Genomic DNA, 57,671 nt, shown 5'->3' with positions numbered 1-57,671 from the left:
TCATTCCGATGCTTGAGGTAGAAATATTCATCACACCAGCGCTTAAACACTGGATAATACTCCGGGTTATGCTTGTCGCAAGCCTGCTTCAGCGTTTGATGTAAATGTGTTGCATCTTCGGCAAAAGGGTAATAGGGTGTCAAGTCAACACCACCACCAAACCACCAAACTGGCCCAGCTTCAAAATAGCGATAATTCAGATGGACTGTCGGCACATAAGGATTGCGTGGGTGTAAAACCATTGAAGTGCCAGTCACATAAAAGCTGTGTCCTTCGGCATCAGGTCGTTGGGCTAAAATTGAAGGCGGTAGACGATCGCCCCAAACTTCCGAAAAACCTACACCTGCTTGTTCAAAGATGGCTCCATCACGTAAGATGCGCGATCGCCCACCACCACCTTCAGGGCGTTCCCAACCATCTTCCTTAAACTTACCGACACCATCTAGCTCCGTCAAGTTTTGCGAAATTTCGTCTTGCAACCGTTGCATAAACTGACGAACCCTAGTCTTAGCCTCAGTCGGTGGTAAAAACTGAGATGATGCTGCTTCTACAGTTGGCGTTTGCGAGTTAGTCAACATAGATTCCCGAACCTAAATTACAATTTCCAAAAAACCACAAATTAGTTCATTTAAACATTTGTGGGCAATACGAGCCAATAATCAGGACGAATTTGCCTAATCTACTTTTTTTTTACTTGTGAGCATTTACGCCATTAATGGGCGTGACTAGAGTTATTTTCCCTCAAATGCGTATAGGCTTGTATATTGACTGAGTTTTATTTGTACTTCTTGATGTAAACATTCTGGTATCAATACCAGACTCTGGTTAATTAGTCTACAACTGGTCTCCACTTTGAGACCTTGATCAGGTACTGTCATCCAGGGTTACTCACCATACCAGAGTTATCAGCAAGTGCATAGCGAGGAGGATTTAGGCAAATGCGAAGTTGGTTATCCAAATTCATCCACCGCAAACATCGCTGGTTTTGCGCTTCTCTGGTAAAGACCTATCGAGAAATTAGTTCTGTTTCTGTAGATGAAATATGGCTAAAGATAGTTGACTTAACCGACGTGTCCTGGCATCCATTGCTCAAAAGTACCAACGTTCCCTACGGATTAGTACCCAAACCCGGATTAATTTACCAAGCCGTCACCCGCTTTTCGCCCATTCCCATCCGGATTTTCGTAGAGCGTGTTAAACCTAACGAAATGTTAAGTATCCGAGTCATGGCCATTCCAGGAATCGAAGAACGGGTGACTTACCGAGTCGAGTCAACAGTTTGTGGAACTTGTTTGTCTTATTCGGTAACCTTCCGGGGTTGGTTATCGCCCCTGATTTGGTCATTATCCCGCCCTTATGCAGATCGTGTGGCACGTTCCCTAGTGGAGTCCGTAGAAAACAAGGCATTGCAAACCGTGTCAGGAAATAAAAATTCACTTTTTTAGGAAATGGGGAGTAGGGGAGGGAAGAGGCAGGGGAGCAGGGAGCAGGGAGCAGGGGGGAGAAGACGGTAACTTCCCAATGACCAATGACCAATGACTAATGACGTTCCAAAGAAAGTTAAGATTTGAGGAGATGATAATAAAATTTTCTTAAATTTTGTTACGGCAGTAACAGTGAAAACAGTATGTACGATGTTCTCGATTCCCGCTCTGTCTTAGAAGTTTTGCGACCAGTAGAAGACCCAGAACTCCGCAAGAGTTTGGTGGAACTGAATATGATTCGCAATGTCAAAATTGACGCTGGTAAGGTTAGCTTCACTTTGGTGTTGACGACACCCGCCTGTCCCTTACGCGAATTTATTGTTGAAGATTGTAAAAAAGCGGTTAAAAAATTACCTGGCGTTACAGAAATCAACGTAGATGTAACCGCAGAAACACCCCAACAAAAAAGTTTGCCAGATCGGACTGGAATTATTGGGGTGAAAAATATTCTGGCTGTTTCCAGTGGTAAAGGCGGTGTTGGTAAAAGCACAGTAGCGGTGAATGTCGCTGTGGCCTTAGCGCAAACAGGGGCGAAGGTGGGATTACTCGATGCCGATATTTACGGCCCCAACGACCCGACTATGCTGGGGTTGGCTGATGCGGAAATTGTGGTGCGTTCCACAGACAAAGGTGACATTCTCGAACCTGCTTTTAATCACGGTGTCAAATTAGTTTCAATGGGCTTTTTGATTGACCGAGATCAGCCAGTGGTTTGGCGGGGTCCCATGCTGAATGGTGTCATTCGTCAGTTTCTCTATCAAGTGGAATGGGGAGAACTGGATTATTTAATCGTAGATATGCCGCCGGGAACTGGTGATGCTCAGTTAACTTTAACTCAATCAGTACCAATGTCAGGGGCAGTAATTGTTACGACACCGCAAAATGTCGCCTTGTTAGATTCACGTAAAGGTTTGCGGATGTTCCAGCAAATGAACGTCCCTGTTTTGGGAATAGTCGAAAATATGAGTTACTTTATTCCGCCAGATATGCCAGATAAGCAGTATGACATCTTCGGTTCTGGTGGTGGTTCCAAGACAGCAGCTGAGTTGGGAGTGCCTTTACTGGGATGTATCCCCCTGGAGATTTCTACCAGAATTGGCGGTGATAATGGTGTGCCAATAGTCGTTGCTGATCCTGATTCTGCTTCGGCAAAAGCATTAAAAGCGATCGCACTGAATATTGCAGGTAAAATATCAGTTGCGGCTCTGACATAATCAATTTCTAGTTTTGCCTGATTCCTGGGCTACAGCCTGGGAATACAAATAAATATTCATCAATAACTTTACAGTCTAAAATCACACAATGTTGTTAAAACGTTCGCGCCCCAAAAGTCGCTGGAAGTCTTGGGTTAAGCCCTGGCAACAAATAGATTGGCTACTATTTTGCCTAACTATTGGTGTCAGTATGTTTGGTGGACTGATGATCATGAGTACGGAACTAACACAAGCAGTAGCTGACTGGTGGGCGCACTGGCTGGTGGCTGGAATCGGTGTTTTAATAGCTTTGTTTTTAGCTCGTACCCGGTATGAAAATCTGATTAAGTGGCATTGGGTAACATACGCCCTAACGAACATCAGCCTGATTGGCGTGATGATTATTGGCACTACTGCTAAAGGGGCGCAACGATGGATTACCATTGGTGACTTCAACGTGCAGCCTTCGGAATTTGCCAAAATCGGGATGATTATCACCTTAGCGGCTGTTTTACACAAGCGCACAGCAGCTAGTATAAACAATGTCTTCCGCGCTTTAGGAATCACGGCTATTCCTTGGGCATTAATCTTTTTGCAGCCAGATTTAGCAACATCCTTGGTATTTGGTGCGATCGTCTTAGGAATGCTGTATTGGGCAAATGCTAATCCAGGCTGGCTGATACTAATGATTTCGCCGATCATTTCTGCGATTCTTTTTAGTATAAGTTGGCCTTTGTCAGAGCCGATAGTTTTATTTAAAATACTATCTTTCGGACTTTTATGGTTAGTTTGGGTAGTCGCTATGGGCATTTTGGGTTGGCTAACTCTCCCCTGGCGTAAATCTCTCCTCAACGGTATTGGTGCATCAGCTATTAATATCTTAGGTGGTAAATTAGGAGTCTTTGCCTGGAACAATCTATTGAGAGATTATCAAAAAGACCGCCTGACTGTATTTCTCAAACCTGGATACGACATTCTCGGAGTTGGGTATCACCAACATCAATCTCGCATTGCTATTGGTGCTGGTGAAGTTTGGGGATGGGGTTTGTTCAAAGGGCCAATGACACAATTAAATTTCGTACCCGAACAACATACAGACTTTATTTTCTCCGCAGTGGGTGAAGAATTTGGTTTTGTTGGTTGTTTAGTAGTATTGTTTATCTTCTGCTTGATTTGCTTTCGCCTATTGCGGATAGCTCAAACTGCCAAAGATAACTTTGGTTCATTGTTAGCTATTGGTGTTTTATCAATGATTGTGTTTCAGCTAATTGTTAACGTCGGGATGACCGTTGGTTTAGCGCCTGTAGCCGGAATTCCCCTACCTTGGATGAGTTACGGACGTTCAGCCATGTTGACCAATTTCATTGCTTTAGGATTAGTTGAATCAGTAGCAAATTTTCGACAACAGAAGCAGTCTTATTGGTCAAGCTTTTAGATAAGTCCGTCGTTGTGATTAATACAGCATATTGCAGGTAAATGGCGTACAAACCAAAATTATAAAACTCTTGTGGTGCGGGCATCTTGCCCGCAATTGGTGTACGCCAAATCAGAACCGCCCTTGTGTAAATCGCGTAGCGGATTGAGATTAATTTAAATCAAGACTGGAACTTTCGGCTCCATTGTTCTGCACATAAACATCTCTGATCGGAAAGGGAATTTGGATGCCTTCTTGTTGATAGCGTTTATGCAATTTCTTAATAAATAAATGTTTAGCAATGCGCTGGTCAAAATATTCATTTACCCGCATATATAATTTAAAATCTATACTACAATCATTAAAAGTATGAAATCTAATATTAGGTTCAATTTCCATTAATTCTGGTGCAACTTCTTGCATGACATCTTTGGCTACTTCTACAGTCACCCTTTCGACTTTTTCTAAATCACTATCGTAACCGACACCCACATCCATTGTTAAAGTAATTGCCTTGACTGGTAGATGATAGTTAGTAAAAATTGCCGATGCCAGCCGAGAATTAGGTACAATAATTATATTATTTTTAAGTTCTTTAATAGTTGTATTTCGCCAAGTGATATCTGTAACGTAACCTTCATATCCATCATCTAATTTGACATAATCTCCAGTTCTGACTTGCTGAGAGATAATCAGATAAAAACCAGAAAATAAATTTGCCAGTGTATCTTGAAGCGCCAAGCCCACGGCTAAACCACCAACACCTAAAGTTGTGACTATGGGTGTAACTTCCACACCTACAGTTTGCAAGAGGATGAGTGTTCCTAAAATTAAAACAGCAATCTTCGCTAGGTTAGAAATTAATGATGCTGGTACTCCTTCGGTTCTCTGGATGAATAAATTCACAAAGCCAGCAGTCAATCTAGCCAAGACTAACGTCACTGTGTAGAGAAATAAAACGGTAATTATTTTTTGCAGGAGACTTTTAAGATCATCATTGATATTCAGAGAAGAATAAACAATTGCACCGAAAAACCCTGCTAGCAAAAACCACAGAAAGGTCATGCGGTGTAAGGCTTGAAATATGATTTCACCACCTGGTATTTGTTTTTCGACAACAAATTTCCTCAGTTTTTTGAAGATAACTTTTTCACCAATTACCCCAGCCAGCAAGCCGACCAGAATAAATGCTATTGGTACAATCCATTGCTGCATCATTAATCTTGAATTATAGATTTTGGTTAAAAATTTTAATGTCTCTGCCGTCAAGATAGCATAAATGGCGCTGACAACAGCGATTACTTGCAAGCGCCAAAAAAATAGTTATATATATTTATGGTTAAGGAACTAGTTGGAAAGTTAACTGAACCTCTTGCCTTGAAATTAAGACTGTTGATACTTTGGACGACGATTGAACCAATAAAGTCCCAACAGGGAGAAACCAATAAGCGCTCCAGGTTCAGGAGTACTGACTGGTGTTCCAGGTCCAGGATTGACTGGTGTTGTGATCCGACCAAACAAGAATGCAGTACTAGCTCTGTTCTCTTCTGTAACCAAACTAGAAATCGGATTCAAACTGTTAGCAGTGCTACTAAAGCCGGCTAGTTGCAGAGTAAATTCTTCTCCATCGATCAAGAATGTCTGATCAGTAAAGCCAGAACCAAAAGTTATCCTGTCATCACAGGGTGTATTACTAATCTGAAAACTCGGACAGGTTACAAAGGGTCCGTTGAGTGTTTCGGCAATATTAAATGTGTATTTGAAGTTTTGTATGCTTCCTATGTCGAGGCTAACGTCTAAATCTACAGCACTAGGACCAGTACCACTACTCACAGGAAAGTTAAAGTGAGTGAATGTACCCAGCAAAAAGTTGGTTTCCGTATCAATAATTACAGATGGTGGTGCAGCACTATCAAACTTGAATCCACTTTGTTCACTACCAAAAAGAGCTGGCGTACCCCAGCGAATCTCATCAGTACCAAGACCATTTATTGATGTCCCACCAATCGGATTCGCCCAACTACCCGTAACTGAGTTTAAAGTAAGACTGGCAGCAACAGCAGGTATGGCATTTGCCAACAATAGGGATAAGGTTGCAGCTGATACAATTGCTGAAGTAGAAATAGTAGATTTACCCAAAGTCTTCATTTCCGGTTAATTCCGATTATTGGACTATAACTGTCGTTTTCAGTATATCACTGCCAAAATTTATTTTTTCATCTTTACCGTAATTTCACAATGCACTCCTAAGTGAAAACCGAAAGAAGGATTTATTTTTTTATATACTGAAGAGTTTTTACTGTGAAAAATATTGTGCTGAATCATGCACCAAGGGAATGGAAGTCACAAGCCAGTTGCTGATTATTTTTGTATTATTACTATTCCCAATACTTTCTCAGTATATTTAGCACGAGAATATGGTTGACAATAAATATTATGGAATTACCAATTATTTACCATCCAGATTATATTGCGCCACTGCCGGCAGGGCATCGCTTCCCGATGTCCAAGTTCCGACAACTTTATGAATTGCTGTTAACTGATGGTGTAGCGCAAACCGAACAATTTCACACACCCAAACGCCCACCCCCGGAGTTAATCGAGTTGGTTCATACTCCAGAATATGTTCAAGCTTATTGCGAGGGAACACTAGAACCCAAAGCACAGCGTCGTATTGGGTTGCCTTGGAGTCCAGCCTTGGTAAATCGTACCTGTGTAGCGGTTGGTGGTACAATAATGACGGCTCAGATGGCACTAACTCAAGGGTTAGCTTGTAATACGGCTGGTGGTACTCATCATGCTTTTCCTAGTTATGGTTCTGGTTTTTGTATTTTCAACGATTTAGCGATCGCTTGTCGCGTTTTACAAAAACTCGGACTTGTAGAGAAAATTCTGATTGTGGATTTAGATGTGCATCAAGGGGATGGTACAGCTTTCATTTTCCAAGGAGATGAGAGTGTATTTACTTTTTCCATGCACTGTGAAGTTAATTTTCCCGGTACTAAACAAACCAGTGATTTGGATGTTCCCCTGACGGAGGGAATGGAAGATGATGCTTATTTGCAAACTTTGGCGAATTATTTACCAGATTTATTAGCGAATATCCAGCCAGATTTAGTATTATACGATGCCGGGGTCGATCCTCATATAGGCGATCGCTTGGGAAAATTAGCCCTGAGTGATACGGGAATTTTTCTCCGGGAAATGCAGGTTTTAAGTACCTGTGTAGGTGCTGGCTATCCTGTGGCTTGTGTTATTGGTGGCGGGTACGCTGATGATATGAAGTCTCTGGTTTGGCGACATTCTTTGCTGCATCGGGCGGCTAGTCAGGTTTATCATCAGTATAGATTATAAGTTGGGTGAAATATGGATTTAGTTTCACGCAGAGGCGCAGAGGCGCAAAGGAAGAGGGAGGAGGAGAATTCGGCGCGGCTTTATGAGGAAATACTATACATTTTTATCTGTGTTCATCTGTGGTTCCTGACTTATTCCCCAAACACTAAAGTTTATTATCTCACTCCACATTAGGAAGTTTAAGATTATCTATGCCCACTTTTGCTAACAATCGCAGTTCAGAAAGCTGGAGCTATAAATGCGTCGGAGCAGTGGCGAAGGATGAGATAATAGATTTACTGGGTGATCAAGTTTGTCTATTTTATGTGCGTCGTCAAGGTGCGGGTAAACATCAAAATGAGGAAATTTGGCAGTTAACAATTGCAACTGATAGAGATGATTTTCCCTTACCTGTAAAGCTGGAAAAGCAAGGGAAAACTTTAGGTTTAATCGCAGCCATTCAAGAAGATGGGCGAGGCGGTTTAAAAGTTTTATCTACTCGGTTATTACAAATTTCACGGGGACAAGCTGATGGTTATGCTGTTCCTTTTCGCTTACGTCTGCTACCTCATGAGCAACATCGTTTAGGCATTCCCAAAGCAGCATTGGCACGGATAGAAAAGATGCCAATTTGTGGTGATCATATACCCACAGAAGACCAATTGCAAGCTTGGAAAGCATTTTTACAAGTTGAGGAAAATATCGCGAAAGCACGTCAGTTTTGTGTGGCTTTTGTCGGTAATGATTATGGGAATAATACCAGACAAATTACTTTTGAAGTAGATGTAAATTCAGCTACTCTCGACGGTTCTGAACAAAATTATTTAAATGTAGCTAGTTTTTGGGAACGGGTAAAACGTTCAAAAAACCAAGAAGTCAAACTTTCGGATACTGTTCCTACAGGAAAACTCACTCATAAAATTCCTAAATTCGGTTCAATTGAAAAAGTTGATCCGAAAAATTGTTTAATTAAAGTTAAATTAGAACGGGAATTGGCTGAATATATCGCCACACAACGTTATCAGCCGCCAGTGAAGGGATTTTTGTTTTTTGATGCTGCTGGTGATATTCAACAAGTGCGGCGGAAGAAAGAAGCCTTAGAACAATTAAAGCACGGACAAACTCAAAATCCTTATTTGGGTAATTTCTTATTCGACGCTTCTCAGGCGAGGCGCATGAAAAAGATTGTCGAACTTCACGCAGATGATTTGTTGTTATCTTCTGCTAATGCTGGACAAAAAGCCGCAGTGGAAAAGGTATTAGCATCTGAGGATTTAATTCTAATTCAAGGACCACCGGGGACTGGTAAAACTACCGTAATTGCGGAGATTTGCTATCAAATAGCCTTGCGGGGTGGACGAACTCTCATTGCTTCTCAAGCTAATCTAGCTGTGGATAATGCCCTTAGTAGATTAGTTCATAACCCAGTGATTCGGGCTGTACGCAAAGGACGCGCTGAGAGAGTCGGGGAAGAAGGACAGCCATTTTTAGAAGACAAAGTGATTGGGACATGGTTGGAAAATACGGCTACTGACTGTGAAAATAGTCTTGGTAAACGTTTGGAAAATGTCCAATTTTTGGGAAATTTGTTGGTTGAATTACCACGATTTACCGATTATTTACAGTTAGAATCACACCTGAATCAGCAACAAAATGAATTTAATCAGCAAAAGGAAGCTTTAGCAGCAACCTGTAAAATTCAAGAAGCAACTTATCAGCAAAGTTTAGATAAAATAAATCAGGTTGAATCTATTCAGTTAGGCTTAGATTATCTCCTCAAAAATGCCCCAAATATCAATTGGGAAGCGCCGGAAGTTAAAAATTCTTTACCACATCTTCAGCCATACACAGAGGGTAATGTTTTAATTCAAGATTTTTTGACAAATGTTAGTCAAGCTATCAATTGCACTGATGAACTTGGTTTAGTGCGTCCTGCTTATGGTGCATTTGGATTAGCCGTTTGGTTAGGTGAAAGTGTAGCTGATAAAATTGCTGATTTTAGAATAGCATTCAGTTACGCCCAAGATGCGATTTTAGTCATGTCGGAAGTTGCAGAAGCGGTATCGATGATTCCACAAAATTCTCCTCATCTGAATCAACCAGAAATAGATGAGCAGGAATTTATCGCCAAACGGCAAATTTTACAGCAGACAATTCAAGGTTGGCAAAATCGCCAACGCGAAATTGATTATGTGATTGCAGCTATTAAGGAATGGAAGTTTACAGCACCTGTGGTATTATCTCAAACAGTCAAAGAATGTCAGCAATCAGGACAAACATTAACAGAAGATTTGGTGCAATTACCACTGGGTTTGTTGATGTTTGCTAATCAATTAAAGTTAACTATAGTACCGAAAAAATATCAGATACATTTGCCAGATTGTCAAGCTTTAGAAAAAGCTTTGATGTATGAAACGGAAGGCGGCTTTGTTGATAGAATCGGTAAACAGTATAATTTTAGTTACTTTTTAGAGCAAAATTTTAGTCAGATTCCCATCGTGCTATCAGCGAGCGATCGCACTCAATGGCGTAAAATCCATGAAGAGTTTAAGAATTATCAACTCCTCAACCCAAATCAGCGCAAGTTGCTGGTGGAAAATACTCAGTTGTTTTTAACCAGAATGCAAACAGTATATGGTAAAGCCTGGGAATTAAATAACCTCGACTCTACTGTGAAATACATTAGCGAAGACTTACTCACAAATATCCTCGCAAATGCGCGCCAATGTATCGCACGAGTTAAGGCTGAAACGGAACAACAGCTTCAGTCTCTCCAACAGCGATTACTTGAACTTGAGAAATACAGAACTACTCAACAACAAATATCTGCTACTTCGTCTCAAATCGAAACTGCTAATTTCAAACTGGAACAAGTTATCCAGATTTTGCAATTACTGAACCAGCAGCAAAATGTCCCTGATAAATTACGGGCTTTAGTTACAGAATATCTGACAACACAATCAAAAATTTGGGAACATTTCCAAGAATTTGCAACTCAGGTAAATGCTGGGGTAAGTTATCTCAGCAATTTAGAAACTTTAATTCCATCAATTGCACCGTTCCAAGTTTTAGAGACTATCAAAAAGTCTTTAGATGAGCAGATATTAATTATAGAACAAGAAAATACACTTGCTCAAAAGCAACTGAAACAAATCCAAACCCAACTAAATAAATTAGATAAGGAACCACAGATACAGCCCAGCGAAGATTTAATTTTATCAAAAAATTGGTGGGAAAATTTCTGGCAAACCATACCTGATAAATTTCAGCCAGCAGATATCCATGCAGATTTATTTAATCTGGAATTTTTACACAGGATAAAAGCACAGTTTGATGCTTGGCAAAATCAACTGACTGAAGAGGAAAATTATCTCAGCCGCTACCAAGATTTTACCAAAGATTGGATCGCCAAAGTCAAAAATCCATCAGAACGCGATCGCAACGATTTAAGACGGATTTATTTAGATAATGCTAACGTCGTTGGAATTACTTGTGTACAAGCTGCAAATTATAATTTTTCCCAAGAATTTAAAGCCTTTGATGTCGTCATCATCGATGAAGTAAGTAAGTGTACTCCACCAGAGTTACTTATCCCCGCTTTAAAAGGCAAAAAGTTAGTCTTGGTAGGTGACCATCGACAATTACCACCCATGCTGGATACTAGCACAGTGGAAGAAGTTGCCCAATCACTTGGAAGTACCAAATCAGAATTGCAATTTTTAGAAGAATCATTATTTAAAATTCAGTTTGAAGCTGCTGATAAAAGCGTCAAACAAATGCTGAATACACAATATAGAATGCACCCCTTTATTATGGGAGCAATCAATCAGTTTTATCATGGTAAATTAGAATGTGGACTTTTAGAACCTGACACCCAACGCGCCCATAATTTGACAGGGGAAATTATTCAAAAAAATCATCATCTTGTTTGGGTGAAAATGCCCAGAGAAGATAAATTTCAAGAAGAACGGGAAAATACTTCCTTTTCTAATCTGCGTGAAATTGATGTCATTGAAAACCTATGTCAGCAATTCGAGGATACTTGGGCTGCTAAAGTTGCTAATGGGGAACCTAAAAAGGAAATTGCGGTAATTACATTCTATGGCGCGCAACTGAGAAAAATTGATGACCGGTTACAATCTGAACTTTTTCCTTCATTGGAAATTCGCACGGGTACAGTTGATAGATTTCAAGGAATGGAACGCGCAGTGGTAATTGTGAGTATGGTGAGGAATAATCATCAAGGCGATGTCGGTTTTGCAAAGAAACCAGAACGGGTGAATGTGGCTTTTTCTCGCGCCCAGGAATTACTGGTAATTGTGGGTTGTCACGACTTATTTACCCGCCAAGGCGGAAAAGTTGGAGATATGTATTTAGAGATTTCTCGTACTGTCGATAGTCAAGGAGGTTTCGTTGATGTTTCTCGCTGCTGCGGCTAAACCTATTGACAACAAACTCATAAATTTAGTAGAGGAAATTACCGCCAAAAATCCTGAATTATCAGTTTTAGCCGCACGGGAATTTCGCTATAGTTTACATCAAACTCCTGTAGAATTGTCTATTCGGGAACCGCGCGAATTTAACGTCCTCGAAGAATTTATTATCCGCGCTGGAATTGAATTTACACCTCCACCCACTGAAGATCAATTAGCATCTATATTGGGACTTGACCCGATATTTGTCCGCAGTACCACTGCAAATCTGCAAGCATTACAAACTTTATCCGCAACATCGCCAATTACAGTTACAGATGAAGGGCGTGATTTTTACGCTAAGGGTTCTGTACCACAACTGCCATATCCTATCCAAATATATGCTGTTTCCGATGCTTTAGACGGCAAGCTGATATTTCATGCTGAACCATTAAATGATGCTTCTTTAACTTTACCTGATTTAGCTGAATTTATCAAAATTGCGCGAAAAATTAATGATATATCTGCTTTATCAATTGAGAAATTACAGAAATGTATTCAGTTGTCAGGTTTAGATTTTCATGTCCCAGAATTGGGGAAAATTGTTACTAGCTGTAAAGTTTTAGCCCCGGCGCAAATCATTTGGAAAAATATATCTTTGTTTGTGGTTTTCGATGCTGGGGAAAATAAATTGAGTATCGAAATCAGAAGCGGTAAGCAAATTTTAGAGTCAGCATCAAAACGAATGGACGTGCTGCAAAGTAAAGGTAAAATACCTTGGCAAACTTTATGCAAATTATCCAATGAAGCTATCAATTTGGAGCGTGAAGCTACTCTTAATCATAAAAATATAGAAATAGAATCTAGACTGGAAAAACTTAGCCAAGGAGCTTTAAAGTTACGCGATGCGGAAATTACTCCCACTTTTCGAGAAAGTTTAAATTCGGCAAAACGTCAAATTCTCATCTACTCTCCTTCGTTGAATAAAGCTGTTATTAATGAAGAATTTTTAACGCTGTTGCAAAAATTGGCTAATCGTGGAGTGTGGATTTTAATTGGATATGGAGTTTCACTAAAAGAAGCAGATGTGGAAATCTCTATATCACCAGAAGTAGCAAAAAAACTCCACGCTATCAAAACGCCTCATGGTTTACCATCTGTACAGGTTTTCTGGCTGGGAAATTCCCATGTTAAAGAAATTATAGTTGATCAAGAAATTCATTTTTATGGATTTTATGACTGGATTTCTTGTGGTGGTGAAAATTTACCACAGGGTGAGTCTGTCTATCAAGTTACTATTCCTCAGCAAGTTGCAGAATCATATCAGTTTCTGGCTCATCGTTGCCAAAATTATGCCCAAACACAATGGAATTTTGCTTTAGAAAACCATGATTTTCAAATGGCTGTAGAATCTTTGTGTGTTTGGGGGGCGCTAAATATGCAAAATATCGCACTCAAGGAGATACAACAAAGCAAATGGTGGGAACTTCTCCCAGTGTGGTTAAATATTCTACTTCACGATTTAACGTCACAAAAAATACTAGATGATTCCATAAATTTACCAACTGCATTTTCTTTGCTGAGTCAATTTTCCGGGGAGGAAGCTTTTATGGAGTCGTTACAGCAGGGATGGCGGAAAGTTATCAATGCGATCGCATCTCACAAACCTGAAACTGCTTTAAACTTACTTAGTCAGCAAGTATGGGCGGAATTTATCCGTCTCAATATTGCTCAGGAGAACGATTCACCGGATAAGTTTATCATGGGACAAAGTTCATCTCCCAAAAAAAAGAAACCGAAAACTTGAGAAATATTTCATCCTATCAATACTTGTAATTTTACAATATATATGTTATTCGATGCTCGGAAAAACTTAATTGTTAAATAATTCTAAATTTTAAGTTAATTTAAATGTAGATGCAGAAATTCGTCTAATTCGATACAATTCTTAGATTAGGAGAGGCGAGGAGAACAAAGTGGTTCTATTAAAAGGCTTCGAGATTGAGATGTATACTGGTACGCCTCAAGGTGAAATAGTCGGTCTCTCCGACAAAATTGTGGACTCTTTGGATGGGTTTGTGCGGGAACCAGATAGCCGCAATGTGGAATACATCACAGCACCACTGAATAATTATGAACAGTTATTGTGTGCTTTGCTACGTCCCCGCCGACAGTTACGCAACTATCTCCAGAGTTTAGGCAATTACACTTTGATTCCTGGTAGTACTTTGTCTTTGGGTGGCAGCGATCGCTTTTTTCGTTCTGACCCCAGTAGCCCCTATCATGACTACATTGAAAATACCTACGGGACAAAAGTAGTTACGGCCAGCGTTCATATTAATATCGGCATCAGTGATCCAGAAATATTAATGCGGGCTTGTCGGCTAATTCGGTTAGAAGCGCCTTTATTCCTCGCCTTGAGTGCCTCATCTCCCTTCCTGGATGGCAATGCTACGGGTTATCATTCCAGTCGTTGGGCTGTGTTTCCGCAAACGCCCGCCCATGTTCCCTTATTTACCAGCCACGCCCATCATATCCAATGGGTGGAATCACAGATAGCTGCTGGAACCATGCAAAATGTGCGGCATTTGTGGACATCGGTAAGACCAAATGGCGATCGCCGTCCTCATGACCTGAATCGCCTGGAATTACGCATTTGTGACTTAGTTACCGATCCCATTGCTTTATTAGCCATTGCAGCCTTCCTAGAAGCGCGTTTGTTGCAGTTAATCGCCAACCCTGATCTCGATCCGTTAACTCAAAGCACTTTTTCCCCGGAAGAACTGCTTGCTATCACCGCCAGGAACGAAGCCGCCGCAGCTACTGCTAGTCTCGATGCTGAATTACAACATTGGCAAGATGGCAGAACTATTATCGCTAGAGATTGGATTGCTGAACTATATGAACAAGTTTGGGCGATCGCTAAACAACATGGTTTTAGCTGTTTTCTTTCTCCTTTGCAGAAAATTCTCCGCGGAGGTAACGAAGCCCAACAGTGGTTACAACTCCACGCAGTCGGTTTTGACTCCCAGCGCGTGATCACTCAGGCTATTGTGGCGACTGAAGAACGGGAAGTTGAACTTGAAAATAAATTGTGTTCGCCTCTGGTAGTTTAAATTTTCTGTTTTCATCCCCAGAATAGATTTGGCGAGAGAAACCCCAAAAATCTTTTCTCTCCCAAAAATTCTTTATGCTTGATGAAAGCCAAAATATGTGCTAGCGCAGGTTTAAAAAAAATTATCTTTTGTTTAAAAAATTTAATCTTTAGGTATGATTTGATATTTATTAATAAAACCTATGAATGGACTCGATCATTAGATAGAAAAGTATCTTTTTAGTATATAATTACACAATTAAGTATTTTTACAGACAATGCCCCAGGTCGTTTTAGTTTATCCGCAAATACCCCCAAACACAGGCAATATTGCGCGTACTTGTGCCGCTACGGGTACAGAATTACATTTAGTAGCACCTTTGGGGTTTGAAATTAGCGATCGCTACCTCAAAAGAGCCGGGTTAGATTACTGGCCTTATGTCAAGCTGCATTATCACGAATCCCTAGAAGCCTTTCAAGCCACACATCAAGAACGTGGAGGTAGGTGCTTAGGCTTCACTGTCAGGGGTAATTTTAATTACACCAGCTTTGAATTTCAAGCCGACGATTGGTTGCTTTTTGGTAGTGAAACCACAGGTTTACCATCAACAATTCTCTCAGATTGTGATGCTACCGTTTATATTCCGATGGCACAGCCTCATGTTCGCAGCTTGAATCTTTCGGTAAGTGTCGCCGTAAGTTTGTTTGAAGCCCGTCGTCAGTTGGGTTATTTACTGTAATTATGGACAGATACTCGGCAAGTAATAATACTGACTAAATCGCCAAGAATCATCCCAGATTGTGATTTTCTCCCCAACAATCACTCTCAGTAGGCAAAAAATATCATGATAATTTATACATAAATATCTGATAACCCTAGTTTTAGTGTGCAACACACACCACAACAAGCGGATTAATATAAGAAATTTGTATATCAAATTCGAGCGTATACCGAATTTGGATGATAAATTTTGATGAACTTAAGTCGGCGTGACTAGGAAAATAAAAATAGTCAAACCTTTTCTCGTCATGTATTTGAGCTATTTTTGGGGAATAGGTAATTTCCAGGAGGACAAAAGTAGTGATAAGTTTGTACGGTTGATTTTTAGGGCTGAATCAACGTAAGGTCTCGTGTTGGTAAGGCGGATCGAGTAGAAAAACCTTGAATATATCTACAGCAGAGGGCAGAGCTTTTCCTGAAGTCAAACTTACCTATTGTTGACAGCCGCAATGGGCTTGGTGAATATATAATTATTCTTCAGTCCTAGCAACCGTTGCACAAGAAGTGAAGACAAAGATCAAAAGCAAACGTTCTATGGTGTGTAGGAGTGAACGGGACAAGTAAGCACAGCAATTTTGAAGTTTTGCATTCCATGTGTGAACTTGTCTAAATCAGAGAAGCAAGTTAATCTTGCGTAAGTATCTCTGGTGAAAGTGATCTTGATCTATCATTCGATGTGATCTAAATCATGGACTAGTATCCGACTGAAAAATCGAGATCAGTTAAGCGCTAGTGATCATAGGAGGTCGTCTTTGAAACGAGCATTGAAAAAAAGAGAAAAGGCTGTGCTGAAAAATACCCCCAGCAGTGATGATGCCCTAGTGGAACACCTAGAACCCCTAAATATTGTAGTTAATCCCAAGGTTAACCGCCGGGCGCGGACACAAGCCGCCATGATTGGTTTGGCTATCTCAATGGGAGCAACGAGCCTTTTGGTGACTCGACAAAGCGATCAAGCCCAAGCAGCCGCTCCTGTTGGTAACCAAAAGGCAGCCACAACAATTCCTGCGGCTTCTGACAATACAGTGAAATTTGCTTCCACAAAGCTAGAGACTCAAACAGTCTTATTAGCCAGCTTGCCAGAAAATTCTGTCATCGTGGAACCAACAGCAATTTCACAGTTACAAGGGCTTGAAGCTAAATGGCAAGTTGCGGCAAGTGGAATGTCTGTGCAAATTCCGGCTCCGACATCAGAATCTCACAAAACTTCCTTGTATTTACAATCCCCAGTATCACAGGGATTGTCAACAGGAATCGAGTCAAATGAGACAGTACAAAAACTGTCCAGTGCTGATAGCGTTACTAATGAAACTGACGAACCAACTGCGTATCTAACCAGCGAACCACAACCACAGGCACGGGAAACCACAGATCCCAGTGGTGAAATGAACGCTCAACTGAAGGCGCAGCAGGAATTTGCACTAAATCGCTTACAAGAAAAATCGAACCGTTTAAGAAACAGTCTGGCGGAGTTGCGGTCTGAGGAGACCCAAGTTTTATCAAAAAATGACATAGCTCTAACACAGCCGAAAACGACACAAACAGCGCCAGAAATCAGCGCCAGTCCAACGGTAGTAGAAGAGTCATCAACTTTCCACAATGACAACACAGAAGGTTTAGTATCGAGGTTAAAACAAAGATCACAAACCAGTGAGTCAAACCCGGAAGCCTTAACAATACCCGTAGCAGCTACACCGCAAATGGTGGCCTTCTCTGGTAATACAGGTTACGAGGTTAAACCTGGAGACACACTAGCGGCGATCGCGAGTAGATACAATATTTCTATATCAGAACTAGTCAAGGCAAATCATCTTAGCAATCCGAATCAACTTAAAATTAGCCAAAGACTGATTATTCCTGTGACTCAGGTTAATCGCTCAACAGGTATTCCCATCCCAGTGGTAGTGAACTCCAATAGCGGCTATTCCAGTAGTCCGCCACAGCTAGTCAACTACTCGGTGAACACTGCTAATAACTACCCCAATCTCCCTGCTGCTTCATCACAGTTGCCATCATCTGGGAATAACAACAGTTTAACTATCCCCACACCAGTAACTGCGAATAACCAGATACAGGTAAATACTGTTATAGCCACAGAGAGCGAATCTACTAGTCCTAATACACTGGGACTAGGTGGTGATACACCAATACCACCAATTTTTGCCGAAATCCAGCAGGCTCAAAAATCCACAGAGCCAGCGGTAAGCACAAAAGATAACGAAGGTCTGCGCGTCTTACGTGGAGATATCCAGAGATTACAGGAGAAACCCCGCAACCAGCAGTCTGGGATTGCAACCAGGCCCGCCGCTACTGAACCAGAGCCAGCTGCTGTACCGACTGCCGTTGCTCAAACAAACAGCCTACACGCGGAAATCCGGAAATTACAGGAGAAATATCGCAGCCAAGAATCTGGGAATGGAATCAGGACATTGGCGAATGAACGTGAAACAGCTCCCATAGCCACTGCCGTTGTTCAAAGAAATAGTCCAGAAGCGGAAATCCAGAGATTACGCGAGGAATATCGTCAGCAACAGTCGGGGAATACAATCAGGCCTGCCGCGAATGAACGTGAAAAAGCTCCCATAGCAATTCCTGTTGTTAAGCCAAATAATGCCACGGCTTCTCAACCTGCTTCCGGACAAAACAATGCGTCGATTCCCATTCGTGTTCCCAGCCTGAATTTACCTGGCTATGGTCAATCGGCTAATTCTCAAATCCGTAATCCTCGTGCCAACGAGCCAATCAATCCAGAGTTTTCCTCCAGTCTCCGTGCATCTGGTCCGAGAACAGTCACATCTGCCAGAGGTGCTGACATCTCTGACACTCTCGGAAACTTGCGGGGAAGCCGTGTTACTCCACAATTACAGCCACAGTTACCGCCTTTGGCAGCAGTGGAACAATACTTACCCAGACCAATTGACGCGAATACACCCCCCCCTTCAACAGGTACAACAAGCTATATGTGGCCTGCAAAAGGTGTACTTACCTCCGGCTATGGTAGACGCTGGGGAAGAATGCACAGGGGTATTGACATTGCTAACGCCACTGGCACACCAGTTTTCGCAGCCGCCGACGGTGTAGTGGCAAAATCTGGCTGGAACAGAGGTGGTTACGGCATTCTTGTGGAGATTCGCCATGCCGATGGCACGATGACTCGCTATGCTCACAATAGCCGGACTTTAGTGCGCGCAGGTCAAGAGGTGACCCAAGGGCAACAAATTGCTGACATGGGTAGCACTGGTTTTAGTACTGGGCCACACACTCACTTTGAAATCCACCCAGCAGGTAAGGGAGCCAAAGATCCGATTGCCTTCTTACCCAAGGAACGGCTGTAATTTCTTACTGAGGTTGAAATAAATAATGATCTGATTTTTAGAGGGAGCCAAACTCCCTCTTTTGCTTTCTATTTATCAACTGTTTCTGCCTTTGGCCAAAACTGCTTTAAAATTTCCCCAGGCTGACGATCCCAGGTATCGATATGCTCATAGATTAATGTGTCTTGGTTAAGTTTATATGTCGAATAGCCATTGAAAAATAGACTGGCTTTCCAGGGAACACGCAAAACTCCGCGAACTGTCCACTTGGCTAAAATAGTATCCTTTGCTGGCTGCGATACTTCATGCAAGTCAAAGTAAATTTGCGTAAAAAATAGCCGCGCGTGAAATCGCAACGTCCAAAATATAATCCGATAGTTGAATTTCCATTTAAATTTATTTACAGGGTCTTGAAAGTAGATATCCTGCGTATAAATGTCATAACTGATATCTTTTTCAAAAAGTGTTGGTAAATCTTCTTGAAGCGTCTTGATTACTTGTTCAATCTGCAATTGAGATTCCACGGGTCTTGTCCTTGATAAAATATTTTTTAATTATCCATATTTGATATCTTGTACCTACCTCATTTCCCGGTGCGATGGGAACTTAGCACGAGATTTCCTAGATGTGGGTAATCACAAGTTGGGACAGTCAGAGTTACTGGTGTAGACCATAGACATACACTGAGAATGACAACACAAAACAGTCCTTTAACAGATATCTTGACGAGAAAATTATACATAATTACTCATATACACAAGTCCTATCGGCAAAAATACAACATTATGTCTGTAATAGAGAATTTTGGGAAACATGAATATATCATGACCAATGGCGTGAAACTGCACTACGTCACCCAAGGGTCAGGGCCATTAATGCTGATGTTACATGGGTTTCCTGAGTTTTGGTATTCTTGGCGGCATCAAATCCCCGAATTTGCCCAATATTTTCAAGTCGTCGCCCTTGATTTACGTGGCTACAACGATAGTGATAAACCTAAAGACCAATCAGCTTATGTCATGGATGAATTGGTCAAAGACGTGGAGGGGGTAATTCAAGGATTAGGATACGACAAGTGTATCTTAGTTGGACATGATTGGGGTGGTGCGATCGCCTGGTCTTTTGCCTATGCTCACCCCGAAATGGTAGAGCGGTTAATTATCCTCAACCTACCTCACCCTGCCAAATTTGCCCAAGGCTTACGCACTTATCAGCAGTTGCTCCGCAGCTGGTACGTCTTCTTATTTCAGCTCCCTTGGCTACCTGAATTACTCCTACAATTTTCCGACTATGACGCAATTCAAAAGGCTATTCAAGGCACAGCAGTAAATCAAAGCGCTTTCACTCCAGCAGATATTGACGCTTATAAAAACGCTGCTGCTAAACGTGGTGCTACCACAGCTATGTTGAACTATTATCGTAATATTTTTCGCGACTTATTCCGCCAGAAAAATTGGGGAATTTTGGCTGTACCCACACTGATGATTTGGGGCGAAAACGATACTGCACTTGGCAAGGAACTGACCTACGACACCGCCGCCTATGTGAATGACTTCAAAATTAAGTATATTCCCCATTGTGGACATTGGGTACAGCAAGAAGAGCCTGATTTAGTTAATCAGTATATGCGAGATTTTTTAGTTATTTAAACTATAAACAACATTTCTGGTATAGTGCCATTTTGGTAATAGGAAGATCATGATAAATATTTGATGTGCAACTATGCAAAGTGGCACAAGTTCTTCAAAATATTTAACATTAGTTTAATGGGGCAAATTTAGCAGCTTTTATTGGTCGCCAATAGCCCCAAACCATAGTCAATAATACTTCTAGCATCAGAAAACCATTGCTAGCCGATCACAATTTTCTTCTCTCTTCAAACAATAATTTTCAGCCATTTAGTGAGATAATAAAACCGTGAGGAAAAGAACGGATGTAGTTTAATGACGAAGGGGAAAACAATATGAAACTCCAGCTATTCGCGGCTCTAGCCTTAGCAATTCCCCTAATTGTGAATAGCACAGTTAACGCTGGTAATTCCCAGGACTTACAAAAGCTAAATTTGACCAGAGAATGTGTCCAGTGCGATTTATCAGGAGTTAACCTCAGAGGCGCTCATTTAATTGGTGCTGACTTACGAGGAGCAAATCTCTCTGGAGCTAACCTTGAAGGAGTCAATCTTGAAGGCGCAGATTTAACTAATGCTAATTTGAAAGGTGCAAACTTAACGTCAGCTATGCTGACTAACGTTAATTTTAAACAAGCAAATCTTAACGGAGCCAATCTGACTCGCGCTCAAATTTACGACTCTAATGTATATGGAGCATCAATGGATCATATGATCATCACTGATGCGGAAATCTATCACACTGGAATCGGTATTGGTGGAGAGGAAGCAGATATGTTCCCTGATTGGGACTAGTACCGCCGCTGCGCGGAAGTCAGAAAAAGCAGGGGAGCAGGGAGCAGGGAGCAAGGGAGAAGACACAGAGGTCGCTTGTACTCCGCCCCCTTCCCCTCTGCCTCTTCGGTGAGCTAGCGGATAAAAATCAGAATTAGGCTGGGTGTAGGGATAAAAAATTGCAATTGGCAAGATTATCCCTAAATCTGCCTTGGTTGCCTTGGTAAAATATTTAACTGGAAAAAAAATCACTTTCCTGATTGGGCAAAAATTTTGTCTGCTTGTCCTCAGCTAGAGACTCACAGCATAAAACAGGCAGATTAATAAGTATCTTATAATACATAAAAACTTTAATTACAGCTTAATATTAATTATCCATGAGTTAATTGACGAACACGGCTTAAGATAGCTTTAATATCAGATAAAATCGGCGTTTAAACTTGTATAAATGTGAGGTAGTCTGATTTTGGCATGATTTGTGCTTGAATGAGTACGTTTGTCAGAATCCCGTTCTCAAGCTCCGGAGCTATGGGCGGAGCGCAGGCTACGCCAACGTGCCTCACCTTTAGATAGCTGACCTGATAAGGCATGGGATAATCACAACTTGAGGATTCCAGTTGATTCACAAAATCCATAACTCAGAGAGCTGATTTTCAGATATCTTGCCGCCTTCTGACTTCTCTGCTCATGCTGACTGTCTACCTTGTAGTTGATGCAGTAGAGTTGATGAGGCAATTATGGTTATAGGACACTAAAACCTTTTGTGGATCAAACCGAGTTGTACATGATGCCTTCGTGCATTGCCTAATCAACAGCCTTGTGGTTGTAATTGTCACAGATTAGATAAACTCAACTGTTAAATTTATAGGAGTGAAAATGCAAGAACCGGAATTCACAGAAACCAAATCTGAGGCAGCAGTGCCAAATATCAATAACCAAACAGGAACCATTACCAAACTCCAGCCTCCTGTGCAGTCTCAAGAACAATGGCAAAAATACGGTGAACAAATTTCTGGTTTTTTAGCAACACTGCCCGAATACCTGGGAAGCTTCTTTAATGAATATAAGCAGCCTCTGGTTAGCATTGGTCTAATTGTCGCAGCAATTGTTTCGGTTAAGGTACTTTTGGCAGTATTAGACTCTTTGAATGATATTCCTTTAGTAGCACCGACCTTTGAATTGATTGGTATTGGCTACTCTGCTTGGTTTGTGTACCGCTATTTGCTCAAAGCTTCGACTCGCAAAGAGCTAACGAGTGAAATCACAACTCTCAAATCGCAAGTTGTCGGCAAAAATATTCCAGAAGCTTAATATCTTCAATGTAGCCGTTGACAAAATCTATAATTTATGTATTTTAAGGCGCTCTTTGAGCGTCTTTTTTTATCAGTGATAAATTGAGGCGATCGCTCTCTCGCTTTTTTGTGATTCAGTCATGTAGCAAATTTCTGAGTATAAACCTAGTTTGTGCAAGGTTTTTAGATATTAAGACTGTCCTAACCGATATGGATACGGCTAGATATTGCGATCCCTCTCTCGCTGCTGTGATGGGCTACGCCCCGCCGGAGGCGATGGCGCGGAGCGCCCGCTAAGAGCGATCGCACTGGCTCAGGAATACAAACCGCTACGCGTCTACGCATTTACTCAGGGACTTGAACAATATCAGCGATCGCATTTCCTAAACGAGTAAAGTGACTTGGATTTAGCGTCATGAGGACATCTACCTTGGCTTTTAAAGCAGCTTGAGCAATTAAAGCATCAAAAATACCACCACCAGGAAGGTTTAAGGTTGCCATTTGAGCGATGGGCTACGCCCCGCCGTAGGCGATCGCAGCAGTAGTTAAAGGTTCCATGTTCTTGAGGTAAAGGCTATTCTTTATAATACATAGCATTTATGTATAATTTCGCAATTAAAGGGATGTGGGGAAGTTGGGAAAAAGAGGGAGAAGATTGTCGCACTTACCCAAAGTCTTCCCCCTGAACCCTGCACTTTATGCTGTTCTACCTTGTCTCCTGGGAATTGTTGAGCCTATTTACAAGACGCGCAGTAAACTGGGAATACTATCGATCGCTTCTAAGTTCTGAATTTCTGCCAAGGCTTGCCGAAAATCGCCTTCTCGCACATCGTGGGTGACAACCACAATTTCTGCTAGTTCTCCCTGAAAGCCTGTTTGGACTACTGACTCTAAACTCACGCCATAGTTGCCAAAGCAAGTACCTAGTTTACCAACAACTCCTGGTTGGTCTTTGGTCAGGAACCGGGCATAAAATCGCGTTACAAGTTCTGCGATGGGGGCAATTTCACAGTAATCTTGGTGTCCACAGGTTAATAAGGGATTGGGGTTAGTTGTACTGGTTTTGAGGACAGCAACTAAATTCAAGATATCTGAGGTGACTGCACTAGCTGTTGCACCCGCACCTGCACCGGGGCCAAAAAACATTACCTGTCCTATGGGTTCTCCTTCTACAAGAATGGCATTATAAACACCGTTAATACTAGCTAACGGATGGGCTTTAGGTACTAAGGTGGGATGAACTCTGACAGAGAGGGGAGATGAAGGTGTGTATTGTTTAGCGATCGCTAATAATTTAATCACAAATCCCAATTTTTCGGCGTAGGTAATATCTGTCTTACTAACTTGCCGAATGCCTTCACTATAGACATCTTCTAAATTGATGCGTCCATTAAAGCCTAATGATGCCAGGATGGCAATTTTATCGGCTGCGTCTAAACCGTCTACATCAGCCGTGGGGTCAGCTTCGGCGTAACCTAATCTTTGAGCATCAGCTAAGACATCGCTGAAGTTACTACCTTCGGTTTGCATCCTGGTGAGGATGTAGTTGGTTGTACCGTTAACGATGCCTGTAATAGTATGAATACGATTAACGCTTAAGGACTGCTTCAGGGGTTGAATCACTGGGATACCACCGCCTACAGCCGCTTCTAACATCACATATACCCCGGCTTGGTTGGCAGTTGTAAAGATTTCTGCACCAAAACGCGCGATCGCAGCTTTATTGGCGGTAACGACGTGTTTACCATTGTTTAAAGCTTGGAGAATTAGCGATCGCGCCGGTTCCAATCCACCGATTAACTCCACGACAATATCCACAGATGGATCATTGACAATAGACTCTAAATCTGTAGTTAAGACATCCGCAGGTAATTCTAGATCCCGAATTTTAGCAAGCGATCGCACTCCCACGCGATATATTTCTACTTCCTGCAATAACGGGTTACGTCCCACCACATCTTGCAGTAACTGCACCGTACCTGTGCCGACAGTGCCTAAACCTAATATTCCTAGTTTCACTCCCACAAATTTTGCACCCTATTTTTTGAGTGCTGAGAGCAACATCCTGAGTGCTTCCTGATTTATACTAATTAGCCTGTTAATCACGGCTTTATTGGTATAAGCCCCAGAAATTGCTTCCTGTGGGTAAATCCAGCACTTAGAATTCTGTTCTCAGCTGTCCATATAAAACAATTTTAGGGTGAGTCAAGAATAACCCACCCTACTTATTACTGATTATCCTTTGTTAATCGCCGTCATCTAATGACTAAAGCTATAGACTAACTTAGTAAGTTTCTACGTGCCAGCGATGAGCTTTTTTGAGTTCCTTCTGGTAATCACTCCAAACTACTCCTTCCTTAGCAGCAGCAGCAGTCAGAGCTTCATCGATACCACCTTCCATACCACGCAAACCGCAGATGTAAGTGTGAGTTTTTTCTTCCTTAATCAACTGCCACAATTCATCAGCGTGTTCTGCCACACGGTCTTGGATGTACATTCTGCCACCTTGGGGATTTTTTTGTTCCCGGCTGATAGCACAAGTCAGGCGGAAGTTATCAGGATATTTCTCCTGCATTTCTTCCAATTCTTCTTTATATAAGATGTTTGGAGTTGTGGGAACACCAAAGATCAGCCAAGAGAATCCTTTAAACTGGTACTCTGGGTTAGCGGCTCTTTCTGAATCCTTAAACATCCGCCACAGATAAGCCCGCATCGGAGCAATACCTGTTCCAGTTGCCATCATGATTACTTTGGCTTCTGGATCTTCGGGTAACAACATTTCCTTACCCACAGGCCCAGTGATTTTAACTTCTTCACCGGGTTTAAGTTGAGTCAAGTGAGTTGAACACACACCGTAGACTGTTTCGCCACTTTCTGGGTGTTTATACTCTAACTGACGAACGCACAGCGATACTGTTTTATCATCTACATCATCGCCATGACGAGTTGAAGCAATGGAATAAAGTCTGAGTTTTTCAGGCTTGCCGTTCTTATCTACACCTGGGGGAATAATGCCAATACTTTGACCTTCTACATATTTCAGATCACCTTCGGACAGGTCGAACTTGAGGTGCTGAACAATACCAATACCGTCTTCTTTAACTAACGGTTCATTAGATATACACTTACCAACAAATGGAGCATTAGGACGGTAAATATTGACAGGAACGTCAGCGCCTTTTTTGGCTTTCGCTTGAGTCATGGTGTTGCCTTTTTTGTCCTTCTTTTTAAGCTGTTCTTCAGCTTGTGGTTTAGCAAAGCCTTTGACTTCACTATTAGCATTCACAGGTGTGGCTTTACCATTTCCCTCACTGTTAGCAGCTGTTTCAGATGTAACTAAAGACTCCTCTTTGCTTTCAGCACTCTCATGAGAGACTTGACCATTAAGTTGTTCTAGAGTACTTACAGATTGGATACTAACAATTTTGCCGCCAAGGCGAGTGATCCGTCGCATTTCTTGATTCATGCGGTTGTAAGGTACTCTGATGAACACACTGCCACTTTTACGAATTGGGTAGTTTGTTTGATCAGTTTCTTCGTTTTGGCGCAGACCCACCACTTCGTAAACGAAGACGCGGCTACCTAATTCTATGTTGGCAGCACCCTCAACAGCACCTTGATTGTACATTCGTTATAACACTCCGATTTTTACTTAACCGTTTCTCAAAAAAATTCTTTCCTTTTACCAGTTTTAGTTTATCGGATTTTCGGTTACCAAAACTGGCGCTCTGGGAAAGCGGCATCATGAGCTAATGCCGTGCTAGGTTCACTCACCAAAGACATACAAGGATAGCAAAAAACACACCTGTTCACCTTCTAAGGTAAAGGATAAGTCTTTGGCAGAATGTTAATAATGAGTCAATTTAATCTTTTTTTCGTGAACTACTACTCCTATCAGGGAGATAGCTTTCAACCACCCAAAGGGCAAGATCCCATGACTTATAGCTTGGCACTTTCTTTACTAGATGTAAGGAGATTGATAACCTATACCTTACGGAATGTTGTTATCTGGTTTTTACAATGTCCCAGAAACCCACTTTTCTCCATTGGGAGCCGGTGATCTTTCCTTTCAAATCGTCGATTCAAGTCTTGGGCGTATACTTTCCGAGAATTCCCCGGTAGATGTTAAAGTCTTGTACTGACACATCAACTTTACCATTTATACGACGATTAAAATAAACTTACCTTGCGGTAACATCTCCTGAAAGTCCTAAATCTCTAGTTGAAAAAGACAGGGTTTTGGGCTTCTAGTCCTAAGTGATCAGCATCTACAATCAGTTTCACTTGATGTGAAACATCTGTCAACCTCTATCAGTCCCTGGTTAAATTTGAGCATTTCGATCAAATTACCGCCTACAACTCTGATTATGCGGCTTGTCTCACCTACTCATTCTTTAGATAGATTCTGACTTTGAATGTGTCGAGCATTGCCATAGCGCCAATGCAAATTTTTCTCAGGGGAAAATTTTCTCCCCCAAAATTATACCTAATAAACTTGATGAATCCAGGTGAAAACTCATTATACGTCCTTGACACAACACTTTGAGGTAGTGATCACGAGCCATTTAAAATTCATAAATAAATGATTAGTGATGATTGGTAAAGCACGAGATTGTTTCTGATAGCAAATCTTGTTATAGAATACCCACTTCTGTTAAAATCAAATACACCACTAGGATTAAATACTTACCAGCAAGGAATTAAGTATTAGTCGGATGAAAACAAGTATGACTTGGTTGTATGCCCGTCTAAATATTCCATCGCCCTGCTGAGTAGCAAAAACACAGGATCAACCAATGGGGTAAACTCCTGGTCTAAAAATCTGCTGTGTGAAAAAATATTGATTGACACATTTAGTATTTAGAGGAAATTTATGACAACTAAGCCGGAACGGGTGGTATTGATTGGAGTAGCCGGAGACTCTGGATGCGGTAAATCTACCTTTTTGCGTCGTTTAATAGATTTATTTGGTGAAGAGTTCATGACGGTTATCTGCTTAGATGACTATCATTCCCTCGATCGCAAACAGCGCAAAGAGACTGGGATAACTGCACTTGACCCCAGAGCCAACAATTTTGACCTGATGTATGAGCAAATCAAAGCTCTCAAAGAAGGTGAAGTGATTGAGAAGCCGATTTATAACCACGAAACCGGCATGATTGATCCACCAGAACGCGTGGAGCCAAATCACATTATAGTTGTGGAAGGTCTACATCCTTTATATGATGAGCGGGTGCGATCGCTACTTGATTTCAGCGTCTACTTCGATATTAGTGATGAAGTCAAAATTGCCTGGAAAATCCAGCGAGATATGGCAGAAAGAGGACATCGTTATGAAGATGTCTTAGCTCAAATCAATTCTCGTAAACCCGATTTTGAAAAATTCATCGAGCCACAAAGAGAATATGCTGACGTGGTGCTTCAGGTACTACCCACGAACCTGATTAAAAACGATACAGAACGTAAGGTGCTACGGGTACGTATGCTCCAACGTGAAGGTAAGGAAGGCTTTGATCCTACCTATTTGTTTGATGAAGGATCGACAATTAACTGGACTCCTTGCGGACGCAAATTAACTTGTTCATACCCTGGTATGCAACTATACTATGGTTCTGATGTCTACTACGGTCGCTATGTCTCAGTATTAGAAATAGACGGTCAATTCGATAACCTTGATGAAGTTATTTATATCGAAACTCATCTCAGTAAGACATCCACCAAATATGAAGGTGAGATGACTCACTTGCTACTCCAACACCGCGAGTATCCAGGTTCCAATAATGGCACTGGGTTGTTCCAAGTGCTGACAGGTTTGAAAATGCGCGCCGCCTATGAGCGCTTGACAGCAAAAGAAGCAAAACTAGCAGTTCAAGTTTAAGCAACTACTTGTATCGCAGCTTTCGGGGGTACTTCTAGGTTTCCCCCTTTCTTGGATCAGAAAAATATTTCAGTTCATCACCTATCTTGCACCATTTGCTGGACTGTAAGTTTTTTCAAATGGGCGTTGAAACGGCTACGGCTATATCAACCATCAAATCTGCTCGCGATTTCCAGCTGAGATACAGCCAGAAAGAATTAACCGCCGATACCAGAGGATGAACGCAGATGTAGACAGGTTGTGGCTTGTTCAAGGGTACACAGATAAATCTTGACTTCGGCAGACTGGGAAACGCTATATTTTATAGATAGAATACTTAATTTCAATGTGTAAATTTTAAAAATAAATCAAATACTCACTGCTGAATGCGTAAATCTTGTTATGATTTCATAAATTAGCTACTGAACTAAATAATTAACATTTAGCCAGCAGCAATCTTTGAAAAGGAGGAATCCTCTTTGTCTAAACGCTATTTATTTACCTCGGAATCAGTTACCGAAGGTCATCCAGATAAGATTTGCGATCAGATTTCTGATACAATTCTCGATGCCTTACTCACAGAAGATCCCAGCAGTCGTGTAGCGGCTGAAGTAGTAGTTAATACTGGTTTAGTGCTAATTACTGGTGAAATTACTACTAAAGCTAATGCGAATTATGTCAACATCGCCCGCCAGAAAATAGCTGAAATTGGCTACACTGATGCTGTTAATGGCTTTTCTGCCAGCAGTGCCAGTGTTCTGGTAGCTTTAGATGAACAATCACCCGACATAGCTCAAGGCGTTAATACCGCCCAAGAGACACGCGAGCAAGATAGTGATGAACTATTTGACAAAATTGGCGCGGGTGATCAAGGTATAATGTTTGGCTTCGCCTGCAACGAAACACCAGAACTGATGCCCTTACCCATTAGTCTGGCTCATCGCATTGCTCGCCGACTGGCAACAGTTCGCAAAACAGGTAAATTGCCATACCTGCGTCCCGACGGCAAAACACAAGTAACTGTGGCCTACGAAGACGGGTATCCAGTAGGTATTGATACGATTCTGATTTCTACTCAGCACACAGAGAGTATCGGAGAAATCACTGATGAAGTAGCAATCCAAGCCAAGATTAAACAAGACCTCTGGTCAACAGTAGTGGAACCTGTTTTTGGTGACATTGACATTAAGCCAAATCAGGAAACACGTTTCTTAGTCAACCCCACTGGCAAATTTGTCATTGGTGGACCTCAAGGCGACTCTGGTCTGACAGGACGGAAAATTATTGTTGATACCTACGGTGGCTATTCCCGACATGGCGGCGGCGCTTTTTCCGGTAAAGATCCCACGAAGGTAGACCGTTCTGCTGCTTATGCGGCTCGCTATATGGCTAAAAATATTGTCGCGGCTGGGTTGGCTCAAAAATGTGAGGTTCAGCTCAGTTATGCCATTGGTGTAGCTCGCCCTGTGAGCATTTTTCTGGAAACCTTTGGGACTGGGAAACTGGATGATGAAACTTTACTGGAATTAGTCAAAGACCAATTTGAACTACGTCCAGCTGGGATTATCCATGTTTTCAATTTACGTAACTTACCAAGTGAACGAGGCGGACGTTTTTATCAGGACATCGCGGCTTACGGTCACTTTGGGCGCAATGATTTAGATTTGCCTTGGGAGCGCACCGATAAGGCGGAATTGTTGCAGCAACTAGTAACACAGTCGCTTTCGGCGGCGATCGCTTAAAGTGTCAGCAGTCGGAAAAAGTTAAGTAAAAGGGGCAAAGGCAGGGAGGGCGCTAATCCTCATCTTCTTTGCCCCTAATATTTGCCTCCTACAACCCAGTCAGGATGCTCAAAAAAGTAGATAATTGAAAATCAGACTAATTTAACGCTACAATAGCTATTGACCTAGCCCAAACTATGCGATTGTGTAGCTTTGATCTTCCTTGCCGTCAGAAATCAAAAGAAATTGTTGTATAAAGCCGATGTGTGGATTTCTCAGGCTTACATTAAGATCAGATAGCATACAGCCAATGGTCAGAATATTGTCACGATTAACTAAGTATTAAAAATATAGCGTTTCCGCATCTGCTAGGTACAGAATTATCTTTGTACCCTGCGCTCAGTCGGGGGTTTAGAGATATTATCAATTGTTAACGATGATTTCAATCAACCCGCATCGACTCTGTGTCTACATCTGTGGTTAATTATTTCTTAATTTATATAGAGACGTGATTGATCGTGTCTTTGCTATAGTAGTGACGAAGTTTGACTATTCAGGGATTTTTTGCTTCTACTAAGTATCTTTGTAAACATTCATATCAAAAGCAATTAAATACTCATCTACTCGTGAGAATTATCTAGTCAGCAATTCTTTGAGCTTTTTATCAGCAGCAAAGATCATGTTAAATGCTAATCATCAATGAATGTGATCGTAGAAACAAGACTGATGCGGTCATATTTATGGGAGGGTAAGGAGGTTTGAGAAATGCAAACTCAAAAACCCATCCCGGTTGACAGCAGTTCAGAAAGCAAAAAAGTGCCAGCAGAAGAGCCTTCGATAAATGAACTCCCGACTATAGAATTTCCTTCGCGCGGGAAACTCAAAGCCAGTTCCTGGCGCATACATCAAAAAATTGGTTATGGTTATTTTGTAGCTATTGGAATTGGCTTTTTCGGCTCAATTACTGGGTTAGTAATCGCCAATTACTACAGAGGAAGAGAAATCAGGCAATTCAATCAAGCTCAAGAGCAAAGAGAACTACTCACAAATTATAAAGATACCGTATTAGAGGCGCAATTGCATAGCTCGAATTTAGTTGCAGTCTTGGAAAATTCACAACTATTGCTAACTAAAAAAAATAAATTTCTTTACAGTGTGAAGACAGCTAAAACTTTAGAGCAAGAGATTGACCAATACATAGACAAAAAGCCTGAAAGATTAGCCGTAGAAGGTACTAGGTTACAAAATTTATTCCAGGATTATGGCATTAATCTAAAATTATACCTTGACGAAATAGATACTGTATTAGAGGAAATTGACCCTCAGCAAGTACAGCCAGAAAAAACTGCATTTGCACGAGAGGAGTTACTCAAAATTATGCGTGGTGAAACGGCTATGCAGCTAGAGCAACTTTCGCAAAGATTGAGCAATATCCTGAAAATTGCCGAAAATCAAGAAAAAGATCGGCAACAAGATGTAGAGCAAGCTAAACAAGTTGAGAGATTTATTGTGATCCTGAGTATGCTGGTATCAGTGGCGATCGCTGCCATTGTGGCTTGGCGTACTAGCCGGGCCATCGCTGAACCAGTGATTATTGTAACTCAAGTGGCTGAACAAGTAGCGAGAAAATCTAATTTTGATTTACGCGCTCCCGTCACCACTGAAGATGAAATTGGCTTGTTAGCCAAATCGCTGAATCGATTGATTGAACGTGTATCTGAACGCACCAAAGAACTAGAACAAGCTAAAGAATTAGCCGAAGCTGCTAGTAAAGCCAAAAGCATATTTTTAGCCAATGTCAGCCATGAATTACGCACGCCATTAAATGCTGTGATTGGCTTGAGTCAACTGTTGCAAGATGACGCTACAGATTTAGATTTATCGGGAGATTTTATTTCTGATTTAGAAACAATCAACTCTGCTGGTAGACACCTGCTGGAACTGATTAATGACATTCTCGATTTGTCAAAAATTGAAGCGGGTAAAATGACTCTCTACCCAGAGACATTTGAAATTGCGACGCTGATCAATAATGTGGTTTTGACAGTTAAATCGGCGATCGACAAAAATAATAATATCCTCGAAGTGTATTGTGACCAGCAACTTGGCACAATCTACGCAGATCAAACGCGAATGCGGCAAGTGTTATTAAATTTACTCAGCAATGCTGCCAAGTTTACGACTAATGGCAAGGTAATTTTAACAGTCAAGAGCGAAAACACAGGCTTACTACCAGAGACTCCTTTTGGTGTGATTACTTTCAGCGTGACTGACACTGGGATTGGGATGTCTCTTAGTCAACAACAACAATTATTTCAACCTTTTACACAAGGGGATACATCAACCACAAAAAGATATGGTGGGACTGGGTTGGGTTTAGCAATTAGCCGCCACTTTTGTCAGCTGATGGGTGGTGAAGTTCTGGTCAAAAGTCAGCCTGGGGTTGGGTCTACTTTCACTGTTCACTTACCACTGACTATGCAAGATTAATGGTGGGTGGGTTCAAACTCGATGTATCGCGTTTCTAAACTACGGTGTATGTTTTACAATACACAAATCGAAAAACCTGACCTACATTTGCTCTGATTTGGTAGCGTGTGTTATGGAAGTTAGTCCTAATGCACCGAGAATCGAAGATGGTGCGTGACAATCAAGACAGTCGCTACAAAAGGTCAACGATAGGTGTACTCTGCTAATATGCAAGTGGTCGATGATCTACCTACGCCGCTATGACAACAACTATTGATTTTCTCAGCCATCTTAACCCCAGCCAACGTCAAGCTGTGGAACATTACTGCGGCCCGTTGTTAGTTGTGGCTGGTGCAGGTTCGGGTAAAACACGAGCGCTGACTTATCGTATTGCTAATCTGATTCTTAAACACCGTGTAGATCCTGAGCATATCTTGGCGGTTACCTTCACGAACAAAGCCGCACGGGAGATGAAGGAACGGATTCAAAAGCTATTTGCTGAAGATTTGGCGATGAAACAACATGGTCAAAAATTTGATTTGTTGACGGAATACCAACAAATGCAATTGCGATCGCAAGTCTATAAAAATACGATCAAAGACTTGTGGTGTGGCACTTTTCACAGTTTGTTTTCCCGAATTCTGCGGTTTGATATCGACAAATACCAAGACGAAAAAGGCAGAAGTTGGACTCGGACTTTCTCGATTTTTGATGAATCCGATGTTCTCAGCCTGATGAAAGAAATTGTTAATAAGCAGCTAAACTTAGATGATAAAAAGTTTGATGCTCGTTCTGTGCGCTACGCCATCAGTAATGCCAAAAACCAAGGACTTTCACCCCAGGAATTTGAGCGCGAACAGCCGAATTATCGGGGAAGGGTCATCGCCCAAGTTTACAATTCTTATCAAGATAAGTTAGCAGAAAATAACGCCCTCGATTTTGATGATCTGATTCTCGTGCCTACCAGATTATTTCAGCAAAACGAGCAGGTTTTAGGTTATTGGCATCGCAAGTTTAAGCATATCCTTGTAGATGAATATCAAGATACTAACCGTACTCAGTATGATTTGATTCGGCTGTTAGTGACTAATGGCGAAGATAGCAAGAGTGCATGGGAATGGCAAAATCGCTCAGTTTTTGTGGTGGGTGATGCAGATCAGTCAATTTACAGCTTCAGAATGGCTGATTTCACCATCTTGTTGGAATTTCAGCAAGAGTTTGGCGATGGTTTAGCTGATGATGATACCCGCTCGATGGTGAAGCTAGAGGAAAATTATCGCTCTTGTGAGAATATTCTGCAAGCAGCTAATGAGTTAATTGAAAATAACACTCAACGCATTGATAAAGTCCTCAAGCCTACGCGGGGAACGGGTGAGCTGATTTATTGTCACAAAGCAGATAATGAAATGGAAGAAGCCGAGTTTGTCATTGGGCAAATTCGCACTTTAGAACAGCAAAATCCTGAGTTAGATTGGGGTAGTTTTGCCATACTGTATCGTACTAACGCCCAATCACGACCTTTTGAAGAATTGTTAATGAGGAATCAAATTCCTTATACAATCGTGGGAGGAATGAAGTTTTACGATCGCAAAGAAATTAAAGATGTCATAGCTTATTTAAGAGCGATCGCTAACCCTGCGGATACAGTCAGTTTACTCCGAGTCATTAATACTCCCCGGCGCGGTATTGGTAAAGCCACCATTGAAAGCTTAGTTAACGCCTCCTATCAATTGGGGACACCCCTGTGGGAAATACTCAGTGATGAAACATCAGTTAATACCTTAGCTGGACGTTCCGCTAAAGCTGTGAATAACTTTGCTAAAATGCTCAACAACTGCAAAGAGCAAGCAGCCACGGTTCCAGTTTCTGAACTTTTACAAGAAGTCCTAGACGAGTCTGGTTATATTAAAGATTTGCATAATCAAGGCACAGATGAAGCCGAAGATAGAATTCAAAACGTCCAGGAACTTTACAACGCCGTACTCCAATTTCAAGAAGAAAGTGAGGATGTTTCCCTGACAGCTTTCCTACAAAGTAGCGCCCTCAGTTCTGATTTGGATAATTTAAAGGAAGGGCAAAAAGCTGTATCTTTAATGACTCTGCACGCTTCCAAAGGTCTGGAGTTTCCCGTAGTCTTTTTGGTGGGGTTAGAACAGGGACTATTTCCCGGTAACCGTTCCCTGAGTAACCCAGAGTCCTTAGAGGAAGAACGCCGCCTGTGTTATGTGGGGATTACTCGCGCTCAAGAACGGTTATATTTATCACACGCTCGTGAACGCCGCTTGTATGGTTCTCGTGAACCGGCGATGCGATCGCAATTTCTCGACGAATTACCCGAAGAATTATTAAATACTCGAAATAAAGGCCGTCATACACAGACTAAAACTGCGGCTAAAGCTGGCGGTAAGCCTTATACACCCCACAATTGGCAAGTAGGCGATCGCGTTTTACATAAATCCTTTGGTATTGGTGAAATTACGCACGTTTTCGGTGAAAGTAATAAGGTGTCTGTGGCGATTAAATTTGCCAGTTTGGGGCAAAAAATTGTTGACCCCAGGATAGCGCAGTTGCAAAGAGTGGATTAATATTTTTGGCGTTGCTGAATTAAGATATGAATTGATTTCACGCAGAGGCGCAGAGTCGCAGAGAGTCCAGGTTTGATATTCAGCATGACTGCTTCTAAAATTATAAAGTTTTTTTGAGTCCAGTTGATGTGATTTAGTATAGTGCGATCGCTGACATCTTAACTTAATTAAAAATAATTCTTGAGGAAATAGATAATTGCCGCACAAAATGGAGTATATTGCCCGTGAGAATCAATTTGATCATAACCTTTAACAAGTTGCTGTATTTCTGCATCAGTTAAATCTTCAATACCTAATAATGCCGCATCAATTGCTAATTTTCGCATATTTTGCAGTTTGTTAATATTAAGTGCAAGCTTCTCAATAGTTGTTTTAGCAGCAGCAGTTTTTTCTGGATCATTTGTTGGTAAAATTTCACCAGAAGCAGGGTAGTGAAAAAAATCAGCACAGTTGATTTTCAACGGCGATACCATCAGATGCTCATCATACCAATATTTTTTCTGATGACCACAATGTACTGGTACAGGAGGAGGTTCTGTACTTTCTCCTTGACATGAAGCAATAAGATTTGTGTACTCCAGTGATAAATCTGGATAAGTACTACGAGGCTGGAGATGTTCTATATGGCTAGTTGCTCTAGTGACAGCCATTCCACAATAACAACAGATGTAACCTTGTTCTTTTAGCAAAGCATCATGTACGACAGGTTTTTCTGGTGCTTGAAAATTATCATCCCAGCTAGGTTTCCAATCATCATTTTCTAAAGCTTTCCAACTGGAAAACTGTTCTGGCTCCTGATTTTTTTTGATGTACTTCATCGATTAAGAATTTCCTTGCGTCGGATGAGTACATCTGCTCTGACAAATTCTGGTTCATCTGAACCAATATCATTCGCTAATTGTTGACGCACTTTTCTAGCATCTTCCAAGTTACCAGCATCAATCATTCTAAAGAGTTTTAAAAGACTTTCTTTAATTTCCTGCGGACGTTCAGGAACATCCATGATATCTTCTAAAATCCGATTGCTATCTCTACCAAAGGAACTTTGTGGTTTTTTGGCGATAACACCTTTATCTGTTTTTTCTAAAATATAAATTCCTTCAGGTTTCACATCACTAATTACTTGGGGGGAATGAGTAGTAACAATAAATTGACAATTAGGAAATGTTCTTGTCAAATCTGGAATAATTCCTCTTTGCCATTTCGGGTGTAAGTGCAGTTCAATTTCATCAATTAAAATAATACCACTACCTTGCAGAGGGTCTGATAAACCTGGATTAGCAATTGCCAAACGTCTGGCTAAATCTCCCACCATTGCTAACAAGCATTTTTCACCATCAGATAGCTGATTAACTATAAGTTCTTCATCTTGTTTTTGTAAAGTCATTCTTAACGGAGAACGCCGTACCCGTAAGTTAGAAAAATCTGGAATCAGTGAAGATATGGCTTGTCTCACTGCTTCTAATTGCTTATCCCTATAAGCAGCATTATTTTCTAGACGCAATTCATTCTCTAAATCTTCTTGTCTTCTAAACCATTCAAAGAAAATTCTAAACTCACTTCCTAATCCAGTAATTGCGTTTCCTGTCAGGGCATTTTCATAGGCATCTATTTGTTCAAATGAATGCTTTGTCCGAATCTTTAATGGAATATCTAAAACTGCACGATTCGTCGAGTAATAAACTACAATAGGAATATTAAATATATGATATGTATGTAAGTTTTCTTTTATATTTTCAGCAACCTTTGTCATAGCTGATAGGTTACTGCTAGTATCTTTATTACGTCCTTTTTTAACTTTTGTCAAAGACCATGTTATTTCTTCAGAATCAAATGAAATGTTAACCTCGTTATGTGTTTCCTTCTGTCCATTAGTAATATCTTCTTCTGTAAAAAGTCTTCCTGAAGGCGTAGAGTGTTGAATAGAGCTAGTAAAACGTGACAAAAGAATAGCGAGACAGTCAATAATACTCGATTTGCCTACGCCGTTAATACCAATAAGTATCGTTGGTTCATTTCCATTAAAATCCAACGTCAAATCGCCGATTCCACGGAAGGATTGCATTTTTAGGCGCTTGACTTTCATAGTTTTAACTTAACAGAATACAGTTTATTTGCTGGGTATTGCCCACCTTACAAGTTGAAAATCCAGCACATTTCATCTGAGCAAGGTACACAAGGGCGGGCAAGACTTGGCTTGAGCATAGTCGAAAGCTGCCCACCCCACAATATTTATGATATTAAAATGTGTACTTTATTTCCTGGCAAAGTGCTGTAATCTTCGCTCAGTAAAGTATTAAGCTGATTGAAATTTAATTACACCTTGATCAAAAACCCGTTTATCAGTACCCATAGCATTCACTTCAATTCTATCTGGATACACATCATAGGCAGCAAAAGCTAACCTTTCAGCAGAATGTTGTGTCCACTGAGAACGCCCTACAGGACGAACACCTGCACCACTACCAGTAGTTACATAAGTTGTGCCATTAATAGCATGAGTCCGCTCATAATGGTGATCGTGACCATTGATGTAAAGTTGCACATTGTACTGTTTAAACAGAGGCGTGAAACGTTTAATTAGTGTTTTACTAACTCCATAGTGACCTGATGAATAAAACGGATCATGTCCAAATACCACTTTCCAAGGTGCGTCACTGCGGCTTAATTCTTGCTCTAACCAAACTACTTGATTTTCCCAATCAGCATTACGGTTAGTATCTAAAGCAAAAAACTGCACAGCGTCACGGCGAAATGTGTAATAACGCCCCTGCATATTAAAGCCAGGATATTTAATTTGTGGGTTACCGTTTTCGGTGCGAATATCGTGATTACCTAAACAAGCATGAAATTTTACGCCCTGAGATAATAATTCTTGATAAGGACGCTCAAAAACTGCACCGATTTTTTCAATTTCGCCATCATTATAAATATTGTCTCCAGCTAAAACCACTAAATCATACGGATTTTTCTGGTGATAATAATTCATCGCCCCAGCTACAGCATATTGACCTCTAGCGCCTGTTCCTGTGTCTGCAACTGAGGTAAAACGCAATAGTAAGTTCTTTTTGGGTGGGGTGGCGGCTATGACTGCTGAACTTGAAAGATCAGCAATTCGGCTATTTTGACGAGCTAGCTTCCAGCCTAGAAGTCCTGTGCCAAAAGTGCCAAGACTACCTAAAAATAAGAATTGACGGCGTTTCAGGTTCATAAACTTACCAAACTCAATACCTAGTCAGTTTAGCCGAAGAAGCAATGAGCAATGAAGTGATACATTAAGGCAAAACAGGCAGCAACATTAATAATGCCAGTTATTTGTCTTTGAGTCGCTGCTTTTGGTAAAAGTTCCATGTCACAAGACAATCAAAATTCACAACCTGATTCTTCCCGAAAACCCGCAGCGAATCAGCCTGAATTGACTGATGAGCAAGTAAATCAGTCCCGCCAACTACCGATTTGGAAGGTGAAAATCATCCAAATTCTCAGAGGGACGATGGGAATTTTAGAAACGACGGTAGTCAGACTGGAGACTTCACCTCCACCAGGTACTGAAGAAACACCCAGTTTTTGGCAAGGTCTGGAAACACAATGGAATAGATTTTTACGACAAGTCCGCTTGTTTCTACCATCAAATGTGTCTAACAATTTGTCAGATACAGTTTTGACGGGAATTTTAGCGGTAATTACTGTGGCGGGAATTTGGTCAACAACAACTGTTTTTACGAAGAAGCCGACTGAAGTAGCTACAGTTCCCCCAGTTGAGGAAGTTCCCGCACCTAATCCCACAATAACTATTCCACCAGAGTTAACAGTACCGGAACCAATACCAACGCCGGAACCTATCCCGGAACCAACGCCTACGTTGGAACCTACACCGGAACCAACGCCTACGCCGGAACCTCCGCCGGAACCAACGCCCATCATACAATTGACACCAGAAGAATCTTTGATTGCAGCTATTGAAAATCAAGTTGCCGAAATTAGCGATGGGCGCAGCCCCGCCTTTGGCGATCGCGTTGCCTCTGGTCTGATAAAGTCAATACAAGCTAACTTCCGCACCAGTAATTTGACTATCAAAATTAATGATGATTGGTACACTCTCCCAGAATCTGAACAAAAGCAACTAGCGGCGGATATATTACAACGCTCTCAAGAACTTGATTTTATTCATCTAGAAATTATCGACTCCCAAGACAGGCTGGTAGCCCGTAACCCAGTTGTTGGTAATGAGATGATTATTTTTCAACAGCAGAGAACTTTACCCTAACTTTCTGCAAATTATGATTCCATGAGTTGAGTTGTATGAGGACTTTGAGATGTTTAGACGCTGGTTTGCCAAAAACTTGGGAGTTGGTCAAGCTCGCAAAGAGCAAGTCTATCTGGAAATATGCAGTTCACTCAGCCTTGACGATGCTAGCTATTGGATTCAAGTTCTGTTCGCGGCTGGTATTGCTACCTTGGGGCTAGTGCTAAATAGCCCAGCTGTGATTATTGGCGCAATGCTGATTTCTCCATTGATGGGAGGAATTTTAGCCAATGGACTAGCACTGGCTGCGGGTGATGTCATCTTAGCGATGCGCGCACTTCTCAATTTGCTCTTGAGTTGTCTGGTGGCTATTTCCTTTGCTGTGTTACTGGTGTCATTGCTGCCATTTAAGGAAATTACCAGTGAGATTTTAGCTAGGACTCGACCTAATATTCTGGATTTAGTCATCGCCCTGTTTTCTGGTGCAGTGGGGTCAGTGGCAATTTGTAAAGAACCCAGAGGCGTGGCTACTTCCATTCCTGGTGTGGCGATCGCAGTTGCTTTGATGCCGCCATTGTGCGTTGTAGGATATGGTATCGGGGTCGCTCTCAGCCTCAATAGAGTCCAAGGATTACAGGTAGCTAGTGGTGGTGGCTTACTATTTTTTACCAACTTGGTAGCCATTACCTTTACCGCCATGCTGGTATTTCTCGGACTGCATATTGATAATGATCAGGTGAGAGAAAAAGTTAGGGAATGGCGGCACACACATCCTGAAAGTGTCTGGGTTCAGAGTTGGTTGGAAAAACTACCTGCTTATGGCAAATTGGGCAAAATAGGCTCGCTGCCTGGTAGATTATTATTAATTTTTATTACCATTGGCGCGATTATTTTCCCTCTCAATCGCTCTCTGAGTCAACTGGGACGAGAAATTGCTCTCCAGCAACAGGATAATCGTAACCGAAGTTCGATCAGGGATGTGTGGCAGAAAAATTTTGCTACTTTTCCCAATGGTGAAGCCCGTTCTTTCATCAGCAATATCTCCACATCAGAACAAAATGACAAACTGACAATTCAACTTCAGGTGTTTACGAGTCAGCAATATTCATCAGATGAACAGGATATCTATGTTCAACAGCTAGCCGCCCGTTTGGGAAGACCTCCAGAACTATTAGCACTGAAGCTGGTGGAAATTCCTACTGCGTCAAACGAACTTTTGCGCCCAGAACCTAAAGAACAACCTCCTGAACCAGTTTTAACGATCGCGCAATTACAATCCACTTTTGTCCAAGAAGTCCAATCAGCCCTGCGTAATCTGAGACTTCCTCCGCCAGCACAGATGCTTAATTACGAATTAGTCACTAGTCCAGTTGCACCCTTAAGCATCCGGGTAGTCTATCTGAGTGAACGCGATATTGATAGAGATGCTCAAATTTTAGTCGCCGATAGTATCAGAAGTCGGCTAAATTACGAGTCTGCCCAGGTGAGTATGCAAAGAATAGCCAGGGATATCGGAGCTATATCCTTTGAAAATGAGCAATCAGAGATTAGCTCAGATGATACTCAGTTATTAGACCGTGTTGGCCAAATTTTACAGCAACAGCCCAGTTTAAATCTAGAAATGATCGTCAACCAGGAAGCAGAGGAGTTAGCAGAAATTGTCCCAGCGCGAGAGCAAGCCATTACAGAATATCTGGAATCACGGTGGCAAATTAGTAGCGATGATCGCATCAATTGGCAAACAGGAACAGAATCTCAACGTAGTGCAGTTCTCAAATTTACGGTAGAATCACGGATAAATCCACCATTAACAACTCTGCCCAAATCGCCCTAATTCCATCCAGAAAGAACAGCCAAAACCTCGGTTAAAACTGATTTTTTCCGTTTAAATTGATGAATAAGCCGTAATTTTAGTTATGCCTAAGACTCGTTTTATCAGTTTCTTTCGCCACCTCAATGGGCGCACCCTTAAAAAGACTTTTGCTAGGACAAGCGAAAGGCGACTGTTAGGATTTGGCTCGGAAATTGCCTTCAATGCCATGTTATCGTTGTTTCCGGCGATTCTCGCCCTGCTAACAGCTATCGGCTTATTTGAAGAATCCTTGCAAGAGACCTTTAAAGGTCTTGCAGCTCAACTGAGTCAAGTCGCACCCAAAGAAGTCCTAGATTTAGTCCGTGATTTTACCACTAGAGAAATTACTCAATCCAGAAACGGTGGGTTGTTTTCTCTCAGCTTTTTGCTCGCAATTTGGACTGCTTCCGGGGCCATAAGTACTGCAATGGCTGCCTTCGATCAAATTCATCAAATTCCCTCGGAAGAACAGCGCCCTTTTTGGAAAGCCAAACTTGTCTCACTAGGATTAACAATCGCGACGATCTTATTGTTTGTCTTCGCGTCTTTCCTCGTGTTTATCAGCGACTTACTCTTAGAAAGGGTAGTAAATGAAAGTAGTTCTTTAATTTTCGTACTGCATCTTTGGCAACTGTTACGCTGGCCTTTGGCACTGGGTATAATTGCCACTGCCTTTAGCTTTGTCTATCGCTATGGTCCCAGCGTCTGGAAATCAGGTACACCAATGATGCCAGGTGCTATATCAGCAGCTGTTTTTTGGGCAATTTTGTCGGCCTTATTTCGGACTTATGTCGCGAATTACGGCAACTATAACAAAGTTTATGGTGCTGTTGGTGCTGTGATAGTTTTAATGCTGTGGCTGTGGATGAGTTCGGCGGTGATGCTCATCGGCGACCAATTGAATGTGACTGTCGGTGAACAGATGCAGTCCAAATCAAATTCAAATTTATTGGACAACCAATCAGAAAATTAATACATTGGTAAGGTATTTCATATTACCTCAAATCAGCGATCGCCTTCATGCCTGATTCTTATCAACGGGTTTCCTATATTCATTCTGACGCTCAAGTACAGACATTTAAACGCCTGCGTCAGCTTAGTCGCATCCTCGATAAAGTTGTGACTGTTCCCGGAACACCGATTCGCATTGGTATAGATCCGCTAATCGGATTTATACCTATTGGTGGCGATGTTTTGGGAATTATCCTAGCTAGCTACATTGTGATAGAAGCCGCTAGACTAGGTGTACCTCAAGCCACTTTACGCAAAATGGTCTTGAATGTGGTCATTGATGGCTTGGTAGGCAGTGTCCCAGTCATCGGAGACTTATTTGATTTCGTTTGGACAGCCAATGAGTATAATATCAAACTATTAGAAGAACATTTACAGTTCCCCCTGAGAAACAAACTATAGATCCTGAATTTATCTGGACAGTTTTGGCAAAATTATTTTAACTTGCCATTGTCTTAATAGCATTCTCGTGATACTAATTAGAATGCCTTAAACAAGTTACGAACAAAGGAATGAAAGATTGGTGGCAGGCTACGTTTCCTCAAGGAAGGCAAAGTCTAATTATTACTGATGCCCAGGGTTATCCTGTAGAAATTGCTTATGGTGAAATCGGCACAGGTAAACCCTTAGTTTTATTACATGGGATAGGTAGCTGGAGCTACAATTGGCGGCACAACATCGCTCCATTATCTCAATATTTTCGGGTAATTTGCTTTGATGCCAAAGGCTATGGGTTTTCGGAAAAAGCTGAGTTACGTAGAGAACAAAATGGGCATCAAGTTATTGAATTAGAACGCATTCTTCAACTATTATGTGATCAACCTGCTATCATTGTCGCCGAATCTTTAGGGGGGTTAGTAGCCCTGGGTTTAGCTGAACAAAATCCCCAATTAATAGCGCGTTTAATAGTGATAAATGTCCCGGTTTTCACCGAAAGCTTACCCCATTGGGCAATGTGGATACTGGCTAAAACTCCCCTGGAAATCTTACACACAATTGATTCTTGGCGTTTAGCATATCTATTTGCACCTCTAGTCAGAGAAATTATGGGCATAGAAAGGCGTAGAGTCCTGTTTGACCCATCAATTCTGACACCCGAAGATGTCTATTGGATAACTTATCCATTTATTGAGCTACCTGGGACTATTGTCAAAGTCGCTGAAGAGTTACAAATAGCCGCCCAGGAAATAGAGAATTGGCAAGTCAATAAACCTAATATGCTCAGTAAAATTCAAAATAATCTCGGTGCTATTAAGTGTCCCACACTAATTATGTGGGGAGATCAAGATAGTTGGTTCCCCGCCAGTCATGGGGAAAAGTTACATCAACGCATCCCCCTATCTCAATTAAAAATTATAGATAACTGTTTTCATGATGCTTCAGCTGGTTCATCTGAGGTCGTAAATGCAGCTATTTTGGAGTTTTTGCAGAAGACCAATTTTTTATAGCCGTAGCCAAGGAGGTTAAGACATAAACGGATAATCAAACTTAGACACCAAGAGGGTTTTAACCCACTCCCCACTCCCTACTCCCTACTCCCCAGCTATAAAAAAAAAGAGTGAGAGGAGGCATACCAAGCGCCTTTAATCTCTCACTCTGGCATTTGCCACTGTAGTGTCCAGGAATATGTACAGGCGCTGCCCTTTATTTAGGGGGCTAATGTGTATATCTCTGACAATGCCCATACACATTTAATATTCCTGGTGCGACAAATACCAAGCCTAATTATTAAAACTGTGATTAAGTGATTACGGTAAATTGCTTATTCATGCTCTCCGTTAACAAAATCCGTTCTGTTTTTTGTCTTCTACAATTTAACTCAGTTAATCTCATGATGGTTGCCATTTTGGCAGGTTTTGAGATTTTTCTCATGACTCGTTGATTCAGCGTTTGATATTCTCTCAACCTCCCTCCAAATACCCTGGCTTTACCCTCTGAGTAAATCTTTACTTCTCCTGACTAGTGAGGTTCAAGATCAATATTTCTGTAAAATTGTAGACAAAGAATTTTGTTTCCGAATATCCATGAACTCTGCCAAAGTTTCTTTCCTTTTATCTAATGGATGTCTATGTTGTGATGGTAGAATCGTCACCAGAGACTGTGATTTCCCTCGTCTTGGCATCATCGGCTTCCGTGGTAGCACTGGGACAAAAACTGGCGGACTCTTTAAAGTCGTTGGTTCGGATCTTGGGCGATAATCTGGGGTTAAGGGTCTTGGTCTTGAGGTGCGGACTTTGATGAGTTTCCGGACTTGTTGACCCTGGTGAGGACCATTGACTAGCCGAAAAACTATGAAGCAACCACTGGCACAACTGAGGGCGATCGCCAATACCAACCATAAAGGTGTAGGATTGCTCTTCTCAGAGGTTGTTGTGATTGGTTGTGCAACTACGGCAGGGATTTCTTCTAGTTCTACGTTATCTGCACTACCAGCGTAACCCAAGCTATACAAAGCTAAGGCCGCAGTTCCGAGCAGCATTGTGAATAACCCAGCGAATAATAACCCTGGATGACGTGTCAGCACATAGAGAAAAATGTTAGAACTACCGACTAATCCCGATTTATTCTTGATTTGCCTTCTGACTGGCTTTGGCTTAACTTGTACGCTCTGAATATGTTCCATGATGACTTTCAGATTGATCCCCTCTAGTAAATGATTGTACTGGAGGAGTCAGCATCAGGTATCCGTAGCCGGATCGAGGAATTTAGTAGCTTTTTTTTGGAAATATAGGCTACCAAATCCCGGATTTTTGCTAAAATTAGGGGTTTTCGTGAATTGTTAATTTCGTTATGACTTCGATTCGTGACCAGAATATCTTTCTAGAGCTAATTGAATTAACCGATCTACTAATTCCGGAAAGGGTATGCCACTATACGCCCAGAGTTGGGGATACATACTAGTAGCAGTAAAGCCTGGGAAGGTGTTGATTTCGTTAATCAATACTTCTCCGGTAGCTTCTACATAGAAAAAGTCTACCCTTGCTAACCCCGCAGCGTCAACAGCTGCAAAGGCTTGTAATGCCATCTCTTGGATGTGGCGGCTGACTGCATCTGGGAGGGCTGCTGGAATCAGTAAATCTGCTTGACCTGCTGTATATTTAGTTTCATAATCATAGAAATCACTATCGAAGGTAATCTCTCCTACGGTAGAGGCTTTGGTTTGATCATTACCTAATACGGCACATTCTACTTCTCTCGCAACTACGCCTGCTTCGACGATGATCCGTCTGTCGTAAGTAGCAGCATTATCTAGGGCGGCTTCTAACTCTTGACGCGATCGCACTTTGGCAATACCCACTGATGAACCTAAGTTAGCAGGTTTGACAAAACAGGGATAGTCCAAAGCGGCTTCAATTTCATCGCAGAGTTTGGGAAATATACAAGGATTTGACCAAACTTGCGCTCTGGTTAAGGCTTTGTATTTTACCTGGGGTAATCCGGCTTGCTCAAAGGCCATTTTCATGGCAATCTTATCCATACCCAACGCTGAACCTAATACCCCAGAACCGACAAAGGGGATTTGCATTAATGTCAGTAATCCCTGAATCGTACCGTCTTCACCGTTGGGGCCGTGCAGAATGGGAAACCACACATCCACTTGTGTGACTTGATCAGGTAATTTCCAGGGACTCAGGTTTTGGGCTTCTATGTGGGGAATACCAGAGTCTAGAATCTGTTGGGGTATTTCTCCGGCTAACCAGCATCCGTCTTTCTGGATGTAAAAAGGCAGGATTTCGTACTTATTAGCATTTTCCTCTGCACTTAAGGCTTTAGCGATCGCTCTTGCTGAACTAATTGAAACTTCATGTTCCCCGGAACGACCCCCAAACAGCAGTCCCACCCGCAGTTTAGTCATTTTTAGTACCTTTTTCTGTTCTCTGGCAGATAGCGTATCATAACCTGCTCTGGTTGCTATATTTTTTTGTCATGACTAGAAATCTGGTTGGGGTAGGTTGGAAAGTTTTGTAAATATCAGTCCTAAATCATTTGTGAATTTCTGTCTTTCTTCTCTTGGCGCTCTTCTCCCAAGGGGAGACGCTACGCGAAGGCGACTTCTCCCAAAGGGAGAGGCTAGCGCCAAGGCGGTTCGATAATCAATCACAACATAATACGCCGAATTATTTCAATTTAAATTCATCAAATTTCACTACATCTGAATCGGGTTGACTGGTATCAAAATAATAGCTGGTTACTATTCCTTTGCCTGTGTCAAAGATGCTAAAAACAGTAATGTCGTTACTAGCTATATAAGGAAGCGGTTGATTATCTTCGCCTAACAAAGGTGCAATTGTCGGAATGACTGGTTTCAACCCGTAAGGATCACCCAGTGCAACATAATCTTCTTTATATCCAATTGGTATTTCTCGTTTTTTGTCCCCCCAAGCCGCACCATAAGAGTTACCCACATTTGATGTTTCGAGAAAGTGCATTCCACTAGGACTAACAAAGCGGTTCCATAAATGGGAATGTCCATACAATACGAATTGCACCTCAGCCGCTTCTAGTAAGGGGACAACATCACGATTAATGTAATCTGCGTTTTTGGGATATTCGTAACGAACTGCGGTGATTTTACCGTTTTGATCACGTTCAATTATTTGGACTGGATTAGTATAGGCTGGAACGATATTATCACCCAGAGTATGGGGGGGATGATGGAACATCACAACTTTGTATTTGGCTTGTTTAAATTCTGGACTTTTCAGTTCTGCTTCTAACCAATTATATTGCTGACTACCTTTAGTAATTGATTCAAAAATTAACTGTCCATAACCCCAATTTTCTGGATGTTCTAAATCCTGTGCTGCTTCTTTATATCTACCTTTATATGCTGTATTTAAGTTAGGAGTCCGCCACGTATTGGTAATGTAAAGTACCACCAAACGCACATCGCCAAAGCTAACTGCATAATACTTTTTTCCACCTGTTTTACTTTGGGGTAAGCTGAAAATTTCTTCGTATGTATGTGTATTAAAAGAATTATCTATTAAAGATTTCCCACTATATAATCTTTGAGCAACTTCACGGGGAATGGGATCATTAAATTCATCGTTTAAACTGTTTGTTCTTCCCAACCGCCCCATCACCTCATGATTACCAATGGCTGTAAACATGGGGGCGTGTTGAATGATTTCACCGCCTGTATAGGTTGTTTTTACGCCATTGTCTGACATTTCATAGTTAGCACGACCTTGCAACGCCGGAAATAATGCACCACCCCGACTATCATCAAACCATTCCGAGGCGCGATCGCTCACATTAATTAAATCACCAGCGAACCACACCCCATCAACTTGTCCCACAGTTTCCACGACCTTTTGCAGATTTGCGGCTGTCATCGGTTTTAACTGATGGTCTGAAGTCAGTAGAATCTTCAGTGCTTGTCCTGGTTTTGGGGTCGGTGCGAGGGTAAAAACATTGCTGCTGACACTTGCGCCATCTTCGCGCCTACTCATCACACGATAGGGAACACGCACACCAGGCGTTAACCCAGTCACCTCGGCTTCGTGTCGCCAAATCTCACGTTGAACAGGTTGATTTATCGTTTGATTTGCTACTTTTGATTGCTGGTCTTCTCGTGTGCGGCTGAGTTTAGTGGTTCTAGCCAAGCTTGATTTATCCAGATTTTCCCCGTAGGTAACTACGTGTTTATTACCAGAAAACTCTGTAAACCAAACTACTTGCACAGAGTTTGCAGTTGGTAGTTGCAAAAATGGGTCTGTCAGCAGATGCGGTGCTGATATCATAGTTGTTTGCCCAAATGAACGCACGTTTACCAGGGTAAGGCATAGAACAAAGAAAATTATAAACGTTAGCCGTTTGGTTTTCGCCATAATTACCCGGAGAATTGCAGGCTTTTGGCATTATACATGGGCAAGTTTAAAGGGTGGTTAAGTTAATAGTCCTAATCTGTAGATGGGTGCTGATGGAATGTGACTATAGAGACAATACCTGATATTTTTAAAAACCCGTTTTGGGTTTATCCTATCTTAGGTTTTAAGATGAAACAGACTAACTGTCATTGAGATCGAATACACATCGCCCAGCAAAGGCCAGATCAAGTGCCTAAATCAGTTTACAGCGAGGAATATAATCGGTTTCGCCAGATGCTGATTGAAGTTCGCAAAGCAGCAAATTTCACTCAAGCAGAGTTGTCAGCTAAGTTAAAGCGTCCGCAATCTTATGTATCAAAATATGAACGTGGGGAGCGTCGTCTTGACTTAATTGAATTTTTGGAAATCGTTCAAGTGCTGGAAATAGATCCACTTGCTTTTATTGAAGAACTGCTGAAAACCCAAAAGGAGAATTAATTATAATTATTCAATATATTGACTTTAATGCAGCAGATAAAATCATTAATACCCAATACAAAAACGAATGGTATGAAGTTAGCACAATCCTTACTGCAATGCCTCTGCATATCAAAGCTTCAGATCAAGCAGGAATTCAGGGTAATCCAATATTCGACCCAGTAGGTACTAACGAATACATTAAAACTGCTTTTATTAATCGTGGCTGGCAATCAAATATCCCTATTCCAGCACCCTTTAGATTTTTGGGTACAGACATTGATTTTGCTAAAGCTGGCATTGTCATTGAAATCCAGTTTTCTAACTATCCTTTCTTACTCAATAATACTTTACGTTCAGAATTGTTCTTTAAATCTAAAACTGAATTTGCTGGATATCAAACTAATTTGGTAATTTTAGTGACAAAAGCTCTCATGTTTCCTGCTTCAAATAGCACTCTTTATTACGAGCAAGCTGTTAATCAATTAACAGCATTGGCGGAAAACAAAGTTTTTGATGTACCAATTCGACTGGTGGGATTATTTGAACAATCAAATACAACAGTACCTGTCGTTTGGACTGAGTATTTATCAAAAAGATACTCTAGAAATGTCAATACTAGAGTTAGTGGTCAATGCCAAATACTTGCAGGAAGATCAAACCGCAGTCGTTGCATACTTCGCTTATTGTAAAAATAAACATATTAACTCCATAACCTCAGTTGAATTTGTTCGCCTTGTTCTATTGGTTTGGCTGTTTGATTTGGCGGAGATGTCTTCTTTCCATTCCCATTTAGTTTGGGATCTACAGGAATTTCTTCACCTCGCAAACTAGCGCTAAAAGCAGCTTCTTCATACAGTAATCTCTCTTCCATTTCTTGCAGGTGATACTCTTCTGGATAAATTTTTGCTTTGCTGCGTTCTGAAGCTTTATTTCCTATTTGCAAATCAAATTTAAATTTCTCGATAGATTGACCAGTTTTTTCAACGTAATCGCGCAATGTTTTTAAATTGGGAAAATATCCGTTTTCATCAGGTTCACCACTGAGACGACGTAGGGCAACTTGATGATATTTTGGTTCAATTTCTGTTCCTATAAAATGGCGTTCATAATCTCTAGCAACAACTGCTACAGTACCAGTACCCATATAAGGATCTAAGACAATATCATTTTTTTCAGTTGTAGCTAAGATAATTCTGGCTATTAAATCTTCTGGAAACTGGCAAGGGTGGACAGTCTGTTCTTCGTGATTATGCTTGACATTCCGAAATATCCAAATATCGCCAGGATTTTTACCATCTGGATTACATGAAAGTTCGCCTTTACGATTTCCTCGAAAATGCTTTTTATTTTGATACTTTTGGGGAACTCTAATAGCGTCTAAATTAAATTTATAACTATCAGATTTAGTAAACCAGAGAATAGTTTCATGTCTACACGAAAACTTTTTTTTAGCGTGTAGTCCATGCTGTCTAGCCCAGATAATGCGATTACGAGGAATTAATCCACAAGATTCTAGAATAGGAAAAAACCGAATATCTAAAGGAATCAACATCCCTTTATCAGCAAAAGCTCCTATTTGCCAAAATAACGAGCCGGACTTTTTGAGAATGCGGCTACATTCGCTTAATACGGCTGTTTGTTCTTGTAAATAAATATCAAGGGCTTGCTTAGATTCGTATTCTTTACCCAGATTATAGGGTGGTGAAGATACGATTAAATCGACACAATCATCTGGCAACTTATGCAGGATTTCCAAGCTATCTTGTAATATAATTTGGTCTACAGGTATATTCTCGTGTTTAATCTTCACCTTTGTATTGACCTCAGAATTAAGGCTAAAAATATATAATAACCTAGTTTAGGTTATTATTAGTGTTAAATTATTTATTTAAAATTTCTTCAATCTCCTCATCAGTAAAACCAAATTGCCGAAAAATCCGTTGCTACACCTTTCCTTAATCACTCAGTTGCTTTGATAGAGTTCAAATTATTCCTTTTCCAATCTATCAAAAGGATTAAGTAATTTTAATTCATTAATCCAACGGAAATCATCTGTATTTCTGGTAACAACAGTTAAATCATAAACTAATGCTGTGCCTGCAATAATAGCATCCCCTAAAGACATTTTTCTAATTTGTTTTAGTCTCACAGCTTGCTCAATTACTGCTTGAGAAACTGGTAAGATTTGAGAAGCATTAAAAAATTCTTCAAAATAGGTTTTATCTTCATCATTTAGCTGATGATAACCCAATACTTCCATATAAGAAAGAGCAGATACATAAGGAAAATTTTATGCAATAAATTCCCTTAAAAACTCATTTTCTACTTGTGCTGCATAGATAATAATATTGCTATCAAGTAACATCATTTAATCACGATTAGGAAGAGAGCGATCTTGACGAATTTCTTGTTGCCATTTCTGCAGATCAATTTCAGCAAAAATATTCTTTTTTGAGATTTTCTTTAACGCTTCTGCCATTTTTTTACCATGAGATTTTGTTTTAGCTGTTGCTGTTTCTTCTAATAAAGTAATATGCACCTTTATTGAACTATCTAATTCTATTTCAGGAGTTTCATCAATCCATTGAATAGAATTATTTTTCAAAATAGCATTAAAAGTTTTTAACATGATCTTGTTTACCTTTTAATAATTGACAACCATCAAGATAGTAACATCTTTTTTACATCAGCTAAAGATAGTGTTACAGTATCTTTTTCTTCTTCCTTAGCATCCCGCAAATCCCTTAAATCTTCTAAATCTTCTAACAATTGCTTAATCTTTAAAAACCCCTCATAAGGTAAAACTGCAAATTGTTTTTCACCATTTTTTGTTAAAAATTCCGGATGTAATTCAATCATTTTGTAACTTCCTTTTATTCATAAGCTTTACTGCGGTGCTTGACCCTATATATAATGATAGTCTGTTCTGCTAATTCAAACAAAACTCGATAATCACCTACTCTTAAACGATATTCGGGGGTAAAATTTGTTAAGCGTTTTACATCTCCCTGTAAATCATATTGCATTGCTTCAAGTTTATTGATAATGCGTTCTCTGTCATTTACAGGAATTTTCTATAAATCTTTAATTGCTTTGGGTTTAAATTCTATTTGGTACTGCACATATTTTCACCTGTTTAAGTTTATTTCAGGTGAGTCTATCCAGACCCACCCTACTATATTATCTACTTCGTCACAGCCGGCGGCATACCTAAAAGATCCTCAAGTTTGGGCATATCTTCCAAAGCAATTACGCGCCCTTCATTCTCAAAACCGGCGATTTGATCAAAGTTCAAATACTGATACAAATCATCAGCAAAAGGATGAATCTTTTCTGCCACAATATCCAAGTATTCCTGCACTGTGGGAATGCGTCCCAGCAACGCACAAACTGCGGCTAATTCTGCCGAACCAAGGTAAACTCGCGCATTTTTACCCATGCGATTGTTGAAGTTACGCGTTGAGGTAGAAAACACAGTTGTACCATCTTCAACTCGCGCCTGATTACCCATACATAAGCTACATCCAGGCATTTCTGTACGCGCATTCGCAGCTTCAAAGATGTTATACACACCTTCGGCTTTTAATTGGTGTTCATCCATGCGGGTGGGGGGACAAATCCACAACCTGGCTTTAACTGCACCAGCACCTTCTAATACTTTACCAGTGGCTCGATAATGACCGATATTGGTCATACAAGAACCTACAAATACTTCTTGTACTGGGTCATTAGCAACTTCTGATAATAATTTGACATTATCAGGGTCATTAGGTGCAGCTACAATTGGTTCTGTGATTTCGTTCAAATCAATTTCAATGATTTCTGCATATTCCGCATCTGCATCAGCTTCCATTAGGGTGGGGTTGGCTAACCATTCTTCCATTTTCGCCACCCGGCGCATAATGGTACGTGCATCTGTGTAACCCCTAGCTACCATGTTCTTTAACAGACTGACATTGGAACGCAGATATTCAGAAACTGTCTCTACACTCAGCTTAATTGTACAACCTGCACAAGAACGTTCTGCGGAAGCGTCGGTAAGTTCAAAGGCTTGTTCGACTTTCAAATCTGGTAAACCTTCCAATTCCAGAATTCGCCCTGAGTAGATATTTTTCTTATTCTGCTTATCTACTGTCAGCAAACCTTTTTGAATGGCGACGTAAGGAATGGCGTTGACAATATCTCGTAAGGTGATACCGGGTTGCAATTCACCTTTGAATCGTACTAATACTGATTCTGGCATATCTAAGGGCATGACACCCAATGCACCGGCAAAGGCTACTAACCCAGAACCTGCGGGGAAGGATATACCCAAGGGGAAGCGGGTATGGGAGTCGCCACCTGTTCCCACGGTATCGGGTAACAGCATCCGGTTTAACCAAGAGTGAATGATACCATCTCCGGGACGTAAGGCGACACCTGCCCGTTGGGCAAAGAAATCTGGGAGTTCTTGGTGAGTTTTAATGTCTACCGGTTTGGGATATGCGGCTGTGTGACAGAAACTCTGCATTACTAAGTCTGCACTGAAACCCAGACAAGCGAGTTCTTTTAATTCGTCGCGGGTCATGGGGCCAGTGGTATCCTGAGAACCAATGGTAGTCATTAGGGGTTCGCATGATGTCCCCGGACGAACACCGGCTAAACCGCAAGCTTTACCGACCATTTTCTGGGCGAGGGTGTAACCTTTGCCTGTATCGTTGGGTTGTTGAGGACGAATAAATAAGCTGCTGGCTTCTAAACCCAATGCTTCGCGGGTTTTGTCGGTGAGGGTACGTCCAATTAATAGGGGAATGCGTCCACCAGCGCGGACTTCATCAAAAATGGTTTCGGGTTTGAGGGTGAAGGTGGAAATGATTTCGCCGACTTCGTTGGTGATTTCGCCTTTGTAAGGATGGATGGTAATTACCATACCGGTTTCTAAGTTGCTGACATCGCATTCAATGGGCAAAGCACCGGCATCTTCGGCAGTGTTGAAGAAAATTGGCGCGATCGCACTACCTAAAATATAACCCCCAGCGCGTTTGTTTGGTACATAGGGAATATCATTTCCTAAATGCCACAATACTGAGTTAATGGCAGATTTGCGCGAGGAACCAGTACCGACAACATCACCGACGTAAGCTAGTGGATGTCCTTTTTGCTTTAACTGGGCAATGGTTTCTAAACTTCCCGGTTGCCGTGACTCTAGCATGGCTAAGGCGTGTAAGGGAATATCCGGGCGGGTTGTGGCGTGGGTCGCTGGGGATAAGTCATCGGTGTTGGTTTCCCCAGGGACTTTAAACACTGTGACGGTAATGGCTTCTGGTACTGTGGGGCGAATAGTAAACCATTCAGCATTTGCCCAAGAGTCAACCACTCGCTTGGCGAAAGGATTTGTTTGGGATAATTCCAAAACATCATGAAAAGCATCATACACCAAAAGAATTTTACTCAGGGAGGCTGCGGCGTAAGCGGCGATGGGTTCTCTACCTTCACCCCCCATGACTAAAGGTGTTTCTCCCTCTTTTGATTCTCCAGTAGAAACTTGCAGTAAATCAATGAGAGATTGAACGTTGTAGCCGCCTACCATTGTTCCCAGTAATTCTACTGCGGCGATGGGAGAAACTAAAGGACTGGTAATTTCGCTTTTAGCAATGGCTGTGAGAAATCCGGCTTTCACATAAGCTGCTTCATCTACTCCGGGGGGGACGCGATCGCACAATAAATGTAATAATGTATCTTCTTCACCCTCTGGTGGATTTTGCAGCAATTCGCACAGTTCTGAGGTTTGCTTCGCATCCAATGGTAAAGGGGGAATACCGAGTTGGGCGCGTTCCGCAACATGATGACGGTATTGTTCTAGCATTTTTGTCTTCTCCATTGGGATCTTCTCCCCTTAATTATGAAATATTTTTCGGCAAAATTTGGCTATAAAAGTTTACCTTAGTCTTATCGCTGAAAGTCTTACTGATAATCAATTTTTGGCAATTTTAGTCTATACTTTCAGTATAGTCTTTCTCAATCAAATATATTTGAACTTTGATAGGCTACGAGCAAACCCGTTTTTATTTTGTTCATTTAATTTCGTTGTCTGGTGAGTCTATTTATCAGATAAAATAATTAATTTGTCCGTTGCATCACCTTTTTTTATATGTCCAACACTTACACCGTTGAAATTAACCACCAAGGCCAAATTTATACTTTACAAGTTCCTGAAGATGAAACAATCTTATCAGTGGCTGAAACTGCTGGTCTAGGTTTTCCCAATTCTTGTAATGCAGGAGTTTGTACAACTTGCGCTGGTCTAATTACTGAGGGAACCGTAGACCAAAGTGATTGTATGGGCGTTAGTTCAGAACTCCAAAAACAAGGTTATGCTTTGCTTTGTGTTTCTTATCCCCGTTCTGATTTGAAAATTGAGACGGAAAAGGAAGATATCGTTTATCAATTGCAGTTTGGTAAAGGCTAATAATCAATGAACAGTTATCAGTTGTCAATAATTATAAGTTATTTGATGACTGGTAACTGATGAGAAAGATGAACGAACCGCCAAGTCGCCAAGTTCGCCAAGTGTAGGAGTGATTTATAACTGTTAAATTAAGTTATTCTAGAAACTGGAAATATAAAGGACTTACCGCCATGACAACTCATTTTATTACCGCAGAAGTTGATTTGCAAGAGACTCCAACTGAGTTGGAAAAAGCAATTGAAGCTGAATTGCAAAAGCAAGGCGAACCTCTTCGTTGGGCGATTACTTCTGTGGATGAAGCACAGCAAAAGGTTGGTGTTGAAGCTGTTGTGACTACAGAAGCTTCTGATTAATAACTAATGAGTAATGAGTGAGACTTTTCTGCACTCATTACTCACTATTTCAAATGAATTCATCAAAATCTTCTGCATAAGTTACTCTAATTGAATCTGTGTGAGGATAAAAAACTGTTTTCATTAATGATTCACAAAGTGTTATTTTGTAGTCATCAAATCCATTACCTCTAAATAAGTGAATCCTGGGAATTAGTTGCTTATTTACTGAAGTAGGATATTCTGAAAAGTAGTACCAGTAAGCAAAGACTGGTCCCACAGCGTGTTTCCAGTTTTTGATATCTTTTACTTCAATCACTTCTTTATCTGTGATTAAGTCTGCTCTTCCTACTAATAAACATGATTCATAATCAATAATAGGTACTTCTCTATCACCTCCTTCAATTTCCCACAAAGCTAATACACATTTCTTTTCTTCCTCACTTTTTTCTTCCTGCTTGTATTCTTGTTCTGCTTTGAGTGTTTGTTCTAACTGGTTAAGTTGTTCAGGTTTTAAAGTAGAAAATAAAGGATTTGAGGGAGGCTTTTGTAAAATATTTTTGACAATTTGTGAGAATTCTTCAAACTCATAATTATCGAATTCTTCAAAAATATCTCTTACTGTTTTGTATGGCGGTTTTTTATAACCTTGTCTTTTATTCGGCAATAATGGATCAAACTTATCACGGCACTGTTTTATTGATGCTTCTGCATAACCTAACGCCTGAGAAACTTGACTAGATGCTTCTGTCAAATTATTGTACCCTAGCTCTGTAAAGGCACGTTGATTAAATTTAGCCAGATATAAGGCAGTAATATAGAATTCTCTCTTGTTTTTTTTCTCTTTCATACTTTTACTTATGGAAACCCTGGGATTGTTATTTTCTTAGAGTTCCCTTTTCATAGCATCAACAAACGTAAGTTTTTATCTCATTACCCAAAAGAGAATTATGCAACGTCCTTATACGGCTATTTTAATTATACCTACTGGGGTGGGGGCGGCGATTGGCGGTTATGCGGGTGATGCTTTGCCTGTAGCTAGAGTTATATCACAGGTGTGCGATCGCCTAATTACTCACCCCAATGTCCTCAATGGTGCAAGTTTGTATTGGAACCTCCCTAACACGCTGTATGTGGAAGGTTACGGACTGGACAAATTCGCCTCTGGATGCTGGGGTTTACGCCCGGTGCGGAATAATAAAATCGGGTTGCTTTTAGACCAAGGTATTGAACCAGAATTACAACTGCGACACCTCCAAGCAGCCGACGCAGCCAGGGCTACCCTGGGTTTAACTCTCACAGATTATGTAGTTACTGATGCACCTTTAAACGTAGAATTACGCACATCAGCATCAGGGGCTAGTTGGGGAACAATTGGCAACCCTGACAGTTTACTCAGGGCGGCGGAAATATTAATTAACAAAGCCGGGGCGGATGCGATCGCAGTTGTCGCCCGTTTCCCCGATAATATGGATGAACAAGCAGTACAAAACTATCGTCAAGGCCAAGGTGTAGACCCTTTAGCGGGTGCAGAAGCCGTAATTAGCCATTTAATCGTCCGCACCTTCAAAATTCCCTGCGCCCATGCTCCAGCCTTAGCCAGCGCCCCCCCAGAACCGAATTTATCGCCTCGTTCGGCTGCGGAAGAATTAGGTTATACTTTTTTACCATGTGTGCTTGTGGGTTTGAGTCGCGCCCCACAATTTATTATAGAAAAACACTCAATGACAGCTTTAGCAGATGATATTTGGGCGGATCAAGTGGATTGTGCGATCGCACCTGCAAATGCTTGTGGTAGTAGTGCCTTAATGAGTTTAAACCAAAGGCGATGCCAAATTATCACTGTGGCAGAAAATAAAACTCTCATCCAGGTTCCCGCCGAAGCTTTAGGAATCACATCGATACGGGTAAACTCATATTTAGAGGCAGTAGGTGTATTAGTAGCCCACAAAGCTGGGATAAATCCCGCCGCCCTCAGTCCGAAAATATCCTCATTAAAGCCAGTTATTATGTAATTTGTTTCCCCACTCCCCAGAAGAAGCAGGGGCGCACCGGAGCAGGGAGCAAGGGGGAGTAAGAAATTATTTTAAACTTCCGGTTACTTAGCAACCATTCTTCTTCTCCCCTGCCCCCTGCCCC

Annotated in this window: 46 protein-coding genes and 1 pseudogene (1 of these 47 running past the window's edge); 26 read left to right on the top strand and 21 right to left on the bottom strand. The window is 41.2% G+C overall.

Annotated features, from left to right (window positions below):
- Positions 1–578, bottom strand: the 5' portion of a protein-coding gene (hemF, locus tag AACX33_RS09055) for an oxygen-dependent coproporphyrinogen oxidase (protein ID WP_193998133.1). The gene continues 466 nt to the left of window position 1, outside the view; the window shows 578 of its 1,044 coding nt (coding positions 1–578); its start codon is at positions 576–578; its stop codon lies beyond the left edge, outside the window.
- Between the two features lie 360 nt (positions 579–938).
- Between hemF and AACX33_RS09050 the strand changes: the two genes are divergently transcribed.
- From AACX33_RS09050 to rodA, 3 genes are all read left to right on the top strand, one after another.
- The gene (locus AACX33_RS09050; protein ID WP_193998132.1) at positions 939–1,445 is read left to right on the top strand and encodes an SRPBCC family protein; all 507 of its coding nucleotides are present in this window, start codon (positions 939–941) and stop codon (positions 1,443–1,445) included.
- A gap of 182 nt (positions 1,446–1,627) precedes the next feature.
- Positions 1,628–2,698, top strand: coding sequence for an Mrp/NBP35 family ATP-binding protein (locus AACX33_RS09045; RefSeq protein ID WP_193998131.1), 1,071 nt, complete (start codon positions 1,628–1,630; stop codon positions 2,696–2,698).
- An 88-nt stretch (positions 2,699–2,786) separates the two neighbouring features.
- A complete protein-coding gene (rodA, locus tag AACX33_RS09040) occupies positions 2,787–4,112 on the top strand; it encodes a rod shape-determining protein RodA (RefSeq protein WP_193998130.1) in 1,326 nt (441 codons plus the stop codon).
- 150 nt (positions 4,113–4,262) lie between these two features.
- Here the strand turns inward: rodA and AACX33_RS09035 are convergent, their stop codons facing one another.
- A complete protein-coding gene (locus tag AACX33_RS09035; protein ID WP_193998379.1) occupies positions 4,263–5,306 on the bottom strand; it encodes a mechanosensitive ion channel family protein in 1,044 nt (347 codons plus the stop codon).
- Positions 5,307–5,474: 168 nt separating this feature from the next.
- Entirely contained in the window at positions 5,475–6,239 is a 765-nt protein-coding gene (locus AACX33_RS09030) for a THxN family PEP-CTERM protein (protein ID WP_193998129.1), read from the bottom strand.
- A gap of 288 nt (positions 6,240–6,527) precedes the next feature.
- Between AACX33_RS09030 and AACX33_RS09025 the strand changes: the two genes are divergently transcribed.
- From AACX33_RS09025 to AACX33_RS09000, 6 genes are all read left to right on the top strand, one after another.
- Positions 6,528–7,445, top strand: a complete 918-nt coding sequence (locus tag AACX33_RS09025) for a histone deacetylase family protein (RefSeq protein WP_193998128.1) — start codon at positions 6,528–6,530, stop codon at positions 7,443–7,445.
- Between the two features lie 191 nt (positions 7,446–7,636).
- Positions 7,637–11,863, top strand: a complete 4,227-nt coding sequence (locus AACX33_RS09020) for an AAA domain-containing protein (protein ID WP_193998127.1) — start codon at positions 7,637–7,639, stop codon at positions 11,861–11,863.
- Entirely contained in the window at positions 11,841–13,643 is a 1,803-nt protein-coding gene (locus tag AACX33_RS09015; protein ID WP_193998126.1) for a hypothetical protein, read from the top strand. Before AACX33_RS09020 ends, AACX33_RS09015 begins: the two co-directional genes overlap by 23 nt.
- Positions 13,644–13,812: 169 nt before the next feature.
- The gene (gshA, locus tag AACX33_RS09010; protein ID WP_193998125.1) at positions 13,813–14,952 is read left to right on the top strand and encodes a glutamate--cysteine ligase; all 1,140 of its coding nucleotides are present in this window, start codon (positions 13,813–13,815) and stop codon (positions 14,950–14,952) included.
- Positions 14,953–15,208: 256 nt separating this feature from the next.
- Complete coding sequence (gene trmL, locus AACX33_RS09005) at positions 15,209–15,670, top strand: tRNA (uridine(34)/cytosine(34)/5-carboxymethylaminomethyluridine(34)-2'-O)-methyltransferase TrmL (protein WP_193998124.1); 462 nt, start codon at positions 15,209–15,211, stop codon at positions 15,668–15,670.
- Positions 15,671–16,463: 793 nt separating this feature from the next.
- The gene (locus AACX33_RS09000; protein WP_193998123.1) at positions 16,464–19,046 is read left to right on the top strand and encodes a peptidoglycan DD-metalloendopeptidase family protein; all 2,583 of its coding nucleotides are present in this window, start codon (positions 16,464–16,466) and stop codon (positions 19,044–19,046) included.
- Positions 19,047–19,114: 68 nt separating this feature from the next.
- Here the strand turns inward: AACX33_RS09000 and AACX33_RS08995 are convergent, their stop codons facing one another.
- Positions 19,115–19,549 carry a DUF2358 domain-containing protein gene (locus AACX33_RS08995; RefSeq protein ID WP_193998122.1) on the bottom strand — a complete coding sequence of 145 codons (435 nt, stop codon included), beginning with the start codon at positions 19,547–19,549 and terminating at the stop codon, positions 19,115–19,117.
- Between the two features lie 261 nt (positions 19,550–19,810).
- Here AACX33_RS08995 and AACX33_RS08990 point away from each other — a divergent pair, with 261 nt between their 5' ends.
- The 3 genes from AACX33_RS08990 (at position 19,811) to AACX33_RS08980 (ending at position 22,737) form a co-directional block, all read left to right on the top strand.
- Positions 19,811–20,674 carry an alpha/beta fold hydrolase gene (locus tag AACX33_RS08990; RefSeq protein WP_193998121.1) on the top strand — a complete coding sequence of 288 codons (864 nt, stop codon included), beginning with the start codon at positions 19,811–19,813 and terminating at the stop codon, positions 20,672–20,674.
- A 314-nt stretch (positions 20,675–20,988) separates the two neighbouring features.
- A complete protein-coding gene (locus AACX33_RS08985; protein WP_193998120.1) occupies positions 20,989–21,447 on the top strand; it encodes a pentapeptide repeat-containing protein in 459 nt (152 codons plus the stop codon).
- Positions 21,448–22,302: 855 nt separating this feature from the next.
- Positions 22,303–22,737 (top strand): CAAD domain-containing protein, encoded by a 435-nt coding sequence (locus AACX33_RS08980; RefSeq protein ID WP_193998119.1) that lies wholly within the window; start codon positions 22,303–22,305, stop codon positions 22,735–22,737.
- A 182-nt stretch (positions 22,738–22,919) separates the two neighbouring features.
- Here AACX33_RS08980 and AACX33_RS08975 read toward each other — a convergent pair whose 3' ends face one another.
- The 4 genes from AACX33_RS08975 to petH all read right to left on the bottom strand — a co-directional run bounded on the left by AACX33_RS08975 (position 22,920) and on the right by petH (position 26,346).
- A complete protein-coding gene (locus AACX33_RS08975) occupies positions 22,920–23,063 on the bottom strand; it encodes a hypothetical protein (RefSeq protein WP_193998118.1) in 144 nt (47 codons plus the stop codon).
- On the bottom strand, positions 23,064–23,219 hold the full coding sequence (locus AACX33_RS08970) for a hypothetical protein (RefSeq protein WP_227788989.1): 156 nt from the start codon (positions 23,217–23,219) through the stop codon (positions 23,064–23,066).
- A gap of 237 nt (positions 23,220–23,456) precedes the next feature.
- Positions 23,457–24,743 carry a homoserine dehydrogenase gene (locus AACX33_RS08965; RefSeq protein WP_193998117.1) on the bottom strand — a complete coding sequence of 429 codons (1,287 nt, stop codon included), beginning with the start codon at positions 24,741–24,743 and terminating at the stop codon, positions 23,457–23,459.
- A 259-nt stretch (positions 24,744–25,002) separates the two neighbouring features.
- Positions 25,003–26,346 carry a ferredoxin--NADP reductase gene (gene petH / locus AACX33_RS08960; protein ID WP_193998116.1) on the bottom strand — a complete coding sequence of 448 codons (1,344 nt, stop codon included), beginning with the start codon at positions 26,344–26,346 and terminating at the stop codon, positions 25,003–25,005.
- A 1,245-nt stretch (positions 26,347–27,591) separates the two neighbouring features.
- Between petH and AACX33_RS08955 the strand changes: the two genes are divergently transcribed.
- From AACX33_RS08955 to pcrA, 4 genes are all read left to right on the top strand, one after another.
- Positions 27,592–28,596: a phosphoribulokinase gene (locus tag AACX33_RS08955; RefSeq protein WP_193998115.1), complete on the top strand. Its 1,005-nt coding sequence runs from the start codon at positions 27,592–27,594 to the stop codon at positions 28,594–28,596.
- 458 nt (positions 28,597–29,054) lie between these two features.
- Complete coding sequence (gene metK, locus AACX33_RS08950; RefSeq protein ID WP_193998114.1) at positions 29,055–30,317, top strand: methionine adenosyltransferase; 1,263 nt, start codon at positions 29,055–29,057, stop codon at positions 30,315–30,317.
- Between the two features lie 744 nt (positions 30,318–31,061).
- Positions 31,062–32,786, top strand: a complete 1,725-nt coding sequence (locus AACX33_RS08945) for a sensor histidine kinase (RefSeq protein WP_193998113.1) — start codon at positions 31,062–31,064, stop codon at positions 32,784–32,786.
- A gap of 239 nt (positions 32,787–33,025) precedes the next feature.
- Complete coding sequence (gene pcrA / locus AACX33_RS08940) at positions 33,026–35,350, top strand: DNA helicase PcrA (protein ID WP_193998112.1); 2,325 nt, start codon at positions 33,026–33,028, stop codon at positions 35,348–35,350.
- Positions 35,351–35,517: 167 nt separating this feature from the next.
- Here the strand turns inward: pcrA and AACX33_RS08935 are convergent, their stop codons facing one another.
- The 3 genes from AACX33_RS08935 to AACX33_RS08925 form a co-directional block, all read right to left on the bottom strand.
- Positions 35,518–36,168 (bottom strand): retron system putative HNH endonuclease, encoded by a 651-nt coding sequence (locus tag AACX33_RS08935; RefSeq protein ID WP_193998111.1) that lies wholly within the window; start codon positions 36,166–36,168, stop codon positions 35,518–35,520.
- Entirely contained in the window at positions 36,165–37,436 is a 1,272-nt protein-coding gene (locus tag AACX33_RS08930) for an AAA family ATPase (RefSeq protein WP_193998110.1), read from the bottom strand. The genes AACX33_RS08935 and AACX33_RS08930 overlap by 4 nt, the downstream gene beginning before the upstream one ends.
- 210 nt (positions 37,437–37,646) lie before the next feature.
- Complete coding sequence (locus AACX33_RS08925) at positions 37,647–38,561, bottom strand: metallophosphoesterase family protein (protein WP_193998109.1); 915 nt, start codon at positions 38,559–38,561, stop codon at positions 37,647–37,649.
- 138 nt (positions 38,562–38,699) lie between these two features.
- Here AACX33_RS08925 and AACX33_RS08920 point away from each other — a divergent pair, with 138 nt between their 5' ends.
- From AACX33_RS08920 to AACX33_RS08900, 5 genes are all read left to right on the top strand, one after another.
- Positions 38,700–39,617 carry a hypothetical protein gene (locus AACX33_RS08920; protein ID WP_193998108.1) on the top strand — a complete coding sequence of 306 codons (918 nt, stop codon included), beginning with the start codon at positions 38,700–38,702 and terminating at the stop codon, positions 39,615–39,617.
- A 49-nt stretch (positions 39,618–39,666) separates the two neighbouring features.
- A complete protein-coding gene (locus AACX33_RS08915) occupies positions 39,667–41,430 on the top strand; it encodes a DUF389 domain-containing protein (RefSeq protein ID WP_193998107.1) in 1,764 nt (587 codons plus the stop codon).
- Positions 41,431–41,512: 82 nt separating this feature from the next.
- Positions 41,513–42,421, top strand: coding sequence for a YihY/virulence factor BrkB family protein (locus tag AACX33_RS08910; RefSeq protein WP_193998106.1), 909 nt, complete (start codon positions 41,513–41,515; stop codon positions 42,419–42,421).
- A gap of 47 nt (positions 42,422–42,468) precedes the next feature.
- The gene (locus AACX33_RS08905; RefSeq protein ID WP_193998105.1) at positions 42,469–42,861 is read left to right on the top strand and encodes a DUF4112 domain-containing protein; all 393 of its coding nucleotides are present in this window, start codon (positions 42,469–42,471) and stop codon (positions 42,859–42,861) included.
- 110 nt (positions 42,862–42,971) lie between these two features.
- On the top strand, positions 42,972–43,907 hold the full coding sequence (locus AACX33_RS08900) for an alpha/beta fold hydrolase (protein WP_193998104.1): 936 nt from the start codon (positions 42,972–42,974) through the stop codon (positions 43,905–43,907).
- A 527-nt stretch (positions 43,908–44,434) separates the two neighbouring features.
- Here AACX33_RS08900 and AACX33_RS08895 read toward each other — a convergent pair.
- The 3 genes from AACX33_RS08895 to AACX33_RS08885 form a co-directional block, all read right to left on the bottom strand.
- Positions 44,435–45,082 (bottom strand): hypothetical protein, encoded by a 648-nt coding sequence (locus AACX33_RS08895; RefSeq protein ID WP_193998103.1) that lies wholly within the window; start codon positions 45,080–45,082, stop codon positions 44,435–44,437.
- A gap of 165 nt (positions 45,083–45,247) precedes the next feature.
- Positions 45,248–46,315, bottom strand: a complete 1,068-nt coding sequence (locus tag AACX33_RS08890; RefSeq protein WP_193998102.1) for a D-alanine--D-alanine ligase family protein — start codon at positions 46,313–46,315, stop codon at positions 45,248–45,250.
- A gap of 262 nt (positions 46,316–46,577) precedes the next feature.
- Positions 46,578–48,206, bottom strand: a complete 1,629-nt coding sequence (locus AACX33_RS08885; RefSeq protein WP_227788988.1) for a purple acid phosphatase family protein — start codon at positions 48,204–48,206, stop codon at positions 46,578–46,580.
- 315 nt (positions 48,207–48,521) lie between these two features.
- Between AACX33_RS08885 and AACX33_RS08880 the strand changes: the two genes are divergently transcribed.
- Both AACX33_RS08880 and AACX33_RS08875 read left to right on the top strand, forming a co-directional pair.
- Complete coding sequence (locus AACX33_RS08880; RefSeq protein ID WP_227788987.1) at positions 48,522–48,770, top strand: helix-turn-helix domain-containing protein; 249 nt, start codon at positions 48,522–48,524, stop codon at positions 48,768–48,770.
- Positions 48,770–49,441 (top strand): BglII/BstYI family type II restriction endonuclease, encoded by a 672-nt coding sequence (locus AACX33_RS08875; RefSeq protein ID WP_339383012.1) that lies wholly within the window; start codon positions 48,770–48,772, stop codon positions 49,439–49,441. Before AACX33_RS08880 ends, AACX33_RS08875 begins: the two co-directional genes overlap by 1 nt.
- Before the next feature lie 11 nt (positions 49,442–49,452).
- On the opposite strand, the gene AACX33_RS08870 is transcribed toward AACX33_RS08875, so the two are convergent.
- The 6 genes and pseudogenes from AACX33_RS08870 to acnB all read right to left on the bottom strand — a co-directional run bounded on the left by AACX33_RS08870 (position 49,453) and on the right by acnB (position 54,597).
- Entirely contained in the window at positions 49,453–50,562 is a 1,110-nt protein-coding gene (locus AACX33_RS08870; RefSeq protein WP_193998100.1) for a DNA methyltransferase, read from the bottom strand.
- A gap of 177 nt (positions 50,563–50,739) precedes the next feature.
- Positions 50,740–51,018 (bottom strand): annotated as a pseudogene (locus tag AACX33_RS08865) (type II toxin-antitoxin system VapC family toxin); the annotation flags it as partial.
- A gap of 102 nt (positions 51,019–51,120) precedes the next feature.
- Positions 51,121–51,381: a hypothetical protein gene (locus tag AACX33_RS08860; RefSeq protein WP_193998099.1), complete on the bottom strand. Its 261-nt coding sequence runs from the start codon at positions 51,379–51,381 to the stop codon at positions 51,121–51,123.
- A gap of 32 nt (positions 51,382–51,413) precedes the next feature.
- On the bottom strand, positions 51,414–51,611 hold the full coding sequence (locus AACX33_RS08855; protein ID WP_193998098.1) for a type II toxin-antitoxin system Phd/YefM family antitoxin: 198 nt from the start codon (positions 51,609–51,611) through the stop codon (positions 51,414–51,416).
- A gap of 14 nt (positions 51,612–51,625) precedes the next feature.
- Positions 51,626–51,796, bottom strand: coding sequence for a type II toxin-antitoxin system RelE family toxin (locus AACX33_RS08850; RefSeq protein WP_227788992.1), 171 nt, complete (start codon positions 51,794–51,796; stop codon positions 51,626–51,628).
- 140 nt (positions 51,797–51,936) lie between these two features.
- Positions 51,937–54,597: a bifunctional aconitate hydratase 2/2-methylisocitrate dehydratase gene (acnB, locus tag AACX33_RS08845; RefSeq protein WP_193998376.1), complete on the bottom strand. Its 2,661-nt coding sequence runs from the start codon at positions 54,595–54,597 to the stop codon at positions 51,937–51,939.
- Between the two features lie 285 nt (positions 54,598–54,882).
- Here acnB and AACX33_RS08840 point away from each other — a divergent pair, with 285 nt between their 5' ends.
- Both AACX33_RS08840 and AACX33_RS08835 read left to right on the top strand, forming a co-directional pair.
- A complete protein-coding gene (locus AACX33_RS08840) occupies positions 54,883–55,200 on the top strand; it encodes a 2Fe-2S iron-sulfur cluster-binding protein (RefSeq protein WP_193998097.1) in 318 nt (105 codons plus the stop codon).
- Between the two features lie 170 nt (positions 55,201–55,370).
- Positions 55,371–55,553, top strand: coding sequence for a hypothetical protein (locus AACX33_RS08835; RefSeq protein ID WP_193998096.1), 183 nt, complete (start codon positions 55,371–55,373; stop codon positions 55,551–55,553).
- 49 nt (positions 55,554–55,602) lie between these two features.
- Here AACX33_RS08835 and AACX33_RS08830 read toward each other — a convergent pair whose 3' ends face one another.
- Complete coding sequence (locus AACX33_RS08830; RefSeq protein WP_227788984.1) at positions 55,603–56,382, bottom strand: hypothetical protein; 780 nt, start codon at positions 56,380–56,382, stop codon at positions 55,603–55,605.
- Between the two features lie 100 nt (positions 56,383–56,482).
- Between AACX33_RS08830 and AACX33_RS08825 the strand changes: the two genes are divergently transcribed.
- Positions 56,483–57,547 (top strand): DUF3326 domain-containing protein, encoded by a 1,065-nt coding sequence (locus AACX33_RS08825; protein ID WP_193998095.1) that lies wholly within the window; start codon positions 56,483–56,485, stop codon positions 57,545–57,547.
- Positions 57,548–57,671 lie beyond the last annotated feature (124 nt).

This window comes from Nodularia sp. LEGE 04288 (genome assembly GCF_963896525.1).
In the GTDB taxonomy this organism is placed as follows: domain Bacteria; phylum Cyanobacteriota; class Cyanobacteriia; order Cyanobacteriales; family Nostocaceae; genus Nodularia.
This window is presented reverse-complemented; position numbering and strand designations above follow the sequence as displayed.

Excerpts from the sequence above, each read along its gene's own strand:
- pcrA (WP_193998112.1), top strand. The coding sequence starts at position 33,026 with ATGACAACAACTATTGATTTTCTCAGCCATCTTAACCCCAGCCAACGT.
- AACX33_RS08945 (WP_193998113.1), top strand. The coding sequence starts at position 31,062 with ATGCAAACTCAAAAACCCATCCCGGTTGACAGCAGTTCAGAAAGCAAA.
- AACX33_RS08980 (WP_193998119.1), top strand. The coding sequence starts at position 22,303 with ATGCAAGAACCGGAATTCACAGAAACCAAATCTGAGGCAGCAGTGCCA.
- AACX33_RS08900 (WP_193998104.1), top strand. The coding sequence starts at position 42,972 with ATGAAAGATTGGTGGCAGGCTACGTTTCCTCAAGGAAGGCAAAGTCTA.
- AACX33_RS08920 (WP_193998108.1), top strand. The coding sequence starts at position 38,700 with ATGTCACAAGACAATCAAAATTCACAACCTGATTCTTCCCGAAAACCC.
- AACX33_RS09030 (WP_193998129.1), bottom strand. The coding sequence starts at position 6,239 with ATGAAGACTTTGGGTAAATCTACTATTTCTACTTCAGCAATTGTATCA.
- AACX33_RS08830 (WP_227788984.1), bottom strand. The coding sequence starts at position 56,382 with ATGAAAGAGAAAAAAAACAAGAGAGAATTCTATATTACTGCCTTATAT.
- AACX33_RS08970 (WP_227788989.1), bottom strand. The coding sequence starts at position 23,219 with ATGGCAACCTTAAACCTTCCTGGTGGTGGTATTTTTGATGCTTTAATT.
- AACX33_RS09020 (WP_193998127.1), top strand. The coding sequence starts at position 7,637 with ATGCCCACTTTTGCTAACAATCGCAGTTCAGAAAGCTGGAGCTATAAA.
- AACX33_RS09015 (WP_193998126.1), top strand. The coding sequence starts at position 11,841 with ATGTTTCTCGCTGCTGCGGCTAAACCTATTGACAACAAACTCATAAAT.
- trmL (WP_193998124.1), top strand. The coding sequence starts at position 15,209 with ATGCCCCAGGTCGTTTTAGTTTATCCGCAAATACCCCCAAACACAGGC.
- AACX33_RS08935 (WP_193998111.1), bottom strand. The coding sequence starts at position 36,168 with ATGAAGTACATCAAAAAAAATCAGGAGCCAGAACAGTTTTCCAGTTGG.
- AACX33_RS08930 (WP_193998110.1), bottom strand. The coding sequence starts at position 37,436 with ATGAAAGTCAAGCGCCTAAAAATGCAATCCTTCCGTGGAATCGGCGAT.
- AACX33_RS09050 (WP_193998132.1), top strand. The coding sequence starts at position 939 with ATGCGAAGTTGGTTATCCAAATTCATCCACCGCAAACATCGCTGGTTT.
- AACX33_RS08975 (WP_193998118.1), bottom strand. The coding sequence starts at position 23,063 with ATGCGTAGACGCGTAGCGGTTTGTATTCCTGAGCCAGTGCGATCGCTC.
- AACX33_RS08985 (WP_193998120.1), top strand. The coding sequence starts at position 20,989 with ATGAAACTCCAGCTATTCGCGGCTCTAGCCTTAGCAATTCCCCTAATT.
- AACX33_RS08835 (WP_193998096.1), top strand. The coding sequence starts at position 55,371 with ATGACAACTCATTTTATTACCGCAGAAGTTGATTTGCAAGAGACTCCA.
- AACX33_RS08915 (WP_193998107.1), top strand. The coding sequence starts at position 39,667 with ATGTTTAGACGCTGGTTTGCCAAAAACTTGGGAGTTGGTCAAGCTCGC.
- AACX33_RS09035 (WP_193998379.1), bottom strand. The coding sequence starts at position 5,306 with ATGCAGCAATGGATTGTACCAATAGCATTTATTCTGGTCGGCTTGCTG.
- AACX33_RS08910 (WP_193998106.1), top strand. The coding sequence starts at position 41,513 with ATGCCTAAGACTCGTTTTATCAGTTTCTTTCGCCACCTCAATGGGCGC.
- petH (WP_193998116.1), bottom strand. The coding sequence starts at position 26,346 with ATGTACAATCAAGGTGCTGTTGAGGGTGCTGCCAACATAGAATTAGGT.
- rodA (WP_193998130.1), top strand. The coding sequence starts at position 2,787 with ATGTTGTTAAAACGTTCGCGCCCCAAAAGTCGCTGGAAGTCTTGGGTT.
- AACX33_RS08825 (WP_193998095.1), top strand. The coding sequence starts at position 56,483 with ATGCAACGTCCTTATACGGCTATTTTAATTATACCTACTGGGGTGGGG.
- AACX33_RS08885 (WP_227788988.1), bottom strand. The coding sequence starts at position 48,206 with ATGATATCAGCACCGCATCTGCTGACAGACCCATTTTTGCAACTACCA.
- AACX33_RS08890 (WP_193998102.1), bottom strand. The coding sequence starts at position 46,315 with ATGACTAAACTGCGGGTGGGACTGCTGTTTGGGGGTCGTTCCGGGGAA.
- AACX33_RS08925 (WP_193998109.1), bottom strand. The coding sequence starts at position 38,561 with ATGAACCTGAAACGCCGTCAATTCTTATTTTTAGGTAGTCTTGGCACT.
- AACX33_RS08855 (WP_193998098.1), bottom strand. The coding sequence starts at position 51,611 with ATGATTGAATTACATCCGGAATTTTTAACAAAAAATGGTGAAAAACAA.
- AACX33_RS08990 (WP_193998121.1), top strand. The coding sequence starts at position 19,811 with ATGTCTGTAATAGAGAATTTTGGGAAACATGAATATATCATGACCAAT.
- AACX33_RS08905 (WP_193998105.1), top strand. The coding sequence starts at position 42,469 with ATGCCTGATTCTTATCAACGGGTTTCCTATATTCATTCTGACGCTCAA.
- AACX33_RS08955 (WP_193998115.1), top strand. The coding sequence starts at position 27,592 with ATGACAACTAAGCCGGAACGGGTGGTATTGATTGGAGTAGCCGGAGAC.
- AACX33_RS09025 (WP_193998128.1), top strand. The coding sequence starts at position 6,528 with ATGGAATTACCAATTATTTACCATCCAGATTATATTGCGCCACTGCCG.
- AACX33_RS08860 (WP_193998099.1), bottom strand. The coding sequence starts at position 51,381 with ATGTTAAAAACTTTTAATGCTATTTTGAAAAATAATTCTATTCAATGG.
- acnB (WP_193998376.1), bottom strand. The coding sequence starts at position 54,597 with ATGCTAGAACAATACCGTCATCATGTTGCGGAACGCGCCCAACTCGGT.
- AACX33_RS08895 (WP_193998103.1), bottom strand. The coding sequence starts at position 45,082 with ATGGAACATATTCAGAGCGTACAAGTTAAGCCAAAGCCAGTCAGAAGG.
- AACX33_RS08840 (WP_193998097.1), top strand. The coding sequence starts at position 54,883 with ATGTCCAACACTTACACCGTTGAAATTAACCACCAAGGCCAAATTTAT.
- AACX33_RS09045 (WP_193998131.1), top strand. The coding sequence starts at position 1,628 with ATGTACGATGTTCTCGATTCCCGCTCTGTCTTAGAAGTTTTGCGACCA.